The organism is Mesorhizobium sp. P3_A10 (assembly GCF_056403175.1).
In genome coordinates, this window is the sequence record NZ_JBFUFZ010000012.1 from 55,574 (window position 1) to 109,791 (window position 54,218).

The window sequence follows — 54,218 nt, forward strand, 5'->3', positions numbered from 1 at the left end:
CCCGCGCGAGGTCGACCCCCACTCCGTCGAGCTTCGCTCGACACCTCTCCCCAGATCGACGGGAGAGGAACGGCGCGAACCTCAGGCCCTCAGCTCGCTAGCCGGCTCACCATTTCGTGCTGTGCATAGGCGCGGCCGAAACGGTTGGCGAGGAAGGCGTCGAGCGCGATGTCTTCCTGCCTGACAAAACCTTTCGCCGGCAGGCTGCCGTCGGCCAGCATGTCGAGCACGGCGCAGATGCCTGACGCGGTGGTGATCTGGATGGCGCTGCGCACCACATTGCCGACGCGCTTCGAGTAGATCTTGTTGGCGTAGGTTTCCTGCAGCAGGCGGCCGTTCTTGCGGCCGGAGACGGTGACGAAGACGATGACCACGTCCTGCAGCGTTGCCGGCAAAGCACTTTCAAAAATGTCCTTCAGCACGTCGCGACGGTGGCGCAGGCCAAGGTCGTTGAGCAGTGCCTTCATGATCGCGGCGTGGCCGGGATAGCGGATGGTGCGGTAGTTCAGCGTGCGCACCTTGCCCTTCAGCGTCTCGGCCAACGTGCCGAGGCCGCCGGAGGTGTTGAAGGCTTCGTAGGTGACGCCGTCGAGCGAGAATTCCTCGCGCTCCTCCAGCGGCGGCACTTCGATCAGCTCGCCCTCGACGATGGCCTCGCAAGGCTCGCAATATTCGTTGATGACGCCGTCGGTGCTCCAGGTCAGATTGTAGTTCAGCGCGTTCGAGGGGTATTGCGGCAGCGCGCCGACGCGCATACGCACGCTTTCCAGCGTGTCGAAGCGGCTGGCAAGATCGTTGGCGACGATCGAGATGAAGCCCGGCGCCAGGCCGCATTGCGGGATAAAGGCGCTCTTGCCCGAACGCGCCAGTTCCTTGACCCGGCGGGTCGAGACGACATCCTCGGTCAAATCGAGATAATGGACGCCGGTGGCGGCCGCCGCCTCGGCGATGCGGGTGGTCAGATGGAAGGGGGCGGCGCTCAGCACGGCAAAGGCGCCGGCAAGCGCGGTCTCGAGGGCGCCGGGCGCGGCAATATCGAGCTCCAACGCTTCGACGCCAGCGGGGAGTTCAGCCGCAGCAAGCTGTGCCGCCGCACGATCAACGACAGTGACGTGATAGTCACCGGTGTCGGCGAGCATGCCTGCAATGGTCGAGCCGATCTTGCCGGCGCCTACGACGATGATTTTCTTCATGATCCGATTCCCTCGTGAAAGCTTTTGGCCCGAACCGCTGTGCGGTGGGCACCATACTCAGGAGAATCGCAGCTTGCCTGTCGAAAGGAAGCGTGGAATTGTTCGAAACGAAACCTCTCTTTGGTCAATCTGCCGGCAAGGTTCGTCGAAATGCTCAGTGATGCCGAACAGGCCCTGCTTTCTCTACTGCGCGGCAATGCGCGCGCCTCGACCGCCGAGCTGGCGCGCCAGCTTGGCGTCTCGCGCACCACGGTGCAAAGCCGGATCGAGCGGCTGGAACAGCGCGGCATCATCACCGGTTACGGCGTCAGGCTGGCGCCGGACTATGAGCAAGGTCTGGTGCGGGCGCATGTGCTGCTCACCGTCACGCCCAAGCTGGCCGACAAAGTGGTGCGCAGCCTGCAAGCGCTGGCGCCGGTGCGGACGCTGCATTCGGTCAGCGGCAATTTCGACATGATCGTCATCGTCGACGCGCCGTCGATCCGGGATCTCGACACGCTGCTCGATCAGATCGGCGCCATGGAAGGCGTCGAGCGGACGTCGTCGTCGATCATCCTGTCGACGCGCATCGACCGCTGAGCGCAGTGGCTGCCGCGCCTTAGCCAGTTGCCTTGGTGGCAGGAAAACTCACGACAACCGCAAGGCCGGGATGGCGGTCTTCCAGGGCAATCGAGGCGCCGTGCAGATCGGCTATGGCGCGCACCAGGCTCAGGCCAAGGCCGCTGCCCGGCGTCGTGCGGCTGTTGTCCAGCCGGTAGAGCCGCTGGAACACTTTTTCGCGCTCCTCGGCTGGAATGCCGGGGCCATTGTCGCCGACTTTTGCCAGAATGCGGTCATCCCCAGAGGTCACCGACAATTCGATTTCCGTGCCTGCCGGGCAATGCCGCAAGGCATTCTCCACCAGATTGGCGAACATCTGCGTCAACAGTTCCCGATCACCATGGATCCGGCTCCCGTGGTCCAGAACCATCTTCGCCGAAAGCGACTTGCCGTCGTCCTCGGCGACACCGGCATAAATTTCGGCAATGGTTTCGACGACGCCGCCTAGGTCCAGATCGACGAAGCGCGCCTTGCGCGCGCCGGCCTCGATCTGGGCGATGCGCAGCAGCGCATCGAACGTCTCGTTGATCTGCAGGCCTTCCGCCCGCGCCTCCGCCAGTTCATCGGAAACGGCCTCGCCCAAAGCGGTTTTTTCGGCGGCGCCCTCCAAAATCATCTGCAGGCGGTTCAGCGGCGTCTTCAGATCGTGGGCGATGTTGGCGCTGACCTGCTTCATGCCTTCGACCAGCGCCGCCAGCCGGTCGAGGGCTGCGTTGACCTGCGTGGAGACACTGTCGATATCGTCGCCATTGCCAACCAGGGGAATGCGGGCGTCAAGCCGCCCATGCGAGACGTCGACCATGGTGGCGGCGATGCCGTCGAGGCGGCGCTGGACACGCGACGCCAGCAAGGCGCCGCCGGCCACCGCCAGACCGGCGATGATCAGGGTTGCCCAGCCGAAACTCATCAGGACAATGGTTTCCAGCTCCTTGGTTTCGGAAAGGCTGAAGGCGACCGTCAGATTGTTTCCACCAACCGAACCGGACCAGGCGCGGTAGACGGTGTCGGCCGGCACGCCGGGCATGGTGGCATCAAACATCGAGAAGCCATCTGGAAGGTCCGCCGCGGTAAAGTTTCCGGCCAGATGATTGCCGGTGGGACCAGTCAGCGAGAACAGCTGCTCTTTCTTGGTTGAGAGCGCGGCATGGCTGTCGACCGTGGCAACCAGATCCTCCAGGTCGGCTTCGGCGTAAGTCACCGCGACCACGGAATAGGTCTCCTTGATGGATTCGTCGAGCCGCTCGGCAAGATCGGCGCTCATCAGCTGATAGACGATGGCGCCCGACAGGATAAAGGCAAGCACGAACAGGAAGGCGAAGGTCAAAGCAAGCCGGAAAGGCGTGCTGCGTAAAAGGTTAAACCGGCGCATGCAGGCTGTAGCCGGTGTTGCGGATGGTGTGGATGAGCTGCATCTCGAAGGGCTTGTCGATCTTGGCCCTTAGCCGGCTGATATGGGTCTCGACGACGCTGGTCCTGGGATCGAAATGGAAATCCCAGACGCGCTCCAGCAGCATGGTCCGGGTGATGACCCGGCCTTCGCCGCGCATCAAGACTTCGAGCAGGCTGAACTCCCGCGGCTGCAGGTCGATCACCTGACCCTGCCTGGTGACACGGCGCATGATCAGATCCATTTCGAGATCGGCGACCCGCAAGGCGGTCTTCTGCTCCTGCGCCGCCGGCCGGCGGCCAAGGGCGTTGATGCGGGCAAGCAGCTCGGAAAAGGCGAATGGCTTGACGAGATAATCGTCGCCGCCGGCCTCCAGGCCTTCGACCCGGTCGTCGACGCCACCGACCGAGGTCAAGAAGATCGCCGGCGTGCGCACGCCGGCGGCACGCACCGCCTTGATCATCGACAGGCCGTCGAGGCCAGGGATCATGCGATCGGCAATGATCACGTCATAGGCGTCGCGCGTCGCGGCAAACAGCGCGTCATGGCCGTTGCGCAGCAGGTCGCAAACATGTCCGGCTTCGCTCAATCCCTTGACGACATAGTCGGCCGTCCTGGGGTCATCCTCGACAAGGAGAAGGCGCATCGTCGTTCCGGTCTGTTGCCGACTTTTCAAGGTGGCACGCTATCACCGGCAGCGACCCGTTCCTAGAATAGCGGCCAGCGCCTGCCCGCTCGTCATGCAGCCGCTTCATTCGTGCTCCGATTGAAGCAGGATTTCGTCGGTCTGGTCGATGTCCCGCTTCAGCGTCATGTAGAGAACAAGGGCGACGATGCAGCCAAGGAAGAGGATGCTGGTCAAGGTGGTGCCAAAGCCGAGGCCGCCATATTCGACCGGTTGCGACAGCAGGTCGCCGAATGAGGCGCCAAGCGGCCGCGTCAGGATGTAGGCGAGCCAGAAGGCAAGGATGCCATCCAGCCTGAGGACATAATAGGCAAAGGCGATGAGCGCGATGACGCCGCCAAACAACAGGCCGGTGGTGAGGTAGCCGATGTCGAAGCTTTCCGCGACAAGGTCGCCAGCCGCGGTGCCGAGCGAGAAGGTGAACAGGATCGCCAGCCAGTAGAAGATCTCACGCCGGGTGGTGAAGATGGTGTGGATCGACAGCGTTCTTTCGCTGGCGTACCAGACCGAAAATGTCGCGGCGAGCGCGATGCTGAAGGCGATGGTCGTCGTTTCAAGCCGCACGCCGAAATTGTCGACGAGGTTGTCGGTGACCAGCGTGCCGACGATGCTGATCAGCACCACCGCCAGCCAGTAGGCCCATGGCACATAGCGTTTCTGGGCGAACTGCAGGATAAGGGCGACAACCAGGATGCCGGTCATGATCAACGAGGTGACGGTGAGCCCGAGGCCGAGATTGACGGCGAGATAGTCGGCCGCCGTCTCGCCCATGGTCACCGCCATCAGCTTGATCAGCCAGAAATCGACGGTGACATCGGGAACCCGGTTAAGAAGAGGCGCGGCACGTTGGGTGGCTGGCGGCAGCATGGCGGTGTCCTGTCGTTGCGGGCGGAGTTACTTGCCCAGGATTTTCATAGCCTGAGCGAAGAAGTCGTCGGCGCGCTTGTCGTCGTCGGCGTTGCAGCGCTCGATGCCCTTGGTCTCCAGCTCGGAAACCTTGGTTTTGTCCGCATCGCCGAGTTTGGCTTCGGCTTCCGCGGCGCGCAGGGTCTTGCGCGTTTCTTCGCAAGGCGCTGGTGCGGCGGAGGCGGATGCAATCGGGTTGGCGATGGCAAGTGCTGTGAGCGCGAGGGCGAGAACCAGTCTGTTCATGGGTGCTTTTCCTGTTGGCGCCGGTCTTTTGGCGATCATGCTCCGGCCAGGCCGACCGGCAGCGGCGACCCTAGGGACGCGACTTCACCGGCATTTGTCTGGAAGCTTACATTTTCGTAAGAATGGGCGCGGAGGCGACAAAATCGCCACCGAAGTCTCGCCAGCAACCGGCAGAAAGAGTAGTGGCTAATGCAGGGCGTGCCGCCGCCGCCCGGTTCCACAGGCTTGCGGAGTCGCAGGAAACACCAATGACCTACGCTTCCCCCAAGCCGTCGCCGGTGGCGTTCGACCAGCACAGGCGCCTCATCGTTGTCCAGGTGGCGGCCGTCCTGGCCATAGCGCTGCTGTTGTTTGCCAAGCCGTTCCTGAGCGAAGGGTCGGACGGTCACGAGCTCATGGAACTCTTCGGCGTCGTCCTGGTGCTTGCCTGTGTCGGCGGGCGGCTGTGGAGCATTCTCTATGTCGGCGGCAAAAAGAACGAAGAGCTGATTTCCGCGGGGCCATTCTCGATGACCCAGAACCCGCTCTATTTTTTCTCCACCATCGGCGCGGTGGGCATCGGGTTGATGTACGGATCCGTCGTCGTGGCCCTGGCATTGGGTCTCGCCAGTTTCATCGTTTTCCGGGTGACGGCGCGCAAGGAGGCCGAATTCCTGCTGGGAAAGTTCGGCCCCGCCTATACGGCGTATGCTGAGCGGACGCCGCGCTTCTGGCCGAACCCGCTGCTGTTTGCCGACCAGGCCGAGTGGCAGTTTTCAACGGCTGCGCTGAAGCGGACATTTTATGACGGGCTCTATTTCCTTGCCCTTTTCCCGCTGATCGAAACGGTCGAACATTTCAGGAATGGCGGCTTCCTGCCGACGCTGTTCACCCTCTATTGATTCTATTGATTGGCGCCACGAGGCGCGCGGCGGACGCTGAGCACCAGGATCACAAGGCAAGCATTTCAGGAGTGGCGGCTTCCTGCCGACGCCGTTCACCCTCTATTGATCAGCGCCTGACCCTTCCCGGCGGTCAATAGCGGGGCCTTTTGTCGGAAACCACGACCAGCCTGCCGCCAACATGCTGGCAGCGCTTGCATGCCAGCTTCGATGCCAGCCGCCGTTCGCAGATGAAGTCGTAGTGGGTGCCGTAAGTCTCGATCAGAGGGTCAAGATCGAGCGAGCGCAGATGACCGCAACGCGGATTGCCGCAATAGGCGCTCAGGCCCAATCCAAGTTCCCTGAGTTCGGCGAGTTTTGTCGGCAGTGCGGTCGGGACGACAATAGCGGCGGGCTGCACCGGGTTTGCCACCGAGACCAGGATGGGTCGTCGAAATTCCGCGCGGTCAATGGCGCTTATCGCCTGGACGGCTTCATCTTCCGCGAAGCCAATATGCGTATCGATGCTCTCCATCGCTTCCGTATGGCCGCGGACAAACAAAGCCCTTCGCAGCACGTGCAGCGCATCCCTCGTCTCACAGAGTGTCGTGCGGAGCGTGAGAGGCATCTCCTCAATCCCTCAGGTAGCTGTCGGGAAGGCAATCGGCTTCGACGGCCGCCGCAATGAAGGCCCTGTGGACGTCTCTGGTGCTGCAGGAGCCGACCCTTTCCTGCACCAGGGCAGCCAGCGCAGCCAGGAACAGCGGGCCGTCGGAGGGCCAGTCATTCGCCAGGGCATCGGCCATTTCGGGAAGTGTCCGCAGCACCGAAATCGTGCCGTCGGTGCTCTCGATGGGGATTCCGGAAAATACAGAGGTTGGGATGATTGTCATTGCACAGCTCCCGCTGGGGCGGGAGAATGATATGCGCTCTCAAGCACCAGCGCCCGTTCAATGGCTGATGACAAAGTTAGTTGAGCACTTAAACAACGCGCTGTCTATTAACTATGACGTATCGACTGTGGCTTGCGATCGCGTCGCCATTTACATCCACCGAACGAAATCAACGCACCGCAGGGATGCGCACACTGCGGCGACCCAGCGGCATGGCCTCGTCGTCTCTTTGCATAGTTGGCGGGTTTTCCCGGTTGCTTTCAGTGCACTGGGCACCACGACAACCGCACAACCGACCGGCAATGGACCGCTATCGAGCGCGGGCGGCGCGCCGCACGCTTTGCACCAGGATCGCGAGGCAACCCACCAGCAGCGCAATGCCGCCAAGCAATGGCGGCATTGCGAAAAGCCTTACAGCCGCTGTGACCGCCGCAATCAGCATCAGCGCCAGCAGCGCCAGGTTACCGTCATCGATGAACATGCCGACGAGTTCCTTGATGGCAAGACGGACAATGCTCATCGGGCAAACCCCCTGGTGGGATAGGCGCTGCGCAGCCAGCGGACGATGGCAAAGGAGGCCAGCGCAACGACGGCGAAGATGGCCAGCAGCGCCAGATCGGCGCCCGGCCAGTCGGCGCCGATGCCTTCGCCGGTCCAGAAAATGCCAAAACTGGTCAGCATCAGCCCGACGACGAATTTAAGCGCATTTTCCGGCACGCGTGCCAGCGGCCGGTGCACCGCGAGCCCGATCAGCATCACCAGGATGAACGCAGCCAGCGCGCCGAGGCCGGCGTAAAGCGTCTGCCCATGCGCGGCGCCGACGGCAATGACGATGAACACCACCTCGACACCTTCGAGCAGCACCGCCTTGAATGCCGCCAGCCCCGCTAGATAGTCGGCCCGCCGGTCATTGGCCTGCTGCTGCAAGCTGGCGGTCTCCTTGGAAAACGCCGCCGCCTCGTCATGCAGGGCGATGACGCCAACGGCGCGCAGGATGGCCTTGCGTAGCCAGCGCAGGCCAAACAGGATCAACAGCACGCCGACGGTAAATTGCAAGGTGGTGATGGGAACCAGCGCCAGCAGTGGCCCGAAGGCCAGCACCAGTGCCGCCAGCAGCGCCAGCGCCAGGGCAGCGCCGGTGAGAGCCGGCCGCCAGCCGCGCGTCACTCCGACCGCCAGCACGATGGTGAAGGCCTCGACGACCTCTACGAAGGAAGCGAGGAAAGCGGCGGTGACGGTCGAAAGGATGGGGGTGAGGTTGTGCATGAGGCATCCCGAGCAGCTTGCGAGAATGCCTTAGAGTGAATTTAGCTTCCAGTGCCCCAAAAACGAAAAGCCGCGGCGGACCGCGGCATTTCGATGCTTGATTCCCCTTCGAGGAAACTGGAGCGCCGGACAGGATGAAACTGGGCACGGCTATCTTACTGTTTGCGCTGTAGCTTTTTGAGGCAAGCCCATATGGCCCTTTCGTCCTTGGCGGGTTGAACAAGGCTGCAACCCCAATATGGCTTTCAAGAAAGCTGGACAATTCCCTGGAGCCCTGCATAGACCGAGGTTCGTAGCCAGCGGTCCATGCTGCGGGCGAGGGCGGGGTCGCCGCTCAGAAAAAGGCGGCCCCTTTCTTTCTCGCGCTCGATGCTGGAGTGGCCCTCGATGATGGCCCCCAGTGAAACAACGCCGGTCTCGACGTAAAGGTCGACATCCCGGCCGGGGTCGAGCCAGCATAGCTCGGGGAAGTCCGCGCCTGGCTCGACCACAAACCAGCAGTTGGGACACTTCAGTGGGGGATCGTCGCGGAAATGGAAGCGGATGACGGCGCGCCGCCGCGGCAGTTCAGCGAGGTCGATCATTCGCCGCACGACCCACATGATGGTCGAAGCATCCGCACCGCTGAGCGCGATCTCCGCCTCGATGTTGCATAGCGCCCATTCCGCCAGCGCGTTCATCGCCGGTTCGAGCTTGATCGCCTTCTCGGTGCGGAAATAGTCGACGGTGCCCGCCGCCTTGTCCTCGACGCGCTCGACCAGGCCCGACGACTCCATCTCCTTGAGCCGCCTCGACAGGATGGCGGACGAGATGTTGCCCAACCCCTTGCGAATGTCGTTGAAGCGGGTCGAGCCGTTCCAGAGTTCGGTCAGGATTTGGATCGTCCAGCGCGGTTCAAGAATCTCGCAGGCAAGCGAGATCGGACAGATCAGTCCGTAAGGCCGACGCGTCATGGCCGGGCGCTCCTTTGCCGCAAGTTAGTCCTTGCGAAGGTCTAAGGCCAGTTCACAATCTGAAGCGGAACGCTTCTGAAGCTGCCCTAGTGCCTGCCCGCCTTCCGCCGTCATGGTGATTGAACTCGGATGGTCAGACTTAGGAGCAAGAAAATGTTTGCTTTGAGAAAAATTCTCGCAGTGACTCTCTTGGCCACGGTGTCGTTCGGCTGGCCCGCGATGGCGACCGACGCGCCCAAGCTATCGCCTCTAAAATTTTCCAAGGAATGCAGTGATTACAACGGTGAAACACCGAGCTTCTGTACAATTACCGAATCGAGTCTGAAGGAAATACCGGCTGGCACAAAGGTTCTTTATTATGGCCCTGTTCTCAGTAGCCCGCTATTTACGAGCAGCTCCGTCGTTCTCGCCGTTGGGCCAGGCGACTCCGCGATTGGTTATTGCATCGTCTATGACACCGCGAAACCGCCAACAGGACATTGCGCGTTCTCCGCAGGAAGCGGGACGTTGGCCGGCTTTCAAGCTATTCTGAACGTGACGGTCGATGACAAGCAAATTTGGCATTGGGAGGGCGGCTATCTTCTCGCAGCCGCGAAGTAGCACTCTTATGTCGGCTAAAATCCTGCAAATCAACTACAAGCTCAACGGGCCAAGGGCCGAGTACGAGAAAGAAAACCTGCCCTATGCTCAACCCATCGCGGACATACCTGGCCTGCGCTGGAAGGTCTGGATCATAAACGAGGCCCAAAGCGAAGCCGGCGGGATCTACCTGTTCGACGATGACGCCGCAGTGCAGGCCTTCCTGGACGGGCCGATTATTGCGGAGGTGAAAGGTGACCCGACATTGAGCATCAAGGCGTTTGACGTGATCGCAGAACTCACGACCATCACACGTGGCCCGGTGAAGTAGTATTGCCGGAGCTTGGGAGGGCGCGTGTTGCGGACGAAGGAGCGGGTATCTTCATGCCGACTCCGCTGCCAACAGCATTCGGCATTCCTGAAGGACACTCGCTTGCGGACTGGGCTCGAACGCTGCTGGCCCTTGTCCATGAGTGGCGGACCCGCCGCGACAAAGCGCTCGCTTGGTCACCTGTCCAACTTGCATCTGCGCGACGTTGGCTTGACCAAAGCTGACGTCGAGCGGCCTGCTCCGACAGCTTCGATCGATCCGCCTCTCGCGCGCTCAAGAGTGCAGCGCAGAACCGCATGGGCAATTGGTTAGAAGGGAAAGCTGGCGTGTACAGCGCACATTTGGTCCCCGTTGATCCCCGGGGTGGAAGCCGCTTGACGGCGGCAAATGATCAGCCAAAATCCGGGCCGCGCCCCAGTGTCTAAGCCTTGGTTTCAGAAATTTGGCGCGGGTGAAGCGATTCGAACGCTCGACCTTGGCAAGGTTGCGCTCTACCCCTGAGCTACACCCGTTCGCACCGCCTTTGGGCCGCCCGTGATCCCCTGCGGAGCTATTCCCGTGCAAATGCCATGAATGCAGGCAACGGTGTGACCTTCTCTCATCGTCTCGCTCAGATCGTCTCGATCGTTCTGGCAATGATATTGACACCGGGCAAATAGTGGCACTTACTGGCGGCGTAATCGGTTACGTAACCGATTACGGTTCAATCAAGTGGAGGAACGCATGAGCAAGAACCCGAATACGCACGCCGCCCCCGGTCTCGATTCAAGCCCATTTTCGCGCCGCCAATTCCTCAAGACCAGCGTGCTGGCGGCGGGTGCACTGGCCATGCCGCTGGGACCGGCCATCGCGGCCGACAAACCGAAGGTCGGCCTGGTCATGAAGTCGCTGGCGAACGAATTCTTCAAGCAGATGCAGGCTGGCGCCGAGGACTACGCGGCCAAGAACAAGGACAAGTTCGATTTCGCCGCCGTCGGCATGAAGGACGAGCGCGACTTTGCCGCGCAGGTCGACGCCATCGAGAATTTCATCACCCAGAAGTTCAATATCATCGTCGTCGCCCCGGCCGATTCGAAGGCCATGGTCACACCGATCGCGAAGGCGCTGAAGGCCGGCATCAAGGTGATCAACATCGACGTCGCGCTCGACGAAGAAGCCAAGAAGAAAGCCGGCATCGATCTCGCCTTCTTCGGGCCGGACAACCGCGCCGGCGCCAAGCTGGCGGGCGACGCGCTCGGCAAGGCGCTTGGCAAGGGCGGCAAGGTCGTCATCCTCGAAGGCAATCCGGAAGCCGACAATGCCAAGGAGCGCAAGCTGGGCTTCGACGACGCGGTGAAGGAACACGGGCTGGATCTGCTCGACAGCAAGACGGCACACTGGGAAACCGAGGAAGCCAACACGCTGATGACCAACTTCATGACCCAGCACCCCGACATTCAGGGCGTGATGGCGGCGAATGATTCGATGGCGCTCGGCGTCGTCAAGGCCATCGACGCGGCCGGCAAGTCGGACCAGATCAAGGTGGTCGGCTTCGACAATATTCCGGCTGTCGGACCGCTCCTGAAGAGCGGCAAGATGCTCGCCACGATCGAGCAGTATGGCGCCAAGATGGCTGCGCTGGGCATCGACTACGGCCTGCGCGAATTGGCCGGCGAGAAATTCTCCGGCTGGGTCAAGACCGACATCAAGCTCGTCACCGGCTAAGGCCGCCGAGCGGACCCTTGCATCTCCACGGCCTGGCGCAGATGCTCCGGCCTCGCATTCGCCGTCATGGCCGCTTGCCAAGTCCTGGCGGCGATGACGGCGCCCGCCGTGGAGTTGATGCCCCCAGGCGCGCGCGAAGTTCAGGATTTGTTGCCATGAAGGCGAACGATGCAATTCTAACCCTGGAAGGGGTCGGCAAGGTCTTTCCGGGAGCCATCGCGCTCAGCGGCGTCTCGCTCTGCATCGAACGCGGCGAAACCCACATCATTCTGGGCGAGAACGGCGCCGGCAAGTCGACCCTGATCAAGCTGCTGGCGGGTATCTACCGGCCCGACAGTGGTGAGATCGCCTTCAATGGCGCGCCATATCACCCGAAGACGCCTCACGATGCGCAGGCAGGCGGCATCCGCATCGTCCACCAGGAACTCAATCTGCTTCCGTATCTGAGCATCGCCGAGAACCTGATGCTGGAGAGCCTACCTCGCCGCTTCGGCGTGGTGGATCGCAAAGTGCTCAAGCGGCGCGCTGTTGCACTGCTCAAGGAGGTCGGCCTGGACGTCGACCCGAAGACGCGCGTCGAGGAACTCGGTGTCGCGCAGATGCAACTCGTCGAGATCGCAAAAGCGCTTTGCTACGACAGCAAGCTTCTTATCCTGGACGAGCCGACCGCCACGTTGACGCCGCCGGAAATCGAACGCCTGTTCGCCATCATCAAGCGGCTGAAGGCAAAGGGTGTGACGATCATCTATATCTCGCACCGCCTGCATGAGGTCTTCGAGATCGGCGATCGGGTGACGGTGCTGCGCAACGGCCAGCTGGTGAGCACCCGCGACCTGCAGGGACTGACCGTGCCTGACCTCGTGCGCATGATGATCGGACGCGACATCGCGGACGAATACGGCTTCGACACCTCCATCGTGCCGGGCAAGGTCGCGCTCAGCGTCAAGGATCTGAAGCGCGACACCACGACACCCGCAATATCGTTCGACGTTCGACATGGCGAGATACTGGGGGTGGCCGGCCTCGTCGGCAGCGGCCGGACAGAGGCGATGCGGGCGCTGTTCGGCGCCGATGCAAAGATCGGCGGCGTCATCGAAGTCGACGGCGTGAGGGCCGCGATTTTCGCGCCGAAGGACGCCGTGCGGCATGGGCTGAGCCTGCTCACCGAAGATCGCAAGGGCCAGGGCCTGCTGCTCGACCTGCCGGTCGACCAGAACATAACCGTCACCGACCTCAGCAGGATCTCGCGGTTCGGTCTGCTCGATCGTGACGCGGAGGCCGCCGCTGCGACCGATCTGGTCGGCCAGTTGCGGGTCAAGACCAGCTCGATCGCCCAGGCCGTGCGCAACCTTTCGGGTGGCAACCAGCAAAAGGTGGTTCTGGCGAAGTGGCTGTTTCGCGGCACCTCGACGCTGATCCTCGACGAGCCGACGCGCGGCGTCGACATCGGCGCGCGGCGTGAGATCTACCAGTTGCTGTGGATGCTGGCGGCGGCGCAGAAGGGTATCGTCATGGTATCGTCCGACCTGCCCGAACTGATGGGCATGTGCCACCGCATCATCGTCTTTTCGAAGAACAGGATCGTCGGCGAAGTGCCGCGGTCCGAATTCGACCAGGAGCGCATCTTGTCGCTCGCCTATCAGGAGTATGTGCGACCATGAGCGACATGTCCGAAACCGCTGCGTCGGCACCTGCCTCCACGGCCAGGCCGAAGCTCCTGCGCTTTCTCGTCCGCGACGCCGGCGTGCTGATGGCGCTGGTGCTGATCACATTGTTCTTCTCCTTTACAGCCCCCTATTTCGCCACGCCGGAGAACGCGCTGAAGATCTTCGTGCAGATCGCCATCAACACGGTGCTGGCGGCGGGCATGACCTTCGTCATCCTGACCGGCGGCATAGACCTCTCCGTCGGCTCGGTGCTTGCGCTCTGCACGGTCGTCGGAGCCACCATCATGACCAGCGAGAGCCTGACGCCGGCCCTCTCGATCACCCTGGCATTGCTCGGCTGCATGGCAACGGGGGCGGTCTGCGGCGCCCTCAACGGGCTGATCTCCACACGCTGGAAGATTCCATCCTTCATCGTCACGCTCGGCATGCTCAACATGGCCGCCGGCGCGGCGCGCGTGGTGAGCGACAATTCGACGATCACCGGCCTGCCGCAAAGCTTCATCGATTTCGGCAACCTCATCATCGGCGGCTTCCTGCCCTCGATCTTCCTTATCGCGGTGCTGGTGATCGCGGCCGGCTGGTTCGTGCTGCGCTTCACCGTTTTCGGCCGCATGATCTTCGCCGTCGGCACCAATGACGAGGCGGTGCGCCTCTCCGGCCACAATCCAGACGTCTACAAGATCGCCGCCTTCACGATCAGCGGCGCGACGGCCGGTATCGCGGCCATGGTCTATCTGCTGCGCCTGAACATCGGCAGCCCGATCGCGGGCGTCGGCTACGAGCTTAACGCGATCGCCGCGGTCATCATCGGCGGAACCAGCCTGAACGGAGGCAAGGGCTCCGTCATCGGTACGCTGGTCGGCGCCTGCATTCTTCAGGTGCTGAGCACCGGGCTGCAACTGCTCGGCGTCGGTGATAATTTCAAGCCGATCGTGATCGGCCTTGTCATCGTGCTGGCCGTCATCCTTGACGCCTACCGGGAAAGGCTGCTCAGGGTAATTCGCTAGAAAAATGCGCTGGGAAAGGGGACCATGACGACGATTGCCGATGTCGCGCGACATGCCGGGGTGTCCGTCGCCACCGTCTCGCATGTCATGAACCAGACACGCCATGTCGGACCGGAGACGGCCGAGCGGGTGCACGCGGCGATCGCGGCCTTGCGCTACAGCCCGAATTCGCTGGCCCGGAGCCTGCGGCGCGGCGAGACCAAGACCATCGGCCTGCTCCTGCCCGACAATTCCAATCCGTTCTTCGCCAGCGTCGCGCGCCAGATCGAGGACGCGGGTTTCCTGGCGGGCTACACGGTGATCCTGTGCAATTCGGACGGCAGCGCCGAAAAGGAGGAGCGCTATCTGTCCGTGCTGATAGCAAAACAGATCGACGGCCTTATCTTTGCCGGCTCGTCGGACCGCGCGCGGGTGTTCTCGCGTCTCTCCAAGACCAACGTGCCGGCGGTGCTGCTCGATCGCGAGATCCAGTCACTCAATATGGACTCGGTGCTGGTGGACCACCATCACGGTGGCTACCTCGCCGGTCAATATCTGATCAAGCTCGGCCACCGCACGTTTGGTGTGATCGGCGGCCCGCGCGATTCCAGTTCGAGCCCCGCCCGCCTGCTCGGCTTCGTCAGGGCGCTTCGCGAAGCCGGGCTGGACTTGCCTGCGGCGAGAGTGGTGGATTCCGACTATCAATTCGCCGGCGGGCGTCTCGCGATGGAGCGCCTGATGGCGCAGGCGCCCGAGATCACGGCGGTCTTTGCCTGCAACGACCTGATGGCCATGGGCGCGTTGACCGCGCTGCGCGCGCGCGGATTGCAGGTTCCCGAGGACATGTCGATGATCGGCTTCGACGACATACCCTATGCCGTCACCACCTGGCCGCCGCTGACGACGGTCGCACAACCGGTCGAGAAGATAGGAACGCGGGCTGTGAGCCTGCTGCTGGATCGCCTCGGCGACCCGGCGGCCCAGTCGCGCCGTGAAATCCTCCTGCCTGTCCTCGTCGAAAGGGAAAGCTGTGCTCCCTGGCCGCGTGGAAGAAGCAGGTCATAGGCGTCTGGCGCCGAAGGGCGAGCGCATGACGCCTCGCCCATCACCCGGAAACGAAAAAGCCGCGGCGGACCGCGGCTTTTCATGTGCTTGATTCCCCTGGAGGAAATTGGAGCGGGTGAAGCGATTCGAACGCTCGACCCCAACCTTGGCAAGGTTGTGCTCTACCCCTGAGCTACACCCGCTCGCACGGCCGTTGGGCCGCAAGCCGGGCCTATATGGCCGAAGAGCGCGGCGATTGCAACAGGGAAATCGCAGGCTTTTTGGCCGCACCCGGCGGCGCCGACAAACCTTTTGGACCCACGCGCGTCGATAAGCCCGTATTGCCTTGTTGCACGACGGTCTTGTCTCGACGGCACCATTGGCCGTAAACGGCAGGCCTGAACCGCGACAGAGAAAAATACCGATGCCGAAGACCGAAGCCGAGCTTTTCGCCTTTCTCGCCGAACTCGGCATTGCCGTCGAGACGCGGCGCCATCCGCCGCTGTTCACGGTTGCCGATTCGCAGGCGCTGCGCGGGGAAATTGCCGGCGGGCACACCAAGAACCTGTTCCTCAAGGACAAGAAGGACAATGTCTTCCTGGTCAGCGTCGGCGAGGAAGCGGAGGTCGACCTCAAGCAGATCCACCATCTGATCGGCGCCTCGGGCCGCGTTTCCTTCGGCAAGCCGGAGCTGCTGATGGAGCTGCTCGGCGTGGTTCCGGGTGCGGTCACGGTGTTCGGGCTGATCAACGATACGGCGCACCGGGTCAAGGTGGTTCTCGACCAGGAGTTGATGGCGCATGCGGTGATCAACGCCCATCCGCTGACCAATGAAGCCACGACATCGATCGCCGCCGCCGACCTGATCAAATTCGTCGAGGCAACCGGGCATGATGCTGTTATCTTGAAAGTCTCGGCGTGATCGCCACATGGTGGCAGAAACCGGCTTTGTGAAAAAAGGCGTTGCGCCTGTCCTTGGGACCAGCGGCGCGACCGAAAGGGTGACGAGATGAGTGACAACAATCCGTTTGGCGGCGCCGGTGGCCAGTATTCCACCACCGTACAGTATGGCGGCACCGAGGCCGCCCGCCCGAAGGCTGCGGTTGGCGGGGCGCCGGCCGGCGATGTCATCAAGGACACGACGACCGCGGCCTTTGCCGCCGACGTCGTCCAGGAATCGCGCCGCCAGCCGGTGCTGGTCGATTTCTGGGCGCCATGGTGCGGTCCGTGCAAGCAGCTGACGCCGCTCCTGGAAAAGGCGGTGCGCGCCGCCGGCGGCAAGGTCAAACTGGTCAAGATGAACATCGACGATCATCCGTCGATCGCCGGCCAGCTCGGCATTCAGTCGATCCCTGCGGTCATCGCCTTCAAGGACGGCCAGCCGGTCGACGGCTTCATGGGCGCCATCCCGGAGAGCCAGATCGCCGAATTCATCACCAAGGTCGGCGGCAAGGGCAATGGCGCGCCGCCGGTGGCCGAGGCGCTGGCTGCGGCGGCGGAAGCCCGCACCGCCGGCGATCCGCAGACCGCGGCCGACATCTATGACGCCATCCTCGAGCAGGCGCCGGAGACGATCGAGGCGATTGCCGGGCTGGGCGACCTGTTGTTCGAGGCCGGCGACACCGCAGGCGCCGAAGAGGTTCTGGCCAAGGCGCCAGAAGCCAAAAAGGATGCGCCGGTGCTTGCCGCCGTGCGCGCCAGGATCGCGCTTGCCGCGCAAGCGGCGGTACTCGGCAATCCGGCCGAGTTCGAGCAGCGCCTGGCCGCCAATCCCGGCGATCATCAGGCCCGCTTCGATCTGGCCATGATCCAGAACGCCAAGGGCGAACGCACGCAGGCCGCCGACAATCTGCTGGCGATCATCAAGGCCGACCGAACCTGGAATGACGACGGCGCCAAGACGCAGTTGCTGCAGTTCTTCGAGGCCTGGGGCATGACCGACGACGCGACGCTGGCGGCACGGCGCAAACTGTCGTCGCTGCTGTTTTCGTAGAGCCGGTTTAGGCTGTTTTTGGCGGATGGCCTTGCGGCTGACGGTGGCTGCGCCAGATTAGACGGCAAGAGATCGGACCGGACCGATCCGTTTCCTGTTGGCATGGCTTGCGCCTGCTGGATTGCGATGGGCTAAGTTCCGGGTTTGACGCGCTTCATGACGAAGCGATCGGAGGATTGAGGTGCAGGCGGGAAACGCGCACTACCGGCAGGCCAAGGATCTGCCGTCGACGATCGCGATCTTTCCGCTCGAAGGCGCGCTGCTGTTGCCCGGCGGGCGCATGCCGCTCAACATTTTCGAGCCACGCTATCTGCAGATGGTGGATGAGGCGATTGCCGGGTCGCGGCTGATCGGCATCATCCAGCCCAGCCTCGACGGCGCCTTGCGCGCCGACGGCGAGCCGGAACTCTGCAATGTCGGCTGTGCCGGGCGCATCATCTCGCTGGCCGAGAGCGGCGACGGCCGCTACCTGATTTCGCTGCAGGGCGTCTGCCGCTTCCGCGTCGCGCACGAACTCCCGGTCAAAACGCCGTTTCGCCAGGGCAAGATCGCGCCCTTCCTCGCCGATCTCCATGAAGATCAAGCGGCGAACGAGATCGATCGGCCAGCGCTGCTGAGGGCATTTCGCGCCTATCTGCAGGCCAATGATCTGGAAGCCGACTGGGAAAGCGTCAGCCGCGCGGAAAATGCCATGCTGGTCAACGCGCTGTCGATGATGGCGCCCTACGGGCCGGCCGAGAAACAGGCGCTGCTCGAAGCGCCGGATTTGAAGACACGCGCCGAAACGCTGATCGCCATCACCGAAATGGCGCTGGCGCGCGAGAACGAGGATTTTGGCTCGAGTTTACAGTAGCGGCAACAGGCGGGGAAAAGAGGGCGCGATGGCGGAGGATGAGCGTGACGGCAAGAAGACCAGGGTCGATCCCAAGCTGCTGGAGCTGCTGGCCTGCCCGCTGACCAAGGGCCCGCTGGCCTGGGATCCGGAGCGCGGCGAATTGATCTCAAGGGTGGCAAAGCTCGCCTATCCGGTGCGCGACGGCATCCCGATCATGCTGCCTTCGGAGGCGCGGGCGATTTCGGCCGAGGACTTGCTGTCGCCGCCGCGGCCGGGTGGGTCTTCCTGAATTCGAGCGCCACTGCTGCGCAGAAGGTTGCCAAGGCTGGCGGGACAGCGCCCCCCTCTGTCCTGCCGGGCATCTCCCCCACAAGGAGGGAGATTGGATGTCGCTTCGGCTTTCGCCAATCTCCAACGCTTAGGAAGAGAGCCGGCGGCGAAGCTGCCGATCTCCCCCCGTGTGGGGGAGATGCCCGGTAGGGCAGAGGGGGGCGCTGTCCCGCCCACGTTTCGCGCAGAAGCCGAACTGCCTTACTGAAAGTTCCGCCCCTTGGGCATGACCCGCTCCGCTTCTCCCGACAGCGTCGCGATATCCTGTCTGATCGGCGCGTCCCGTACAGCAGGTCGCTCGGCGCTTTGATCGGCTGCGCTGACCTTTTCCAGCAGCACGGTCAGCCAGGGTGTCAGATCCTCGACCTTTTCGGCGACGATGTGGATCACGTCCGATTCCGACTGCAATTTGCCGGTGACGCAGACGAAGCGTGCGCCCATGACGATGGGCCGGAAGCGCTCAAAGGTTCTCTGCCAGAAAATGATGTTGGCGACGGCCTTGTCGTCTTCCAGCGTCAGGAAAATCGCGTTGCCCTTGCCGGGCCGCTGGCGCACCAGGACGAGGCCGGCGACGGAGACCCGCCGGCCGTCGCGCACGGCGCCCAGCCGGGCATTGGGGGTGACGCCGGCGCGATCCAGCCGCTCGCGCAGGAAGGCGACGGGGTGCGCCTTCAGCGACAGGCCGAGCGAACGATAGTCATGGATGACATGCTCGCCGAGCGGCATTGTCGGCAGCCTGGTCTGCGGCTCCAGCTCGCGCAGGCGGATTTCGGGCTGGTCGAACAAAGGCAGCTTTTCGGCGGCACTTTTGCCATCCAGCGCGCGCACCGCCCATAGGGCTTCGCGGCGGTCGAGGCCGAGCGAGCGGAAGGCGTCGGCCTGCGCCAGTCTTTCGATGTCACCGACGTCGAGGCCGGCGCGCAGCCAGACATCCCTGACGGTTGTGTAACCGGTGCCGCGCCGTTGGACGAACAGGTCCATGCGCTCTTTGGAAAGCCCCTTGATCTGGCGGAAGCCGAGCCTGACGGCATGGTTGGTGCGGATGACGCCGCGCATCTCGCCATGGCGTTCGAGAACCCGCGCCGGATTGAAGGCCGATTCCTCCAGGGCGCAGTCCCAGGCGGAATGATTGACGTCGACCTCGCGGATGTCGACGCCATGGTCGCGTGCGTCGCGAACCAGCTGGGCCGGCTGGTAAAAGCCCATCGGCTGCGAATTCAGGATCGCGACGCAGAACACGTCGGGATAGAAGGTCTTGAACCAGCAGGAGGCGTAGACCAGCAGGGCGAAAGACGCGGCATGGCTTTCGGGAAAGCCGTATTCGCCAAAGCCTTCGATCTGCTTGAAACAGCGCTCGGCGAAGTCTTTCTCGTAGCCCCTTTTCATCATGCCATCGACCATGCGCTGGCGGTAATTGCCGATGGTGCCGGTGCGCTTGAAGGTGGCCATGGCGCGGCGCAACTCGTCGGCCTCGCCCGGCCTGAAGCCGCCGGCGACGATGGCGATCTTCATCGCCTGTTCCTGGAACAGCGGCACGCCCAGCGTCTTGCCGAGAATTTCTTTCAACTCCGGCTTGGGATATTCCGCCTGCTCCTTGCCTTGCCGGCGGCGCAGATAGGGATGCACCATGTCGCCCTGGATGGGGCCCGGCCGCACGATCGCGACCTCGATGACGAGGTCGTAAAAATTCTGCGGCCGCAGGCGCGGCAGCATCGACATCTGGGCACGCGATTCGATCTGGAAGACGCCGAGCGTGTCGGCGCGGCAGATCATGTCGTAAACGTCCTGGTCCTCGGGCGGGAGAGTGGCCAACACGTAGGGTTGGCCATACGGGTCTCGCGCATCCGGATAATGATCCGTGAGCAAGGTGAAGGCGCGCTGCAGGCAGGTCAGCATGCCGAGCGCCAGAATATCCACCTTGAGGATTTTCACCGCGTCGAGATCGTCCTTGTCCCACTCGACCATCTTGCGTTCGTCCATCGCGGTCTTGACGATGGGAACGATCTCGTCGAGCCGGTCCCTGGTGATGACGAAGCCGCCGACATGCTGGGAGAGATGGCGGGGAAAGCCCATGATCTCGTTGGCGTGGGCGAGCACATGCCGTGTCGACGGGTCGGCCCGGTCGATACCGCCGGCTTTTGCTTCCTTTTCGCCGAGCTCCGAGGTCGACCAGCCCCAGATCGATCCGGACATCGCGCCCCGGACATCATCGGACAGGCCCATCGCCTTGGCGACTTCGCGCAGCGCCGAGCGGCCGCGATAGCTGACGACGGCCGCGGCCAATGCGGTGCGTTTGGCGCTGTATTTGTTGTAGATGTACTGCATGACGATCTCGCGCTTTTCGTGCTCGAAATCGACGTCGATGTCGGGCGGCTCGTTGCGCTCCTCGGAAATGAAGCGCTCGAACAGCGTGTCGATCCGGTCGGGTCCGACCTCGGTGATGCCGATGCAGAAACAGACGATCGAATTGGCGGCGGAGCCGCGCCCCTGGCAGAGAATATCCTGGCTGCGCGCATATTTGACGATGTCGTAGACCGTCAGGAAGTAGCGCGCATAGTTCAGGCGCTCGATCAGCGCGAGCTCTTCGCCAATGCGCTGGAATACGGAAGCAGGGACGCCCGCCGGATAGCGCGTGGCGGCCCCCTCCCTGGCCAATCGTTCAAGCTCGGCCTGTGGCCCAAGACCCGATTCCGTCGGCTCGTCAGGATAATTGTACTGGAGGTCACTGAGCGAGAAGGTCAGCTCGCCAGCAAAAATCTGCGTCTCCATCAGGGCTTGCGGATGGCGGCGGAACAGGCGGGCCATTTCCAGCGGCGGCTTCAGATGCCGCTCGGCATTGGCGGTCAGCTCCAGCCCGGCCTCGGCGACGGGCACGTTGAGGCGGATCGCCGTCAGCACGTCCTGCAGCGAGCGGCGCTCGGCCGTGTGGTAGAGAACATCGTTGGTCGCCATCAGCGCCATGCCGGTGACGTCCGCCAGGCCCGCGGCCTGCTCGATGCGGAAGCGGTCGTTGCCGCGATAATCCGGCGCAACCGCCAGCCGCACATTGCTGCCGAAGCGGTGCTTGAGCCGGTGCAGCAGGGCGAGCCCGCCCGCAACCTCTGCCGTCAGATCGGGCAGGATCGCCAGCGACATCTGATCGCCCCATTCGAGCAGGTCGTCGCGGGTGAGCAGGGTTGCGCCCTTTTCGTTTTCGTCGCGCAGATTGGCTTGGGTGAGCATGCGGCAGAGATGCCCCCAGCCCTTGCGATCTTGCGGATAGGCGAGAATGTCTGGCGTGCCGTCGCCGAAAACCAGCCGGCAGCCGGGATGATAGGCAAGGTGCTCGACCTTGGCCTGCTGCCAGGCGCGCACGACGCCGGCCACCGTGTTGCGGTCGGCAAGGCCAATCGCCGAAAACCCGAGAAGCTTGGCCGCGACCACCAGTTCCTCCGGCTTGGAGGCGCCGCGCAGGAACGAGAAATTCGACTGGATGCCGAACTCGGCATAGGGAATGACGGTCAGCGCGTTCATGCGAACACACCGTGCATGAACCAGCGCGGCGAAGGTTGCCCGGCGCCGTAAAGACCCTGGCGGTAGAGCCAGTAACGGCGGCCGTCGCTGTCCTCGATGCGGAAATAATCGCGGGTCGGCGCGTCTTCCTGGCCCTGCTGCTGGCGCCACCATTCCGGCGCGATGCGTTCCGGTCCCTCGGCGCGGGTGACCCGGTAGAGCGCGCGCCGCCAGCGGAAATTCATCGGCGGTCCCTCGGGCAGTTCGGTGGCCGGTACCTCGATCGGCTCAGGCGAACGGAACAGCCGGATCGGGCGCTCCGGCCGGAAGATTGTCGCCGGCGCCTTCATCCGCTCCGGCTTTTTCGGCGGCGTGGTTCGTTGCGGCGCCTCGGAGAAGGGAAGCGTGGCGACGGCGCGCTCGGGCAGATGGCTGTCGACGGCGACCGGTTGCAGAACCGCACCGTCGCCAAGCCGGGCGCGAATGCGGTCGGCAAACAGCGCGATGTCGGCGCCGTCGTCCTCGGCCTCGCCGGTGAGGTCGGCCTGCTGCATGTCGAAGGCGGCCGCCGACAGCACCGAGAGGCGCACGAGATCGAAGCCATAGCCGGCATCGATATCCTGTTCGAGCGCCGCCAGCCGTTCATGGAACAGCCTCTGGATCAGCAGCGGTTCGCGCAGCGGGCGCGAGGTGCCGACGCTGATCCGGCTGACGGCGCCATCGACGCGAAACAACAGCAGCGCCAGCATTCTGGCGCCCTCGCCGCGGCGTTCGAGATCGGCCTTCAAGGTCGTCGCCAGCAGCCGCACCAGCCGCTCGATCTCGTCGGTCAGCATGACGGGCTCGGCGAGGTGGCGTTCGACCGAAAGCTGGGCGACCGGCAGGCGCGGCGACACCGCCTCGTCGAGGCGGCCGAGCGCCTGGTCGAGGCGCAACAGCAAGGTTGCACCGAAGCGGCGGGCAAGCGGCGCGCGCGGTGCCGCCATGACGGCGCCGGCGGTGCGCAGGCCGACGCTTTCCAGGCTGGCGCGGATTTCCGGGTCGATGCGCAACGCCGCCAATGGCAAGGGGGCGAGCAGGGCATCTTCCTCGCCTGACACAACGATAAGGTCGCCGGAAAACCGCGCCGCCGCCCAGGCGGCACCCGGCGTGGCGGCAAGCCCGGCGCGGACATCGAAACCCTGATGGAAGAAGCGCGACAGGATGTCGTTGAGCATGGCGCGTTCGCCGCCGAACAGATGGGTGCAGCCGGTGACGTCGAGAAACAGGCCGTCGACCCCGTCCAGCGCCACCAGCGGGGTGTAGCGGTCGCACCAGTCGGCGAGGCCTTCGAGCAGGCGGCGGTCGGCCTCCGGATCGGCTTCGACGATGTCGATCGACGGATGCATGGCGCGCGCGTCGGCGATGCCCATGCCGCGCTTCAGATGCAGCGCCTCAGCCCGCTCGTCGAGGGCTGAGATGCGCTGGGCGTTGCGGTCGCGATGGCTGATCACCAGTGGCAGGTGATCCGACGGCCGGGAACGCCAGGACCGCCCCAGACGCTGCCGCAGGATCCTTTCGGCGGCCAGATGCGGGAACCACAGCGATAGAATTCGTTGCCCGTCTTTCCTCAAAAGCGTGTTCATCGGGGTTCCACTCCAGTGTGAATTGTCCAGGCAGAGCCGTGCGGCTCTTGCCGATGCTGACGGTGAAGGCGGGGCGGCCGATCGAGCCGGTGAGCGGCCCGGCGACCGTGCTGCGCGGTGCCGACGGCGCCGACGACACAATGAGGCGCACGGGGGCGGCGGTTGGCTCAGCCTCGCCGGCCTGCCGCAGCAGGAGCACCGGCCGGCCGGCGCTCTGCGCCCGCGCGTGCAGCCGCCGCGTCGCGGTGAGATCGAGCCGCTGCGGGCTGCCGCGTATTTCGAGGATGACGGCGGCCAGCGCCGTCATCCTCGCGGCCTCCTCGGCAATCCACAGCGCGTCGACAAGTCTAGGCGCCTGCGAAAACAGCAACTGCTCCGGCGCGATGCCGAAGAAGCCGTGCAGCCCTTTGGCATAGGGAAAGCCGGCCTCGCGAAAAATCTCCGTGGTGCCGATCCACAGCACCGGCAGGCGCGGCCCTTGTCTGAGGATCAGGCTGATCAGCGACAGCGCAAAGCCGGCGACGGCTCCGGCATCGCGGGTTTCCACGCCATGGATCTCGCTCAGTGCTGCTTTCGGCAGGCCGCCGTTTAAAGCGCGGTCGAGACGTTCGGCGCCGGTGCGCAGGAACGCATCCGGCGAGGCCACCGCGATGCCGCGACGGACAATCGTCACATCGGCGTCAAGCGACGGGCCAGCCGGCGCCTCCAGGCGCTCGGGCAGCGTTCCCTCGATCTTCGCGATCTGGCGGCGCAGGGCAAAAACAGTCTCCCGCGCCACGGCGGTCATCGCCATGACGGTCAGCTTCCACTCACAATTGTTCCTGTTATGTTCCTATAGATTCCAGAGGGGGCCGGAAGAGTCAAGCGGAGTCATGGGGAATTTATTCCTGTCCGATCGTGCGGTGCGTTTTTCTAACGCTGGCCACCAAAAGCCAGTCGTGCTGCAAGTCCGGCAAAGACGGTCCCCAGCAGGATCTGAGGCGCCCGCCGAAACCGTGTACGCTTCGACAAGGCCGCACCGATGCGGCTCGCGGTCAGGATGACCAGGCCATTGACCAACAGCCCGATCAGATTGAGCACGGTTGCCAACACCAGTATCTGCGCCGCCACGGAACCGGCTTGCGGCTGCACGAATTGCGGGAACAGCGCCAGCACGAACAGCGCCATCTTCGGGTTGAGCAGGTTGGTGAACAACCCCTGCCGAAAGATGCGCGCTTGCGAATAGCGCGGCAGGCCGGCGACCGGCGCAAGCGTTGTTCCATCGGAGCAAAAGGCTTTCCAGGCGAGATAGGCGAGGTAGGCCGCGCCGGCATAACGCACGATGTCGTAAGCGATGGGAGCGGCGAGGAACAGTTGCGACAGGCCGAAGGCGGCGGCCAGCGCATGGCAATAAGTGCCGACGGCAATGCCGGCATAGGTCGCCAGACCCGCCGCGCGTCCCTGGCTGGCGCTGCGGGATGCGATCAGCAGCATGTCCGGCCCCGGCGTCGCGGTCAAAGCGAGGCAAGCGATTGCGAAAAGTCCAAGTGTGGAAAGGTCCGGCATGAGAGCTCCTGTTACATGGCCGGACCTGACCCGTATGCGATTCCCCTGCGACGGCAAAGACGCTGGAGCAGGAATTGCCGCGTCATTTGCCGATTCCTGAGGGAAAGCCTATATGCCGGGATCAAAGGACAAAGCATGGCCCGCATCTACAAGACCCGCACCTGGCACGACGAACTCTCACCCTCGATGGAGGAAATGGAGTTCCTGGCGCTGGAGGCGTACGCGCATCTGCCGGAGGATTTTCGCAAGCTGACCGGCGAGATCGTCATCCAGATCGCCGAGTTCCCGACCGACGAGATCATGGACGATCTGTCGCTGGAAACGCCTTTCGACCTGCTCGGCCTGTTCGAGGGACGTGGCATCGCCGAGCGCTGGAACCCGCAGACCGGCGAGGGGCCGAACCGCATCACGCTCTACCGTCGCGCCATCCTCGACTACTGGTCCGAAAACGAAGAGACGCTGGGCGACATCGTCACCCATGTGCTGATCCACGAGATCGGCCACCATTTCGGGCTGTCGGATGATGATATGGAGAAGATCGAAGAGGCGGCGGAATAGGCTGATTCCTACGTCCGGCTCCCAGCGAACCAACACTAGGCGACCTCCATTCGCCGGGCGACGGATTCGCGCATTTCCGGAGAAGCAGCAATTAATCGCCCGTTGGAGGAGGCCGCTGCGTAGGCCGCCAAAGAGTGAAATACGTACTCCGGATGCTCCAAGGTGAGCCCAGACGCGGGCGCACCCTCTATTTTGGGGGCTCCAGCCTGTGGATGGTCGATCCCGATACCCAGAGCGAACCGGCACCGTAGCGAATGGCGTCACCGAACGCGCTGCCTTTGAATGTGCGGACGAGCATGTTGGCCCTGGGATCGATCTGTGCGACGGGCGTTCCCGGAACCGACACCCACACATAGCCGCCACCGCAAACGATGTCGCCGCCATTGCCGGACAAGCCTGTTTCTATCGTCGCCAAAACCTCGCCGGTCTTTCCATCGATTCGCTGAACAGAGCCGTCACGTTGATTGAGCACCCAGATCGAGCCTTCGCCGGAGGCGAGGAAGCGGGGGGACGAATGAAGCTTGGTGGTCGAGACCACAGCGTTGGTCTTTGGATCGATCCTGTATAGCTCACCGTTGCTGTAGCCGGTCACCCACACCGAGCCGAAGTCAACGACGACGCCGGCGCTCAGTGCTGGCATTTTGATATTCGCTTCGACAGCCCCGCTACGCGGATTGAACCGCGTCAGTCTCGTGTCGGCGACGCCCTTGCCGGTGACGACCCAAACCCCGCCTTCGCCGACCCCGATACTGCCTTCGTTGCTGAGTATCTGGGCCGGGATTTCCTGGACCAGCTTGTTGGCGACCGGGTCGACTTTGAGGAGCATCTTCTTGCCCGTCGCGGGCACCCAGACGGCGTCGTCGCCTATCCCAGGAGCTTGCGATCCGCCGCGGCCGCCGACATCGATTTCGATGACGCTGTTGTCTGCGGCATTGACACGCACAAGCAGCTTCCCGCTCATCATCCAAAGCGAATTGAACCCGAACCCGATGAAATCGCCGCTTCTTGGGATTTCCGCCTGAATCACAAGCTTGTCGGCGGCAAGCTCTTCCGCCGCAAAGCTCGATGCTGGTGTCAGAGCAAGAAGAGGCAGCAAGATTAGGGACTTGATGATGAGGCGCATGTCGTCCTCCCATATTGACGGCCATCGCCTCTGCGGCCAATTGGAGGTCGAGACAGGCGATTGCCTGTGAACTTGCTCAGATCATCATATCCGCCCTGAATGCCCGCGCCAACTCCAGTGCCAGGCCGGTACTTGGGTCCGCTCACCCCTATGCCTCTCCAAGGTCGGGCGGTCATGTCGCGGGTCTGCTCGGTTTGCCCTGGCCCGGATTGATTGCGCAGCGCGACTCTTGCGACAGCGATCGCCTGGCTGGCCGGATGGCTGTGGATGCGCGCGAGCGCCGCCTACCAATCGCTGAGCTTGGTATCCGGCCCGTATTCCTGACCTTCGATATCCTTCACAACGGCCTGGCCGCAGCGCATGGTTTTTGCCTTCTTGTCGTAGGCATAGGTTGGCGAGCCGAACAGGTGCCAGCCCTTGTTCAGCGCCGCCGTCACCTTGTGGCAGAAGGTGGCATCGTCCGGAGCGGACAGAAAGCGGTAGAGTTTCATGGTTCAGTTCCTGTCGTAAATAATCCGTAGCCCGCGAGCATCGAGCGCCATCATGCCCCGATGGCGGCTGCCTTCGCCAGCAGTTTTTCGGCCTGCGCCAGATGCAGCCGCTCGACCATTCTGCCGTTCAGCGCAATCACGCCCTTGCCGGCATTTTCGGCAAGCGCGAAGGCCTCCTTCACCGCGCGTGCTTCGGCCAACGCTTCGGGCGACGGCGCAAAGGCGCGGTTGGCGGCCTCGATCTGAGCCGGGTGGATAAGCGACTTGCCGTCGAACCCCATGGCGGTGGCCTCGGCGCATTCGCGGGCAAAGCCGTCGGCATCGCGAAAATCGTTGAAGACGCCGTCGAGCATGTCCAGTCCGCCGGCACGCGCGGCCAGCAGCATCTGCATCAGCCAGGGCACGAGATAGCGCCGGTCAGGAGTGGCAGCCACGCCGGTCTCCTTGACCAGATCATTCGTTCCGGCAACGAAACAAGTGAGGCGCGAGGCCGGATCGCGGCCAAGCTCGGCAATGGCGCCGATGTTGAGCATGGCCTTCGGCGTCTCGATCATCGCCCATAACTTCACCGTGTCGGGGGCAAAATTGTCGTCCAGCACATCACCGACTTCGAGAATGTCGCGCGGCGTGGTGACCTTGGGCAAAAGGATGCCATCGGGCTCGCAGCTGGCGACGGCCAGCAGATCATCAGTGCCCCATTCGCTGGCGAGCGCGTTGACACGCACGACCATCTCGCAGCGCCGCCCGTTGGCAACCGGGCGGTTGGCGAAAATGCCCTTCAGCTTTTCGCGCGCGGCACTCTTGTCGGCCGGAGTTACGGCGTCTTCCAGGTCGATGATGACGGCGTCGCAGGCAAGCTGCCCGATCTTGGCCAGCGCCTTGTTGTTCGAAGCCGGGATGTAGAGCACCGAGCGGCGCGGCCGGTAGGGTTCGGTCGTCATGGCTCGATCTATGCCGGCTGAAAGCGGCTGAGGCAAGGTCTCCTGCCCTGCACAAAAACTGCACGCGGTTGCGGAAAATCTCCTCGGCTCCGCCCCACGGTCAGCATGCATGCCGGCGACAAGGGCGGCATGCAACAGCGCGACAAACCCCGTTGGTCCTTGCCGTACCGGCTCCGTAACGAAAGCTGGTGGCTCGTGGATCCGCCTCGGAGCGAGGCAACCCTGCTCCCTTTCATCCGCAAATGCCCGCCCAGATATGTCGGCCGGGTCGCCAGGAAAGTCCGCTCATGACATCGCTTCTTTCGGGTGCGCCGAGCTATTGCAGTCGCTTCGGCATCGCCTTGCTGCTGGTCGCGCTGGCGGATTTCTTCTTCTATGGCCAACCGGTCGGCATCACGGTTTTCCTGTTCGCCATCTTGATCGCCGGTGCGGTCGTGGCCGTGCATCCTGCTGCCTTCAGCGACAGCAGGGTCTGGCTCAAGCCCGGCGCCCTGTTCGTCGCGCTGCTGCCCCTCATTGAAAACGTCAGCCCTTTGTCCGTCGTGATCGCGCTTGTGGCGCTTGCGGTGTTCGCCCTTTCGCTTGCCGGGCGGCTGCGTTCCGGCCTTGCCCGCATCGCCGGCCAGCTCTGCGTCTTCCTCTTCGCCGCTCCGTTCCGGCTCATTCGCGACTTTTTCCGCTGGCGCAAGGCGGCGCGGCGGTTTGGCCGGCGGCGCATCCGGCTTGCGGCTATCGCAGTCTGGGTGATGCCGCTGGCACTCGGCGCGGTGTTCCTTGCCCTGTTTGGCGCCGCCAATCCGGTCATCGAATACTGGTTCACGCTGATCGACCTGTTCGCGCTGCTTGATCTTATCCAACTGGCGCGGCTGGCCTTCTGGCTGACGATGCTTGTCGTCGTCTGGGCTTTTCTGCGGCCGCGCCTGCCGCGTCTTCTGCGCCGCCTGCCGCGTGTGGCAGCGCCTGCCCTTGTCAGCGCGCCATCCGAGCCAAGGGTCAACCCGGTCATCGAGGACATCGTCTTCGGCAAAGCCGCCATTCTTCGCGCGCTGATCGTCTTCAACATCCTGTTTGCGCTGCAAACCGGGCTCGACGCCGCCTATCTGTGGGGTGGGGTCGCCCTGCCAGACGGGCTGACCTATGCAGCCTATGCGCACCGTGGCGCCTATCCGTTGATCGTCACCGCGCTGCTTGCCGCCGGTTTCGTGCTGGCGGCGCTCAGGCCCGGCAGCGAAACATCAGCCGATCCGCTGATCCGCCGGCTGGTCTATGCCTGGGTGGCGCAGAACATCGTGCTGGTCATCTCGTCGATCCTGCGGCTCGACCTCTATGTCGGAATCTATGCGCTGACCTACTGGCGCATCGCCGCTTTCGTCTGGATGGGGCTGGTGGCGGCGGGCCTTGCCCTGATCATCGCCCGCATCGCGCTTGGAAAATCCAATGAATGGCTGTCCTCCGCCAATCTTCTGACGTTATCGGCGACGCTTTATGCCTGCTGTTTCATCAACTTTGCCGGATTGATCGCCAACTACAATGTCGACAACTCATACGAAATGAACGGTCCCGGCACCCGCATCGATATCTGGTATGTGCGCTCGCTTGGCCCCGGCGCTCTGCCGGCCCTCTACCGCTTCTTCGACCACCAAAAGAAGCTATTCCCCGCCGAGGCCAGCGACGGGGTCGACGCCCTGCACGAAGCCTATTATCGCACCGTACAGAGAAACTGGCGCGCATGGAGCTTTCGCGACTGGCGGCTTCTGCGCTATCTCGAAGAGAACGGCGCGCTCGCGAATCCTGCCGTTTCCGAACCTTACGTGCCAGGTCGCTGATTCATGCCGCATCACATCCTCGTCGCCGACGATGACCCGCATATCCGCGAAGTGATCTGCTTTGCGCTGGAAAAGGCCGGCATGAAGACGCAAGCGGTAGCGGACGGCGCCGCCGCTCTGCAGGCCATCGAACGCCGGGCGCCGGACCTTGTCGTGCTCGACATCGGCATGCCGGAGATGGATGGGCTCGAAGTCTGCCGGCGGCTCAGGCAACGCTCCGATGTGCCGGTGCTGTTCCTGTCCGCGCGCGATGAGGAGATCGACCGTATCCTCGGGCTGGAAATGGGCGGCGACGACTATGTCACCAAACCGTTCAGCCCGCGCGAACTGGTGGCCCGCGTCAACGTCATCCTGCGGCGCGCCCGCCCGGCGCCCGCCGAACAGATCGACGACAGGCAGTTCGCGCATGGCAAACTCAGCCTGGCCCCGGCCAGCCACGCCGCCAGTTTCGACGGCAAGCCGCTGGCGCTGACCGGGATAGAATTCTCGATCCTCAGAGGCTTTCTGGCGCGGCCGGCGCATGTGCTCGACCGCGACGCGGTGGTGGCCAGTGCCTATGCCGCCAACATCCATGTCGCCGACCGCACCGTCGACAGCCATATTCGTAACATCCGCGCCAAGCTGGCGGCGGCGGGTTGCCTGGACGGTATCGAGACCGTGCATGGCGTCGGCTTCCGGCTCGGCCGATGCAGCGCGTAAGCGCCCGCAAATGGATCGGCTCCAAATGGCGGCCGCGCCTGGCCACTGTCGTCGTCGCCATCCTGATCATGGTGATGGCGCTGCCGCTGGTCGGGCTGTTCTTCTTCCGGCTCTACGAAAACCAGCTGATCCGCCAGACCGAGGCCGAACTGATCGCGCAAGGCGCCGTGCTCGCCGCCATCTATGCGCAGGAGGTGCGTGACGCCGGCATTCCGGTGGAGAGGCTCGGCGCTGCGATGCCGGCGGCCGGCGCCAGCGATCGGGACTATCCTTTCAATCCGATCGAACCGCGCCTTGATCTTGCCTCCGACACGGTCCTGCCAACCCGGCCCGCGGCGCAGGCCGCGACCATCGATCCGGCTTTCGCTGCCATAGGCACGCGCCTGTCGGGTATCCTGAGCGAGACGCAGAAAACCACGCTGGCCGGCTTCCGGCTGCTCGACGCCAGAGGTGTCGTCATTGCCGGGCACGACGAAATCGGCCTGTCGCTCGGCGATGTCGAAGAGGTGCGCGCGGCGCTTGCCGGCCGCTATGCCAGCGCGCTCAGGCTGCGCATCCCCGACCAGCCAACGCCGCCGCTCTATTCGGTCAGCCGCGGCACCAAGGTGCGTGTCTTCGTCGCCATGCCGGTTGCCGTCGCGGGCCAGGTCGCCGGCGTCGTCTATCTGTCGCGGACGCCGAACAACATCATAAAGCATCTCTATGGCGAACGCGGCAAGGTGACGTTGGCGGCGATCGCCATACTCGGCGGAACGCTGCTCATCGGCCTGGTCTTCCTGCGCACCGTCAGCCGGCCGATCTACGCGCTGATCGATCGCACCGAGCGGATCGCCGCCGGCGACCGTGAGGCGATCCGGCCGCTCGACCATCACGGCACGCGCGAGATGGCCGAGCTTTCCGCCGCCTTCCTCGACATGGCGGAAAAACTGCAGGCGCGCTCCGACTCGATCCAAACCTTTGCCACCCATGTTTCGCATGAGCTCAAATCGCCGCTGACGGCGATCCAGGGGGCGGCCGAACTGTTGCGCGATTCCGGTAGCGCGATGGACGAGATTGAGCGGCAGCGGTTTTCCAACAACATCGTCACCGATGCCGGGCGGCTCAATCTCCTGGTGCGCCGCCTGCTCGATCTGGCGCGCGCCGAAAACCTGGCGCCGAGCGGCGAAAGCACGTCGCTCGGTGCTGCGCTGGCGCTGCTTCCCGTGGAGACCAGGCTGGTGGTTCGCCTCGAGGGAGGCGGCGATCTGACCTTGCGCATATCGGCCGAGAATGCGGCGATCGTGCTGGCCAATCTCATCGACAATTCGGCGCGGCACGGCGCGACGCTGGTTTCGGTCACCGCGGCCAGCACGGGTGGCAAGGCGACGGTGCTGGTCAGCGATGACGGCGCCGGCATTTCGCCGAGCAACCGGGCGCGCATCTTCGAGCCGTTCTTCACCACGCGCCGCGATTCCGGCGGCACCGGCATGGGCCTCGGCATCGTGCTGGCCCTCCTGAAAGCGCATGATGGTACGATCCGGCTGGTTGACTCCGGGCGCGGCACGCGCTTCGAGATTGTCGTGCCGGTTGCGTAGGGACGCAGGCGGCGAAGCGGAGAAAAAATGCGCTACGACATCGTCATCATCGGCGGGGCCATCGTCGGGTCCTCGATCGCCTATTATCTGCGCGAGGAGGGGTTTTCCGGCTCGATCGCACTGGTCGAGCGCGACCCGCAATTCGCTCATGCGGCGACGACGCTGTCCATGGCCTCGATCCGCCAGCAATTCTCCATTCCGGAGAACATCCGCCTATCGCAATTCACACTGAAACTGTTCCGGCGGCTGACCGAGACCTTCGGCGCCGACGCCGACATCGGCTTTCGCGAGGGCGGCTACCTCATTCTGGCTGGCGAGAACGGCCTGCCGACCCTCCAGGCAAACCATGATGCTCAGATCGCCGAGGGCGCCGACATCGTGCTCGAGGACGCCGAGCAGCTGACGCGGCGCTTCGCGTGGCTGTCGGCCGAGGGCATCACCGCCGGCGCCTATGGCCGCAGCGGCGAGGGCTGGTTCGACGCGCATGCGATGCTGATGCTGTTCCGCAAGGCGCTGCGCGCGAAGAAGATCGATTTTATTACGGCCGATGTCACCGGCATCGAACGGCAGGGCGACCGCGTCAGCAGCGTCAGCCTCGACAATGGCGACAAGCTCGAAGCCGGCACCGTCATCAACGCCGCCGGGCCGAATGCCGGCAAGGTTTCGGCGATGGCCGGACTGGCGCTGCCGGTCGAGCCGCGCAAGCGCAATGTCTTCGTCTTCGAGGCGCGCGAGAAATATGCCGACATGCCGCTGCTGGTCGATCCCTCAGGCATCTATGTCAGGCCGGAAGGTTCGGTCTACCTCACCGGCGGCGCCGAGCCGGAAGAGGGTGATGGCCCCGCCGATCCCCAGGATTTCGATGTCGACTGGCCGCTGTTCGAAGAGGTGATCTGGCCGGTGCTGGCCACCCGCATCCCGGCCTTCGAGGCGATCAAGCCGACCCGCGCCTGGGCCGGCCATTACGACTACAACACGCTCGACCAGAACGCGGTGATCGGCCCGCATCCCGAGGTCAGTAATTTTCTCTTCGCCAACGGCTTTTCCGGCCACGGCCTGCAGCAGGCGCCGGCGGTCGGCAAGGCGCTGGCCGAGTTTCTGGTGCATGGCGGTTACCGCACGGTGGACTGCTCGGCGTTTGGCTACGAGCGCGTCGCCGAGGGGCGGGCGTTTCGGGAATTGAATGTGATTTGAGGGGCGCCTCTTCCTTCTCCCCTTGTGGGAGAAGGTGTCGCCGAAGGCGACGGATAAGGGTGTTCCGGAAAACGCCAACGTCTCACTCCGCTGGAACACCCCTCATCCGTCTCGGCGCTATCGCGCCGATCCACCTTCTCCCACAAGGGGAGAAGGGGAGGCACCGTCACAGCCTGTCACCCCCTACGCCCGAACCAGAAGGCGTCGGCCATGCGCTTCATGCCGATGCGTTCGTAGAAGCCGACGGCGTCGGGCATCGAGATCAGGCTGATGGCGACGGACGGTCCGAGTTGCCGGCGCGCTTCGTCCATCAGGCCCTTGCCGATGCCGAGCCCTTGCGCCGATTGCGAAACGGCGAGTTCGGAGATGTAGCAAACCCAGGCAAAATCGGTGACCGCCCTGGCAACACCGATCAGCGGCTTACCTTCAATGTCGAGTCGCGCGGTCAGCACCAGATTGGCATTGGCAAGCATTGTCTTCAGCCGGGCGTCGTCATCGACCGGGCGTGTCTCGCCAAGGCCGGAGTCCACCAGCACGCGGCGAAATTCGGCGGTGTCGAGCTCAGGCTCGCGGGCATAGAGGACTTTTGGCGGTGTTGTCATGTCGGCCAAGGTGCACCACGGGCCGGCGGTTTTGAAGACGCTGTGCGCGATCTTTTGATCGAGGGCCAGGGCCGGCCGGAAACAGCCGCCTTTTAATTGCCCGCCTCTTTGTGTAAACCGGCGTCAGCAAATCCCCCCGCAACGAAAAAATACGGGCCAAAGCCATGGAAAAATTCACCAAGCTCACCGGCGTCGCCGCGCCGATGCCGATCGTCAATGTCGATACCGACATGATCATCCCCAAGGATTATCTGAAGACGATCAAGCGCACCGGGCTCGGCACCGGCCTGTTCGCCGAAATGCGCTACAACGACGACGGCTCGGAAAACCCTGATTTCGTGCTCAACAAGCCGGCCTATCGCAAGGCGCAGATCCTGGTCGCCGGCGACAATTTCGGCTGCGGCTCGAGCCGCGAGCATGCGCCATGGGCGTTGCTCGACTTCGGCATCCGTTGCGTCATCTCGACCTCGTTCGCCGACATTTTCTACAACAACTGCTTCAAGAACGGCATCCTGCCGATCACCGTCAGCCCGGAAGATCTGGAGAAGCTGATGGACGACGCCTCGCGCGGCTCCAACGCGACGGTGTCGGTCGATCTCGAGGCCAAGGAAATCCGCGGCCCGGACGGCGGCGTGGTCACGTTCGACCTCGATGACTTCAAGCGGCACTGCCTCTTGAACGGCCTCGACGATATCGGCCTGACCATGGAGAAGGCCGGCGCCATCGCCTCGTTCGAGAAGAAGAACGCCGCTGAGCGCCCCTGGGCCTGAGCGGAACGATTTGACCCGGCCGCCACAGGCCGGGTTCGTGGCGGAGGGACAGTCATGACACGTTCGCTTCTTGCCGGCGTCTGCGCGCTGGCGTGGATGTTGATGCCGGTGGCGGGCGCACATGCACAGACCGACCCGGTGCCCGTGCCGGCTGACGATGCGTCCGGAGGGGCGGCCGAGCCGGGCACGGCGAGCACCAACAACAACGTGACCTTAACCGAGGGCGATGACAGCCAGGGACCGATCTCGTTCGAGGGCGGCCAGCTGACCATCACCCAGCCGGAGCAGGACGGCGAAAAGGTGCTGGCCTTTGACGGTAAGCAGCTGGCCAGCAATTACGAGGTGTTCTTCGACAAGGTGGTCAAGGTCGGCGGCGTCAACGTCGCGTTGGTCAATGTCGGCGATGGCGGCAACCAGTGCGGCCCGGCGACGGTGATCGTCTGGAAGCCGGAAGGCGGCGAGATACAAAGCACCACGGTCGAACAGGACGAGTGCGGCGCGCCGCCGGCGGCGGTCGCCGACAGCGCCATCTATTTCGTGCCCTATCTCCTGCCGGGTGCATCCGAGCAGGCGCTGCAATGGTCGCCAACCGAAGGGCTGACGATTTCAGGCGATCTGACTTACGCGCCGGAGCCGGGTACAGACTGGAAGGACATCGACCCGTCGAAATACCAGAACATCATCGACGCCTTTCACAACGAGGCCGTCTACAAGGCGGCCGAGGCACTGCTCGGCGACAGCATGCCCGACATGGCGACCAGCCTGCTGGTCGGCGGCGGCACCGAAAAGACCGTGTCCGGCGCCTTCTATGCCAGCGGCTGCGTGCCGCATGATTGCGGCGGCAATGACGGCTTCATGGCGGTCGATCCGGTCAAGCACGCGCTCTATTTCTCGCGGCGCGGCGACAATGGCGAGCCGAATGCCTGGCCGCCGGTGGCGAGCTGGCCGGCCGATGTGAAAGAGGCGCTCGACAAGGCGCTGGGGTCGGCGAACTAACGGTATGCTGATATTCAGGTGATGCCGGCCTGCAAACGGCTGATACCTGCGCTTCCGGTGCTCACGTACTTCAAGTACGCTCCGCTCCGGTTCTCGGTATCAGCCGTTTTCGGCTCGGCCTGACCTGAATCTCAACACACCCTTGAGCTGGTGCTTTCCGTAACAACAGTCGGCTCCGTCTGGCCCATGGCCCCGCTAACCCGTTCCCTGCAAGATGGCCGCAACAATTTGCGGAGGCCTCCATGCGCAAACTCATCTCCACCGGTTCGCCCTTCGAAAAGACCGCCGGCTATTCGCGTGCCGTGGTGCAGGGCGACTGGTGCTTCGTCTCCGGAACCACCGGCTACGACTATGCGACCATGACCATGCCGGAGACGGTCGAGGCGCAGACGCGCAGTTGCCTGGCGACGATTGGCAAGGCGCTGCAGGACGGCGGCTTCGACATGGCCGATGTGGTGCGGGCGCATTACTACATCACCGACCAGGCCTTCGTGGACATCGTCTTCCCGATCCTCGGCGAAACGTTTGGCGAGATCAGGCCGGCGGCGACGATGATCGTCTGCCAGCTCAACAAACCGGAAATGAAGATCGAGATCGAAGTCACCGCGTTGCGGCGCACGGCATGAGGCCAAAGCCATGACGGTCCGGCGCATCGTAGCCAACATCGCGACACCCGACGCGGCAGCGGCGAAACGCTTCTACCAGGACGTGCTTGGCCTCGACGTGCTGATGGATCAGGGCTGGATCGCCACCTACGGTTCCGAGGAACGGATGCAGGTGCAGGTCAGCTTCATGGCCCAAGGCGGCTCCGGCACGCCGGTGCCTGACCTGTCGATCGAGGTCGACGATGTCGATGAGGCGTTGCAAGGCATGAAGGCCGCGGGCTTTCCCATCGAATACGGGCCGGCCGACGAACCCTGGGGCGTGCGGCGCTTCTATGTGCGCGATCCGTTCGGCAGGTTGGTGAATATTCTGTCGCATCGGTGAGGATTGAGTACGGATTTCACTGATGTGTCGGCGGGACGGCGCCCCCTCTGCCTGCCGGGCATCTCCCCCACAAGGGGGAGATCAGCAGCTTCGGCGGCCCACCCTTCTTTCAACGTTGGAGATTGGCGAAGGCCAACGTGACATCCAATCTCCCCCCTCGTGGGGGAGATGTCCGGCAGGACAGAGGGGGCGCGAAGGATCACCGAGCAATGAGCTTGCTCTTACCATCGCTGTTCTGGCTTGCGCCGCAGGCGCTTGGCGTTTAGCAAGGCCGCGGTTTCTCCAAACGATGTTGGGACGGTTCTGATGGCTTCGAAAAATCTTCTCCTGCTCGCCGGCGACGGCATCGGCCCCGAGGCGATGGCCGAGGTGAAGAAGCTGATATCAGCCATGAACGACAAGCTCGGCAGCGGTTTTGCCACCGACGAGGGTCTGGTCGGCGGCTGCGCCTACGATGCGCATGGCGCGGCGATTTCCGATGCCGACATGGCAAAGGCGATGGCGGCGGACGCGGTGCTGTTCGGCGCCGTCGGCGGTCCGAAATGGGATGCGGTGCCCTACGAGGTGCGCCCCGAGGCCGGCCTGCTGCGGTTGCGCAAGGATATGGAGCTGTTTGCTAATCTTCGTCCGGCCATCTGCTATCCGGCGCTGGCGGCGTCTTCCTCGCTCAAGCAGGAAGTGGTCGAAGGGCTCGACATCCTGATCGTGCGCGAGCTGACCGGCGGCGTCTATTTCGGCGAACCGAAGCAGATCATCGATCTCGGCAACGGCCAGAAGCGCGGCATCGACACGCAGGTCTACGACACGTTCGAGATCGAGCGCATTTCCGGCGTCGCTTTCGAGCTGGCGCGCACCCGCAAGAACCACGTGACGTCGATGGAAAAGCGCAATGTGATGAAATCCGGCGTGCTGTGGAACGAGGTCGTTACCCAGACCCACAAGGCGCGTTATTCAGACGTCAAGCTGGACCACATGCTGGCCGATGCCGGCGGCATGCAGCTGGTGCGCTGGCCAAAGCAGTTCGACGTCATCGTCACCGACAATCTGTTCGGCGACATGCTGTCCGACATCGCCGCCATGCTGACGGGATCGATCGGCATGCTGCCGTCGGCCTCACTCGGCGCGCCGGATGTGAAGACCAAGAAGCGCAAGGCGCTGTATGAGCCGGTGCACGGCTCGGCGCCGGATATCGCCGGCAAGGGCATCGCCAACCCGATCGCCATGATCGCGTCTTTCGCCATGTGCATGCGCTATTCGTTCGGGATGGTCGCGGAAGCCGACAAGCTCGAAGCGGCAATCGCCGCCGTGCTCGATGATGGGCTGCGCACAAAGGACATCCTGTCCGAGGGCATGACCGAGGTCGGCACCGTCGCCATGGGCGATGCGATCATCGCCAAGCTCCTGAGCTAGCGTTTCAGCCTTAGCGAATCTCGCCGGCCAGCTGCCGCAGCAGGCCGACGAGTTGCGCTTCGTCCACCGGTTGGAAAAAGGCCGCGTCGGCAGCTTCGACCGCGACGATGGCTTTCTGGACCGCCGCCGTTCCTGTTGCGGTGATGCGGATCACCTTGGCGCGGGAATCCTGCGGGTCGGTCTCCCGCGCGATCAATCCTTTTGCCTCGAGCCGGGCGACGACATCCGACGTCATCTTCACTTCGGTGCCGGCCTGGGCGGCGAGCTGCACCTGGTTGGGCGGCTCGCCATTGCGGCCGAGCCACATTGCCGAGGCCAGCAGCACGAACTGGACATGGGTCAGGTCGAGCGGCGCCAGTGCCGCCGTCATGACGCGCTGCCAGCGCATGGTGGTTCGCCAGAGCAGCAAGCCGGGGCTCTCCGAAGGTCCGCCCTTGAAGCGCGTGTTCAGGTCCTCAGCCACCGTTCGCAAACTCCCTTGCCTGCTCGAATAGCCTGGCCATCGAGGTGTCGAAATCGCCGCTGATCTGCGGCCCGAGCTCGGGTCCGACCTCGGCGGCCGAAGGGCCGGAAATCTCGAGCCGGTGGGTCACCTCAGTGCCGCCCTCGACCGGCGTCAGCGTATGCCGGAACAGAAGTTTCGTGTCACCGAACGAGGTCTCGTCGGCATAGGTCACATTATCGACGAGATCGACGATGGTCGATTCAAAGGTGTCCTGCCCGACCGGCGTCACCGAGACGCGGGTGCCCTTGGCGAACGGCCCGTGCAGCACGAAAGTGTCGGACCCTTCGTAAGTGAGGCGGCCCTCGTGCAGCGCCTTGAGCGCGTTCCAGATCGCTTGCGCCGGAAGCGGGGAAATTGCGGTGTACTCATTGCTCCACATTGTCTTGGCTCCATCCATCTCTTTCGATCAATGATTTGATCTGCACACAGAGTATCTGTGCACAGACTATATTGCAAGAGGAATCTTGCGGTCCATCTGGTTCAAGGGTTCACCAGAATCGGAGGGGCAAGCCTAACCCTTTGTTTTTACGCGAGTTCAGGCGGGTGGCGGAGACTCATTTTTCTTGAGGCCGCGTTAGACCCGGATGCCTGCCGGCACCGGTCCCCACTGGTTTTCCCTGGCCTGCGTTGGGATCAGCGCGAAGACCATGATGATCAGGCTACCGATGGTCGGGATCAAGACCAGCAGACAGAGCCAGCCTGAAAGGCCGATATCATGCAGGCGGCGAACGGCCATGCCGAGGCTGGGCAGGAATGTCGCCAGCAGGAAGGTGCCGCATAGGCCAACGGTTACCGCGGCCGACATGTCGCTGTCGAAATCGCCCATTTTGGCGTCGAGGAACAGGCCAAGGCCGCCGATGATCAACAGGCTAACCACCCAGAACAGGAAATAGCTCCAATATTCCTTGCGGCGGGCGCGGCCGCCGAAATTGAAGTAGTTCTGCGTCAATGCGTGCCAGAAATAGCCCCACAGATCCGGTTCGTCGGGCCCGTTTTCAGCGGCACGGCCGAAATGCTGCGGCTGGGCGGTTGCCGGCGCGCTGCCTGGCTGGCGCGGTGGGGCACTTGCAGCGGCAGGAGCACTGTCGGCCGGATTCTGGACGCCGATCGAGAAAATGTCGCGCGCCTGGCCGCCGCCTGCCTGGAACTCGACGCTCGTGCCCTTGGCCATCGACGCCTCGCGGCGCAGATTCTCCCGCGTGAAGGTGTAGCGGTTGCCGTCGGCGCCGGTGATGAAACCGAAGCCTTGCGCCTCGTCATAGTGAAGAACTTCGCCGCGCATAACCCACCCCCTTGTCGTCACGTCCTGCCAAGGTGTGGCACAGGGCCAAGCTTGGGGGCAAGCCGTGTTCCTCGGCTACCGCCGTCGCGGCAAATGAAGCATAAGACATCGAGTGCAACCGTTTCGCCCAAGCAGACAATGACAGTCGAACATTCCGATGTCGGCGCCGAGGACGGGAAGATCGCAACGCCTTCGACGCCGGCCTCCCCGACATTGGCCATCGATGCCACCGGCCTGATGTTCTGGCCTCCCGGCAAGGGCCTGGCGGGCATTCCGCGTGTGGAAAGCTTTCTCGTCAACGCCGCATTGGCGGATCCCGATCCTTGCGTGCAGGTGGTGGCGTTCAGGTCCGCGGAATGCCGGTTTCGGCCGCTTGCCCCCTACGAACAGGACCATGTCGCGGCGGGCGAGATTTCACCCCACCATGTGAAGCGATGGCGGGGGCGAAGCGCGGCGCTGTCGCAGGCCTTCGAGGCAGTGCGGCAGCAGCCTTGGGCAAAGCGCGAGACGGACCGTCATCTCGCCAAGACGGTGACCAATGGCAGTAAGGGGATCGCCTATCAGGCGACGCGGCTGCTGATCCGTGCTTATCGCCTCTGCCAGCAGACGAAGATCCGGCTTGGCGTACTCAGGGATGCGTCAGGCCAGCCTGTCGAGACCGAACAGGGCCTTGTGCTGATCAGCCATCATGTCCTGACCCAGGAGGATCGGTCCGCCGTCTCGGGCGCAGCTGGCAGGCTTGCCTTTCTCTGCCACGACATCATCCCGGTATTGCGCCCCGATATGCTTGGCGCGAGCACCAGTGAAGGCCGCTTCGGATCCTATCTCGAACACCTCGTGCGCTCCGGCGCTCCGGCATTTTGCGCCTCCGACGAGGTCGGCGCGACGCTGACCGAGCACATGCGCAAGGCCGGCATTGCAGCGCCGATTGTACACCGCTTTCCGATGCCCTCGATCCTGCACGAAAACGCATCGCGCGCCGGCACGACCTCGCGCATCGAGGCCGACGAACCGTTCGTGCTCTACTGCTCGACCATCGAAGTGCGCAAGAACCACATCCTGCTGGCGCGGATCTGGCGGCAGGCGCTGGAAGAAGGCGTCAAGCTGCCGAGGCTTGTCTGTGCCGGGCGCTGGGGCTGGATGATCGACGAGTTGAAGGCGTTTCTCAAAGCCCATCCCGAGCTCGCCGCTTCGGTGACCTTCACCGGACTGGTCAGCGACGAGCAGCTTATCCAGTACTATCGCAGCGCCACTTTCGGCGTCTTTCCCTCGCATATAGAGGGCTGGGGCTATGGCGCCTCGGAATGCCTCGATTTCGGCGTTCCGGTCATCGTCTCGACCACGCCGTCGCTGATCGAGGCGAGCGGCGGTTTGATGCCGGCGATCGATTCCAACGACCAGGCCGGCTGGTACGCCGCCATCCGCAGAATGGCGGAGGACCAAGCCTGGCGTTCGTCGCTTGCCGAGCGCATCGCCAGGCAGCACCAACCGACGCCGGCCTCGGCCAGCTGGGCCGCCATCAAGGCCGGGCTGAAAGGGAGCGCAGCTCGCCGTCCGTAGATTTTACGAGGGCCGCTTCGGCTTCTTGTGTTTGGGCGGTCCGGCCTTGTCGAATTTCGGCTTGCCCGCTTTCGGAGCCCACGGCTTTGCCTCGAATGCCGGGCGCTGATCGCCCGATGCCGGCGCCCGCTTCTCAAATTTGCGCTTCGGCGCGTTGGGGTCGAACGTCCCCTTGCCGCGATGCGGCTTCTTGTCCTGTAACGGCGGCTGGTAGCCGGCGCGCGACAGATCGGGCGTGCCGTCCAGCCGCTTCACCGCGATGTTGTTCTGCAATTTGCGGTCGGGGCCGATGGCGGCGAGGAAACGGTCGGCCCAGTCGGCCGATATCTGCACGAAGGTTTCCTCCGGCTGCATCTTGATGGCGCCGATCTCGCGCTTGGTGATGCCGCCGGTGCGGCACAGCATCGGGATCAGCCAGCGCGGCTCGGCATTCTGCCGCCGCCCCACCGACACCGAGAACCAGACGCTGTCGCCAAAGTCATCGCGGCGGCTGGGCGCCTCGTCGTGGTGCGCGAACTTTTCGCCCGCCGGTCTGTCACGCGACGGCGTGAACGGGGCGATTTCCATGAGATCTTCGGGTGCCGAGCGGCTGGCGCGGCACTGGCGCACGAAGGCGGCCGCCACCTGCTCGGCGCCGTGCCGGGCGAGAAGCGCGTCGATGAAGCCGCGCTCGTCATCCTTCACCGGCTCGTCGAAAGCCGGATCGGCAAGGATGCGCTCGTCGTCGCGGCGGATGACGTCGTCGGCCGAGGGCGGGCTCGCCCATGTCGCCTTGAGGCCGGCGTTCTGCAGCAGCCGTTCGGTGCGCTTGCGGGCATTGTTGGGCACGATCAGCGCGCTGACGCCCTTGCGTCCGGCGCGTCCGGTGCGGCCGCTGCGGTGGAGCAGCGTTTCCGGATTGGTCGGCAGGTCGGCGTGGATCACCAGTTCGAGGTTGGGCAGGTCGATGCCGCGCGCCGCGACATCGGTGGCGATGCAGACTTTGGCGCGGCCGTCGCGCATCGCCTGCAGCGCATGGCTGCGCTCGTTCTGGCTGAGCTCGCCGGAAAGCGCGACGACGGAAAAGTTGCGGTTGTTGAAGCGTGCGGTGAGGTGGTTCACCGCGGCGCGGGTGTTGCAGAACACCAGCGCGTTCTTCGCCTCATAATAGCGCAGCACGTTGATGATGGCGTTCTCGCGGTCGGCCTGCGCGACGCTCAGCGCCCGGTATTCGATGTCGAGATGCTGCTTTTCCTCACCCGCGGCCGAGATGCGCACGGCATCGCGCTGGTAGCCCTTGGCCAGCGTGGCGATGGAGCGCGGCACGGTGGCCGAAAACATCAGTGTGCGGCGCTCGGCCGGTGCTGCGTCGAGGATGAATTCGAGATCCTCGCGAAAGCCGAGATCGAGCATCTCGTCGGCCTCGTCGAGCACCACGGCCTTCAGCGCCGACATGTCGAGCGAGTGCCGGGTGATGTGGTCGCGCAATCGGCCGGGGGTGCCGACGACGATGTGGGCGCCGCGTTCCAGCGCGCGCTTTTCGGTGCGCATGTCCATGCCGCCGACGCAGGACGCCACTGTGGCGCCGGTCAGTTCGTAAAGCCATTCCAGCTCGCGCGTCACCTGCAGCGCCAGTTCGCGCGTCGGCGCAACCGCCAGCGCCAGCGGCGCAGAGGCATGGGCGAAGCGCTCGGCATCGCCCAGAAGGGTCGGCGCCAGCGCCAGCCCGAAGGCGACGGTCTTGCCGGAGCCGGTCTGGGCCGAAACCAGCGCGTCGGCCTGGCCGAGCTCCAGCACCGCCTTTTGCACCGCCGTCAGCTCGGAATAGCCGCGTTTTTCCAGCGCCTTTGCCAGCGCCGGGACAATAGCTTCGAAGTTGGACATCTTCTTCTTTCGGAATTCGGCCGCCTAGGGGCGGCAACGCCGGCTCATGCACACGCCAGCCCAAGCATTTCTCGGGCGTTCCTACTTCCTGCGGTCGTCATTGTACAGAGCGAGCGGCACGGCGCCGGCGATTGGCGAAACCGCTGGCGAGGGCGCCCCTCTCCCCGTCACTATACGGGGAGAGGATGCCGGCAGGCAGGTGAGGGGCAGCGCGACCCGTGATGGGTGAAGCAAGGGCGATGCTTCAGGCCGTCACTTCCGGACGAGCTTACGGCGGAAGTCAGCGCCGCCCCTCATCCGCCCTTCGGGCACCTTCTCCCCGTATAGTGACGGGGAGAAGGAAGAGGCGCCGCCAATTGACTCTTTACGCAAACCGCGTAAAAGCCGGCACCGAACAGGACAGTTTTCGATGCGCGGCCTCTTGATGGCAGTTCTTGCATTCGATTTCCCCGGCCACAATGCGAACCATTGGGCCGGGCGCGTCGGCGCGTCTGTCCGTTCCAGCAAAACTACGGCCAAAACGACCACTAAAACGGTCTGATTCCCTTGGCCTAACCACCCTCTCCCGGGTCCGGCCCGGGGGCTGAAACCCGCACCGGCCGGCGGGTTTTCTCCAAAAACCGAGCGGAGAGGGACAGGAGATCACTATGAGTTTCAAGGTTGCGATCGTCGGCGCCACGGGCAATGTGGGCCGGGAAATGCTCAACATACTGGAAGAGCGCGGCTTTCCGGTGAGCGAAGTTGTGGCGCTGGCCTCGCGGCGCAGCCAGGGCACGGAAGTGTCGTTCGGCGACCGCACGCTGAAGGTCAGGACGCTCGACCAGTATGATTTTTCCGACACCGACATCTGCATCATGTCGGCCGGCGGCACCGTCTCCAAGGAATGGTCGCCGAAGATCGGCAAGCAGGGCTGCGTCGTCATCGATAATTCGTCGGCCTTCCGCTACGACCAGGACGTGCCGCTGATCGTGCCGGAAGTGAACCCGGACGCGATCTCGCTGTTCACCCGCAAGAACATCATCGCCAATCCGAATTGTTCTACGGCGCAGCTGGTCGTGGCGCTGAAGCCGCTGCACGACTTCGCCACCATCAAGCGCGTCGTCGTCGCCACCTACCAGTCGGTGTCGGGCGCCGGCAAGGAAGGCATGGACGAGCTGTTCACGCAGACGCGGGCCGTGTTCGTCGCCGACCAGGTCGACGTCAAGAAGTTCACCAAGCGCATCGCCTTCAACGTCATCCCGCATATCGACGTCTTCCTCGATGACGGTTTCACCAAGGAAGAGTGGAAGATGGTCGCCGAGACCAAGAAGATGCTCGACCCCAAGATCAAGCTGACGGCGACCTGCGTGCGCGTGCCGGTGTTCATCGGCCATTCGGAAGCGGTCAACATCGAGTTCGAAAAGCCGATCACCGCCGACGAGGCGCGCGACATCCTGCGCGAAGCGCCGGGCTGCCAGGTCTTGGACAAGCGCGAGGACGGCGGCTACATCACGCCGCTGGAATCGGCCGGCGAGGACGCCACCTTCATCTCGCGCATCCGCGAGGATTCGACCATCGACAATGGCCTGTCGATGTGGATCGTCTCCGACAATCTGCGCAAGGGCGCGGCGCTGAACGCGGTGCAGATCGCCGAGCTTCTGGTCGAGCGCGGCCTGATCCAGCCGAAGAAGAAGGCGGCCTGACGGCCGGTTTGTTTTCGCTCACGGGCCGGATCGCCGCTGCCGCGGCGGGCCCTGCGCGGGCGCGCCGGAAAGCCGGCGGCCCGCAGTCGCGGGCTCGGCCTTCGGCCGTTAGCTCCCTTCTCCCCGTCACTATACGGGGAGAAGGTCCCGGCAGGGGGATGAGGGGCGGCACGGGCGTTTCAAGTAAGCCGGCTCTCCTGCGCCAAACGTTCCAGTATCCCTATTGCCTCTGCCGCCCGGCCCGCCGGCACGAACAGGTGGTCGTGGTAAAAAGCCGAGACCGGATTGACGCCCATGCCGGCGGTGGCCAGCCGGGCGGTGATGGCGGCGAGGAAGCCGACCGCTTCCAGCGACGAATGGATGTTCAGCGTGATCATGCGGCTGGGGAACACGCCTTTCAGGCCAGCGGTCTTCGCCTGATCTTCGAGCACGATCAGCGTCGTGCCCTCGCGTTCGCGAAACACCATCACCGGCTCGAGGGTTTCAGGAACAGGCACGCCCGGCGGCAAGGTGACGAAGACATGTACGCCGGGAAGCAGTTCCGGCGTCATCGATGCCAGCAGTTTTTTCAGATCGGTCTCGCCAGCCATCGGTTGCTTCCATGTGTTTTCGCGATCGAGCAGGCCACGCGTTGAACGTGCCTCGACCCGCAGGCTTCGATAGCGCGCACCGCCCTACCCCCGCAAGACGACATCGCCATGTCGTTGGCGGCTGAGCTTGCGCGCTTGGCCAGTCGCACAATAGACGGGTCGAGGACCATCGCCGGTCCGCGAGAGGGGTTTACATGATCGTTCGCCCGCGCCCGGGATTCCTGCATCTGTTCTTCATCATGCGCGGCTCCGTGGTGCCACGCATCCTGCCGCAGATCTTCGGCTTCGGCCTCTATGGCGCGCTGGTGGTGCTGGCTGTGCGGGCGCTGAAGCTCGACTTCGGCAATGCCGGCACAGCACCCTTCGCTTTGCTCGGCGTGGCGCTGTCGATCTATCTCGGCTTCCGCAACAACGCCGCCTATGACCGCTGGTGGGAGGCGCGCAAGCTGTGGGGTCAGCTTGTCTTCGACATCCGCAACCTGGCCCGCGCCTCGACCGGGCTGATCGACAACCGGACCGAATTGCGCGGCCTGCTGATGGAGGCGATTGCCTTCTGTCACTTTTTGCGCGGCCTGCTCAGACGGGTCGATGCCACCGCCGAGGCACGCACCTTCATCGGCGACGAGATCGAAGGTGCCGCCAAGGCGGCCAACGCGCCTGATGCCATGGCGCGGCGCATGGGCCAGCGTATCGCAGCGCTGCGCAAGGCCGGCGCCATCGACACGATCGGCTACCGCATCCTCGACGAGCGGCTGTCGGAAATCGCCGCCGCCCAAGCCGGCTGCGAGCGCATCGCCGGAACGCCCCTGCCGTTTGCCTATACGCTGCTTCTGCAGCGCACCGCCTACATCTTCTGCCTGCTGCTGCCATTCGGGCTGGCCGCACCGGCCGGCTGGGCGACGCCGCTGTTCACGGCGCTGATCGCCTACACCTTCTTCGGCCTCGACGCGCTTTCGGAAGAGCTCGAGGACCCGTTCGGCACCCAGCCCAACGACCTTGCGCTCGACGGCCTCTGCCGCGTCTGCGAGATCTCGGTGTTCGAGGCGCTGGGTGAGACGCCGCCGAAGATGATCCCGGCGGAGAAGTTTTACTTTTCCTAGGCCTTGTAAAGCCGGTCGGCAGCGAACGTTGATACGTCAACCAAACCTTCGAGAATAGCCGGGACATCCTCCCTTCGTCATACTAGGGCGAAGCAGGAGCGCAGCGACGTCGCGGAGACCCTAGGATCCATGCCGTGACATCCGTGACAGGCGAAAACGGACCAAAAGCGGGCACGGATAGACGTCCTGTTCTGGACCGCTGCATTCTTCGCCTGATGTTGCGGCATGGATCCTCGGGTCAAGCCTGAGGATGACGAAGCGTGGGGGCCAGCGACCCACTTTGACCCTGTTGCGGAAGGACTGCCGCCAAAAAAAGAATCCCTACCCTGTCGGATCATCGTCCCGTGCCGCGTCCTTGGTTCAACCCTGGCTAAGCAGCCAGTGCTCGAACCGACGGAGGAACACCAATGACCATTTCTGAAACCGCACCTGTCTCACCGGGCGCCCTGTGGACCGGCCGCGCGCTCAGCGCCATCATCGTGCTGTTCATGGTCTTCGATGGCGTCATCAAATTGCCGCCGCTCGAGATCGTCACGCAGACCATGGTGCCGCTCGGCTGGCCGGCGGACCCGAATGTCGCGCGCCTGCTCGGCATTATCGGGCTGGTCTCGACGGCGCTCTATGCGCTGCCGCGCACCTCGGTGCTCGGCGCCATCCTGCTCACCGCTTACATGGGTGGCGCCATCGCCACCAATGTGCGCGTCGACAACCCGCTGTTTTCGCACACGCTGTTCGGCGTCTATCTCGGCATCATCCTGTGGGGCGGCCTGTATCTCAGGAATCCCCGGGTGCGCGTCCTGATCCCGTTAATCCGATAAGCACAAGGAGAAAAGAATGCTCACCACCATCATCATCATCCTGGTTGTGCTGATCGCCGCCGTGCTCATCTATGCAGCGACACGGCCGGATGATTTCGTCGTCAGCCGCTCGGCCAGCATCAACGCGTTGCCGGAAGCGATCTTTCCTTTGATCAACGATTTCAGGCGCTGGAGCGTGTGGTCGCCTTACGAGAAACTCGACCCGGAGATGAAGCGCACTTTCTCCGGCGCCGACAGCGGCAAGGGCGCCGCCTATGCCTGGCACAGCGACGGCAAGGCCGGCATCGGCCGCATGGAAATCACCGGTTCGGTTCCGTCTTCGCTGGTCGCGCTGAAGCTCGACTTCGAGAAGCCGTTCAAGGCCAACAACACGGTCGAGTTCACCTTGAAGCCGGCCGGCAACAGCACCGCGGTCACCTGGGCCATGCGCGGCCGCTATCCGTTCATGGCCAAGCTGATCGGCGTGTTCATGAATTTCGACAGGCTGGTCGGCAAGGATTTCGAGACCGGTCTCGCCAGTTTGAAGCGGGCCACCGAAAAATAGGGCGATCCGTTCGTCGTTGTCCAAGCGGATCAAATTGGGCATTCGCGCGTTGTCGATCCATTGCGGGTGAAAAGTTCGCCCCTTGGGAGAGGAACGACGATGAAAAAGATCATGCTTTTGATGGCGTTGCTGGTGCCGCTCGCTGCCTGCTCGCAAACGGAAAAAGGCGCGGCGGTCGGCGGCCTGGGTGGCGCGGCCATAGGCGCTGCGGTGGCAAATGATCCGGTGGAGGGCGCTGTCGTCGGTGGTGCTGTTGGCGCCGTCGCCGGCGCGCTGATCGGCCGGGCGAACGAACCGGATCAATGCCGCTACCGCGACCGCTACGGACGAACCTATATCGCCCGCTGTCCGGACGGCTATTGACCGGACGACTCAACAAAAACGGCGGGCACAGGCCCGCCGTTTTCATCAGAGATGGAACGTGAATTACTCGGCGGTGGCGGCTTCCGCCTCTGCCGGTGCGGCTGCCGCGGCTGCTGCTGCGGTGGCGGCGTCTTCCTGCGCCTTCTTCAGCAGGGCAGAGCGTTCCTGCGCCTTCTTGCCCGGCTCGGCCTTCTTCGGGTTGGAGCGGGCCTCGCGCTTGACCAGGCCGGCTTCGTCGAGGAAGCGCAGCACGCGGTCGGTCGGCTGGGCGCCATGCGACAGCCAATGCTTGACGCGGTCGGCGTCGACCTTGACGCGCTCGCCGTCCTTGGGCAGCAGCGGGTTCCACGAGCCGAGCGACTCGATGAACCGGCCGTCGCGCGGCGAACGGGCGTCGGCGACGACGACGTGGTAGTAAGGACGCTTCTTCGAGCCCGCACGGGCCAGTCGGATCTTCAAGGGCATTTCTTTTCTCCTAAAAACTCTGATTTCGTTGGTTGGTTGTGGCTGGTTTATTAGCCGGCTTTCGTCACGCCGTTGGAAGCGGCGATCTGTTCGTGGTGGCGGATCACTTCGCGGACGACGAAGTTGAGGAATTTTTCCGCGAAATCCGGATCGAGATGCGCATCCTTCGCCAGTTGGCGAAGACGGGCGATCTGCTGCTGCTCGCGCGCCGGGTCGGCTGGCGGCAGGCCATGCGTCGCCTTCAGCACGCCGACCGCCTTGGTGCAGCGGAAGCGCTCGGCGAGCATGTGGATGAGGGCCGCGTCGATGTTGTCGATCGAGGCGCGGTAGTCGGCCAGGATGATGCGTGCGTCGGCCATGTCTTTTTCTTCGTTCATGACGCCCTCACTTCTTCTTGCCGAGGCCGGGCAGACCGCCGCCGCCCAGACCGGGAAGACCCGGAAGCTTCATGCCGCCGGGCAGGCCAGGCAGGCCACCGCCACCGGGAAGACCTTTCATGCCGCCGAGGCCAGAGGCCTGCGCCTGCTTCTGCAAGGCTTCGAGTTGCTTGGGGTCCATCTTCGACAGATCAGGCATGCCGCCGCCCATCATGCCGCCCATGCCGCCGCCGGGCATCATGCCGCCAAGACCCATCTTGGAGGCGAGACCGCCCATCATGCCGCGCATGAGGCCGCCGCCTTTGCCCTTGCCGCCCATCGCCTTCATCATGTCGGCCATGCCGCGATGCATTTTTAAAAGCTTGTTGATCTCGGTCGCGTCTGTGCCCGAGCCGGCGGCGATGCGCTTCTTGCGCGAATGCTTGAGCAGGTCCGGATTGGCGCGCTCGGCCTTGGTCATCGACGAGATGATGGCGAGCTGGCGGCCGAACATCTTGTCGTCGAGGCCGGCGGCGGCCATCTGGTCCTTCATCTTGCCCATGCCGGGCATCATGCCCATGATGCCGCCCATGCCGCCCATCTTCGACATCTGCTGAAGCTGGCCGGCGAGGTCGTTCAGGTCGAACTTGCCCGACTGCATCTTTTTTGCCATCGCCGCCGCTTGTTCGGCGTCGATGTTCTCGGCGGCTTTTTCGACGAGCGAGACGATGTCGCCCATGCCGAGGATGCGGTCGGCGATGCGCTTGGGGTGGAATTCCTCCAGCCCGTCCATCTTTTCGCCGGTGCCGATCAGCTTGATCGGCTTGCCGGTGACGGCGCGCATCGAAAGTGCTGCACCGCCGCGGCCGTCGCCGTCCATGCGGGTCAGCACCAGGCCGGTGATGCCGACGCGCTCGTCGAAGCTCTTGGCCAGATTGACGGCGTCCTGGCCGGTCAGCGAATCGGCGACCAGCAGGATTTCGTGCGGGTTCGACACCTTCTTGATGTCGGCCATCTCGACCATCAGCGGCTCGTCGATATGGGTGCGGCCGGCGGTGTCGAGGATGACGATGTCATGGCCGCCGAGCTTGGCCGCCTGCACGGCGCGGCGCGCGATGTCGACCGGGTTCTGGCCTGATATGATCGGCAGCGTCGCGACCTTGACCTGCTCGCCGAGCTGGCGAAGCTGCTCTTGCGCGGCGGGGCGCCGGGTGTCGAGCGAGGCCATCAGAACCTTCTTGTTCTGACGCTCGGAAAGCCGCTTGGCGATTTTGGCCGAGGTCGTCGTCTTGCCCGAGCCCTGCAGACCGACCATCATGATGACGACCGGCGCCGGCGCATTGAGATCGATGGCGACGCCTTCGGCGCCGAGCATGTCGACCAGCTCGTCATGGACGATCTTGACGACCATCTGTCCCGGCTTGATCGACTTGACCACGGCGGCGCCGACAGCCTTTTCGCGCACCTTGTCGGTGAAGGAACGCACCACTTCCAGCGCCACGTCTGCTTCGAGCAGCGCACGGCGCACCTCGCGCAGCGCCGCCGAGACATCGGCCTCCGACAGCGCGCCGCGGCCGGTCAGGCCGTTCAGGATGGAGCCAAGGCGCTCCTGAAGGGATTCAAACATCTAGCTTCCTTCAATCTCGGTTCGGGTTCGATCCGAGAGGTAATGCGTTCGCGCCAAGTGTCCAAACAAAAGCCCGTGCAAGCGCAAAGCCAAAAAGCACCCGGGGGCGCTCAGCGCTGCCGGGTGTTGGCCTCCAGGATCGATTTACAGCACTTGACCTCTAAGAGGCTTCGGCGTCCTGGTCGGCTTGCTCGGAGGGATACTCGTCGCGGATTTCGGGGGCTGTAGACAGGAAATCCGGCGAAGAGTCAAGGTCTGGGGGGCGTCCGGCTCACGGCAGCACTTCGCCGTCGAGGATGCGGGTGTAGAGATCGAGATAGCCTTTCGCGGTTTTGGCGATGGGAAACCGGTCGGCGGCTGAGTCGCGGCAGCGCTGCGGGGAAAGCATGGCAACCGCATCGAGGGCGGTGGCGAATTCGGCGTCGGTGTCAAACAGCAGTCCGGTGTCGCCGTCGACGATCTCGGGCAAGGCGCCGCGCGGTGTGGACAACACCGGCGTTCCGCACAGCATGGCCTCGACCGGGGCCATGCCAAACGGCTCTTCCCAGGCGATCGGATTGAGGAAGGCCTTTGCCTCGCCCAGCAGGCGCAGCTTTTCGTCGCCACCGACAGTTCCGTGGAAACGGTAGCGCGACCCCAGGCTCTTGAAGAACACACCGTCGCGCCGGACCTTGCTGCGCGTCAGCAGTGTCCAGCGCGCGCCGCCGGCGATGTCGAGGGGGAAATCGAATTTCCTGGCGAGGTCGACGGCGCGATTGAGGTTCTTGCCGGCGCGCGCGATGCCGGCCAGAAACAGCAGGCGGTCACTCTTCGAGCCGGCCAGCCGGTAGGAATCGGCGGGAAAGCCGTTGTAGACGAAGGTCTTCCTGCCGTGATTGCGTGCATGGCTGGCGCTGACGAAATTCCAGTTTGTCTGCGGCCGGGGTTCGTCAGGGGAAAAGCCATGCTCGGTGTTGAGGGTCGGAAACGGAGCCTCGACGTACCAGCCGTTGAAATGGACGATGTCGGTATCGGCGGGGATGGCGGCCCGGCATTGCGCTTGCGAGGTGATGCCGCGCACCTCGCAAAGCGGATGGCTCGAACCGGCCCCGGCAATCAATACGACATGGTGGCCGGCGCGCACCAGTTCGGTCGCCAGCCAGTCGACCTGGCGCTCGGTGCCGCCATAGCCCCTGGCAGGCAGGACACCCGGGGCGGCCAGGGTGATGCGCATCAGGCGCGACCGGGGAGGCGAGAAATATCCGCCTCGACCTTCAGCGGCGAGCGCGGGTGCAGCAGCAGCAGGATCGTCAACAGACTGCTGACGATGCCGATCGCCGCGATCAGAACCGCATTCGTCGTCGTCCAGTCGGCGCCTTCGAGCGGCTTGGCGTTGAACAAGGCGAAGGAATTGTAGCTTTCCTGATGCGAAATCAGCAGGAACCCGGTCAGGTTGTTGCCGAGATGTGCGCCGAAGCCGGCGCCGAGATTGCCGGAGATATAGACCAGAAGCGTTAAGAGCAGCGCGAAAGCGGCGATCGAGGCCAGCACGCTAGCGTTGATGGCGGCGGTCGAACTCGTGCTCCAGTGCAATGCGGTGAACAGCATCGCCGGCAGCAGCGCCCAGATGAAGGGGTTCTCGAAACGGCTGGCCAGGCCTCTGAGCAGATAGCCGCGGAAAAGTGCCTCCTCGGACGATGTCTGCAGCAAGGCCAGGGCAACGATCGGGATCAAGTACATCAGCCAGGACGACAGGCTGATGGAGCCGCGTGCGATCTCGGGCTGCAGGCAATAGAGCAGGATTTCGGAGAACAGCGAGGTGATCAGCACCGCGGCCAGGCCCTTCAGGAAGCCATCGCGCGAAACCCGGTGGCTGGCGCCGATCAGTGCCGTCAGTCTCTCGCCATGGACCCAACGCATGGCCGCCCACAGGCCGAGCCAGATGCCGGCGAACGAGCTCAGCTGGGCCAGAATCCCGAGGGGCGATGCAAGAAAATTCTGCACCGGCTGGACGCCGACCGAGCCGCCCGTCGAGGCCATCCAGACGACATAGGCATAGGTGCCGCCAAACACCACGGCCACAGTGACTGCCATCCAGAAGACGACGACGATCGCCGTTCCCAGCAACAGGCGTAGCAAGGTCGTTTTGGAGTTGGGAGAGCGCCGATAGTGCTCGAAGGCAGCTGGATCGATCGTCACGCGGATTCCTGAACAGGTGCTTCGGGGGCGGTGCTTCGGCTCGCCTGATCTAGACCAGGATGTCGAAAAGTGGAACCGGTTTTCGCCGTGCCGGCCTTTGGTGCCTGCGCAGCCGTCCTCGTCAGGGGCTGGTCATTCGTCCGGTCAAAAGCTCGTGCACGAAGGCGAGCTTGCCGGCGGTCACGTCCGAGATGACGAACGGGTAGAGGTCGGGCAGGCCCATGCAGCGGTTGATCGAGTTGGAGGCCTCCGACAGCACCAGCCAGCGGGCGAGAACATCTTCAAAGCGTTCGGGCGTGGCGGCAGGTTCCGAGGGCGCGGCCTGCAGCCGGCCGCCGGTGTCGCCTCGCGGCAAGGTGTTGGCCTCCACGGTTTCCAGTCGACCGAGCGGGAAATTCAGCGCATGCACCATCTCCAGCGTATCGGTGATGTGCAGATGGTGCGCCCAGGTTTCGGCCCAATCCTCCCAGGGGTGGGACGTCGCATAGGCCGAGATGTGGCCCTGCTGCCAGTCGGGCGCCACGCCATTGGCATAATAGGTCTTCAGTGCCTGCTCATAATCGGCGCGGTCGTCGCCGAACAGGGCGCGGAAGGCGGCAAGCCGCTGCGGATCGTCGCGGATCAGGCGGTCCCAGTAATAATGGCCGAGCTCGTGGCGGAAATGACCGAGCAGCGTGCGGTAATTCTCGCCCATCTCGACACGCCGCTTTTCGCGCTCGGCTGAATCAGCCTCGGCGACGTTGAGTGTGATCAGGCCGTTGTCGTGGCCGGTCAGGATGCGCTCGCCGCCTGGCCCACCGCCGATCGGATCGGCAAGCAAGTCGAAGGCAAGGCCGACCTCGTCGGCGGCACCCTGCTTGGGCGCCACCGGCAATCCGAAGGCGAGCAGCGAATAAATGGCGCGTTTCTTGGCTGCTTCGACGCGGATCCAGCGGCTGCGATTGCCGTCAACCGAGAGGTCCGGGATCAGCTGGTTCAGCACACAGGCGCGGCA

At 63.8% G+C, this 54,218-nt stretch carries 57 protein-coding genes and 1 tRNA gene (1 of these 58 cut by a window edge); 28 read left to right on the forward strand and 30 right to left on the reverse strand.

What is annotated here, in order from left to right; all coding sequences use genetic code 11:
• Positions 1-89 precede the first annotated feature (89 nt).
• Entirely contained in the window at positions 90-1,193 is a 1,104-nt protein-coding gene (locus tag AC1DXU_RS29725) for a saccharopine dehydrogenase family protein (protein WP_477374697.1), read from the reverse strand.
• A 150-nt stretch (positions 1,194-1,343) separates the two neighbouring features.
• On the opposite strand from AC1DXU_RS29725, the gene AC1DXU_RS29730 reads away from it, so the two are divergent.
• A complete protein-coding gene (locus tag AC1DXU_RS29730; RefSeq protein ID WP_477250362.1) occupies positions 1,344-1,772 on the forward strand; it encodes an Lrp/AsnC family transcriptional regulator in 429 nt (142 codons plus the stop codon).
• Positions 1,773-1,791: 19 nt separating this feature from the next.
• Here the strand turns inward: AC1DXU_RS29730 and AC1DXU_RS29735 are convergent, their stop codons facing one another.
• From AC1DXU_RS29735 to AC1DXU_RS29750, 4 genes are all read right to left on the reverse strand, one after another.
• Positions 1,792-3,162, reverse strand: a complete 1,371-nt coding sequence (locus AC1DXU_RS29735) for a HAMP domain-containing sensor histidine kinase (RefSeq protein ID WP_477374699.1) — start codon at positions 3,160-3,162, stop codon at positions 1,792-1,794.
• Positions 3,149-3,826 (reverse strand): winged helix-turn-helix domain-containing protein, encoded by a 678-nt coding sequence (locus tag AC1DXU_RS29740; protein WP_477374701.1) that lies wholly within the window; start codon positions 3,824-3,826, stop codon positions 3,149-3,151. The genes AC1DXU_RS29735 and AC1DXU_RS29740 overlap by 14 nt, the downstream gene beginning before the upstream one ends.
• A 105-nt stretch (positions 3,827-3,931) precedes the next feature.
• Positions 3,932-4,732: a COG4705 family protein gene (locus AC1DXU_RS29745; protein ID WP_477310229.1), complete on the reverse strand. Its 801-nt coding sequence runs from the start codon at positions 4,730-4,732 to the stop codon at positions 3,932-3,934.
• 27 nt (positions 4,733-4,759) lie between these two features.
• Positions 4,760-5,017, reverse strand: a complete 258-nt coding sequence (locus tag AC1DXU_RS29750; protein ID WP_477374703.1) for a hypothetical protein — start codon at positions 5,015-5,017, stop codon at positions 4,760-4,762.
• 248 nt (positions 5,018-5,265) lie between these two features.
• Between AC1DXU_RS29750 and AC1DXU_RS29755 the strand changes: the two genes are divergently transcribed.
• Positions 5,266-5,898: a methyltransferase family protein gene (locus AC1DXU_RS29755; protein WP_477374705.1), complete on the forward strand. Its 633-nt coding sequence runs from the start codon at positions 5,266-5,268 to the stop codon at positions 5,896-5,898.
• A 133-nt stretch (positions 5,899-6,031) separates the two neighbouring features.
• Here the strand turns inward: AC1DXU_RS29755 and AC1DXU_RS29760 are convergent, their stop codons facing one another.
• The 5 genes from AC1DXU_RS29760 to AC1DXU_RS29780 form a co-directional block, all read right to left on the reverse strand.
• The gene (locus tag AC1DXU_RS29760; RefSeq protein ID WP_477374707.1) at positions 6,032-6,505 is read right to left on the reverse strand and encodes a hypothetical protein; all 474 of its coding nucleotides are present in this window, start codon (positions 6,503-6,505) and stop codon (positions 6,032-6,034) included.
• 4 nt (positions 6,506-6,509) lie between these two features.
• The gene (locus AC1DXU_RS29765) at positions 6,510-6,770 is read right to left on the reverse strand and encodes a DUF982 domain-containing protein (protein ID WP_477310221.1); all 261 of its coding nucleotides are present in this window, start codon (positions 6,768-6,770) and stop codon (positions 6,510-6,512) included.
• 310 nt (positions 6,771-7,080) lie between these two features.
• Positions 7,081-7,290 (reverse strand): hypothetical protein, encoded by a 210-nt coding sequence (locus AC1DXU_RS29770; protein WP_477310219.1) that lies wholly within the window; start codon positions 7,288-7,290, stop codon positions 7,081-7,083.
• Entirely contained in the window at positions 7,287-8,036 is a 750-nt protein-coding gene (locus AC1DXU_RS29775; protein ID WP_477374709.1) for a COG4280 domain-containing protein, read from the reverse strand. The genes AC1DXU_RS29770 and AC1DXU_RS29775 overlap by 4 nt, the downstream gene beginning before the upstream one ends.
• Before the next feature lie 245 nt (positions 8,037-8,281).
• Positions 8,282-8,989 (reverse strand): winged helix-turn-helix transcriptional regulator, encoded by a 708-nt coding sequence (locus tag AC1DXU_RS29780; RefSeq protein WP_477310215.1) that lies wholly within the window; start codon positions 8,987-8,989, stop codon positions 8,282-8,284.
• Positions 8,990-9,142: 153 nt separating this feature from the next.
• On the opposite strand from AC1DXU_RS29780, the gene AC1DXU_RS29785 reads away from it, so the two are divergent.
• The 6 genes from AC1DXU_RS29785 (at position 9,143) to AC1DXU_RS29810 (ending at position 15,321) form a co-directional block, all read left to right on the forward strand.
• On the forward strand, positions 9,143-9,589 hold the full coding sequence (locus AC1DXU_RS29785; protein WP_244571046.1) for a hypothetical protein: 447 nt from the start codon (positions 9,143-9,145) through the stop codon (positions 9,587-9,589).
• A 7-nt stretch (positions 9,590-9,596) separates the two neighbouring features.
• A complete protein-coding gene (locus AC1DXU_RS29790; RefSeq protein ID WP_477374711.1) occupies positions 9,597-9,899 on the forward strand; it encodes a YdhR family protein in 303 nt (100 codons plus the stop codon).
• A gap of 723 nt (positions 9,900-10,622) precedes the next feature.
• Positions 10,623-11,603: a substrate-binding domain-containing protein gene (locus AC1DXU_RS29795; protein ID WP_477310209.1), complete on the forward strand. Its 981-nt coding sequence runs from the start codon at positions 10,623-10,625 to the stop codon at positions 11,601-11,603.
• A 155-nt stretch (positions 11,604-11,758) separates the two neighbouring features.
• Positions 11,759-13,264, forward strand: a complete 1,506-nt coding sequence (locus AC1DXU_RS29800; protein ID WP_477374713.1) for a sugar ABC transporter ATP-binding protein — start codon at positions 11,759-11,761, stop codon at positions 13,262-13,264.
• A gap of 89 nt (positions 13,265-13,353) precedes the next feature.
• Entirely contained in the window at positions 13,354-14,277 is a 924-nt protein-coding gene (locus tag AC1DXU_RS29805) for an ABC transporter permease (protein WP_477374797.1), read from the forward strand.
• Between the two features lie 24 nt (positions 14,278-14,301).
• Positions 14,302-15,321, forward strand: coding sequence for a LacI family DNA-binding transcriptional regulator (locus tag AC1DXU_RS29810; RefSeq protein ID WP_477374715.1), 1,020 nt, complete (start codon positions 14,302-14,304; stop codon positions 15,319-15,321).
• 107 nt (positions 15,322-15,428) lie between these two features.
• On the opposite strand, the gene AC1DXU_RS29815 is transcribed toward AC1DXU_RS29810, so the two are convergent.
• A tRNA-Gly gene (locus AC1DXU_RS29815) sits at positions 15,429-15,503 on the reverse strand.
• Between the two features lie 221 nt (positions 15,504-15,724).
• Here AC1DXU_RS29815 and AC1DXU_RS29820 point away from each other — a divergent pair.
• From AC1DXU_RS29820 to AC1DXU_RS29835, 4 genes are all read left to right on the forward strand, one after another.
• On the forward strand, positions 15,725-16,222 hold the full coding sequence (locus tag AC1DXU_RS29820; protein WP_477374717.1) for a prolyl-tRNA synthetase associated domain-containing protein: 498 nt from the start codon (positions 15,725-15,727) through the stop codon (positions 16,220-16,222).
• A gap of 87 nt (positions 16,223-16,309) precedes the next feature.
• Positions 16,310-17,293: a thioredoxin gene (gene trxA / locus AC1DXU_RS29825; protein WP_477374719.1), complete on the forward strand. Its 984-nt coding sequence runs from the start codon at positions 16,310-16,312 to the stop codon at positions 17,291-17,293.
• Positions 17,294-17,474: 181 nt separating this feature from the next.
• On the forward strand, positions 17,475-18,146 hold the full coding sequence (locus tag AC1DXU_RS29830) for an LON peptidase substrate-binding domain-containing protein (RefSeq protein ID WP_477374721.1): 672 nt from the start codon (positions 17,475-17,477) through the stop codon (positions 18,144-18,146).
• Between the two features lie 28 nt (positions 18,147-18,174).
• Positions 18,175-18,417, forward strand: coding sequence for a Trm112 family protein (locus AC1DXU_RS29835; RefSeq protein ID WP_477374723.1), 243 nt, complete (start codon positions 18,175-18,177; stop codon positions 18,415-18,417).
• Positions 18,418-18,659: 242 nt separating this feature from the next.
• Here the strand turns inward: AC1DXU_RS29835 and AC1DXU_RS29840 are convergent, their stop codons facing one another.
• The 4 genes from AC1DXU_RS29840 to AC1DXU_RS29855 form a co-directional block, all read right to left on the reverse strand.
• Positions 18,660-21,971 carry an error-prone DNA polymerase gene (locus AC1DXU_RS29840; RefSeq protein ID WP_477374725.1) on the reverse strand — a complete coding sequence of 1,104 codons (3,312 nt, stop codon included), beginning with the start codon at positions 21,969-21,971 and terminating at the stop codon, positions 18,660-18,662.
• Positions 21,968-23,443, reverse strand: coding sequence for a DUF6504 family protein (locus AC1DXU_RS29845; RefSeq protein WP_477374727.1), 1,476 nt, complete (start codon positions 23,441-23,443; stop codon positions 21,968-21,970). Before AC1DXU_RS29845 ends, AC1DXU_RS29840 begins: the two co-directional genes overlap by 4 nt.
• On the reverse strand, positions 23,385-24,368 hold the full coding sequence (locus AC1DXU_RS29850; protein WP_477374729.1) for an ImuA family protein: 984 nt from the start codon (positions 24,366-24,368) through the stop codon (positions 23,385-23,387). The genes AC1DXU_RS29845 and AC1DXU_RS29850 overlap by 59 nt, the downstream gene beginning before the upstream one ends.
• 119 nt (positions 24,369-24,487) lie before the next feature.
• Positions 24,488-25,120, reverse strand: a complete 633-nt coding sequence (locus AC1DXU_RS29855) for a LysE family translocator (RefSeq protein ID WP_477374731.1) — start codon at positions 25,118-25,120, stop codon at positions 24,488-24,490.
• 135 nt (positions 25,121-25,255) lie between these two features.
• On the opposite strand from AC1DXU_RS29855, the gene AC1DXU_RS29860 reads away from it, so the two are divergent.
• The gene (locus tag AC1DXU_RS29860; RefSeq protein WP_111544069.1) at positions 25,256-25,678 is read left to right on the forward strand and encodes a metallopeptidase family protein; all 423 of its coding nucleotides are present in this window, start codon (positions 25,256-25,258) and stop codon (positions 25,676-25,678) included.
• 187 nt (positions 25,679-25,865) lie between these two features.
• Here AC1DXU_RS29860 and AC1DXU_RS29865 read toward each other — a convergent pair whose 3' ends face one another.
• The 3 genes from AC1DXU_RS29865 to AC1DXU_RS29875 form a co-directional block, all read right to left on the reverse strand.
• A complete protein-coding gene (locus AC1DXU_RS29865) occupies positions 25,866-26,801 on the reverse strand; it encodes a Vgb family protein (protein WP_477374733.1) in 936 nt (311 codons plus the stop codon).
• A 284-nt stretch (positions 26,802-27,085) separates the two neighbouring features.
• Positions 27,086-27,292: a DUF1737 domain-containing protein gene (locus tag AC1DXU_RS29870; protein WP_477250326.1), complete on the reverse strand. Its 207-nt coding sequence runs from the start codon at positions 27,290-27,292 to the stop codon at positions 27,086-27,088.
• 50 nt (positions 27,293-27,342) lie between these two features.
• A complete protein-coding gene (locus AC1DXU_RS29875; protein WP_477374735.1) occupies positions 27,343-28,233 on the reverse strand; it encodes an HpcH/HpaI aldolase/citrate lyase family protein in 891 nt (296 codons plus the stop codon).
• A gap of 287 nt (positions 28,234-28,520) precedes the next feature.
• Here AC1DXU_RS29875 and AC1DXU_RS29880 point away from each other — a divergent pair, with 287 nt between their 5' ends.
• The 4 genes from AC1DXU_RS29880 to AC1DXU_RS29895 are packed head-to-tail and all read left to right on the forward strand — an operon-like array spanning position 28,521 to position 33,526.
• Positions 28,521-30,059, forward strand: coding sequence for a DUF4153 domain-containing protein (locus tag AC1DXU_RS29880; protein ID WP_477374737.1), 1,539 nt, complete (start codon positions 28,521-28,523; stop codon positions 30,057-30,059).
• Between the two features lie 3 nt (positions 30,060-30,062).
• Positions 30,063-30,758 (forward strand): response regulator transcription factor, encoded by a 696-nt coding sequence (locus AC1DXU_RS29885; protein ID WP_477374739.1) that lies wholly within the window; start codon positions 30,063-30,065, stop codon positions 30,756-30,758.
• A complete protein-coding gene (locus AC1DXU_RS29890; RefSeq protein ID WP_477374741.1) occupies positions 30,746-32,332 on the forward strand; it encodes an ATP-binding protein in 1,587 nt (528 codons plus the stop codon). Before AC1DXU_RS29885 ends, AC1DXU_RS29890 begins: the two co-directional genes overlap by 13 nt.
• Positions 32,333-32,359: 27 nt before the next feature.
• Entirely contained in the window at positions 32,360-33,526 is a 1,167-nt protein-coding gene (locus tag AC1DXU_RS29895; protein WP_477374743.1) for an NAD(P)/FAD-dependent oxidoreductase, read from the forward strand.
• Between the two features lie 176 nt (positions 33,527-33,702).
• Here AC1DXU_RS29895 and AC1DXU_RS29900 read toward each other — a convergent pair whose 3' ends face one another.
• Positions 33,703-34,128 (reverse strand): GNAT family N-acetyltransferase, encoded by a 426-nt coding sequence (locus AC1DXU_RS29900; protein ID WP_477374745.1) that lies wholly within the window; start codon positions 34,126-34,128, stop codon positions 33,703-33,705.
• 164 nt (positions 34,129-34,292) lie between these two features.
• Here AC1DXU_RS29900 and leuD point away from each other — a divergent pair, with 164 nt between their 5' ends.
• The 5 genes from leuD to leuB all read left to right on the forward strand — a co-directional run bounded on the left by leuD (position 34,293) and on the right by leuB (position 38,291).
• Entirely contained in the window at positions 34,293-34,898 is a 606-nt protein-coding gene (leuD, locus tag AC1DXU_RS29905; protein ID WP_477374747.1) for a 3-isopropylmalate dehydratase small subunit, read from the forward strand.
• Positions 34,899-34,952: 54 nt separating this feature from the next.
• Complete coding sequence (locus tag AC1DXU_RS29910) at positions 34,953-35,894, forward strand: hypothetical protein (protein WP_477374749.1); 942 nt, start codon at positions 34,953-34,955, stop codon at positions 35,892-35,894.
• Positions 35,895-36,136: 242 nt separating this feature from the next.
• Positions 36,137-36,520: a RidA family protein gene (locus AC1DXU_RS29915; protein WP_477374751.1), complete on the forward strand. Its 384-nt coding sequence runs from the start codon at positions 36,137-36,139 to the stop codon at positions 36,518-36,520.
• A gap of 10 nt (positions 36,521-36,530) precedes the next feature.
• The gene (locus AC1DXU_RS29920; RefSeq protein ID WP_477374753.1) at positions 36,531-36,881 is read left to right on the forward strand and encodes a VOC family protein; all 351 of its coding nucleotides are present in this window, start codon (positions 36,531-36,533) and stop codon (positions 36,879-36,881) included.
• Positions 36,882-37,187: 306 nt separating this feature from the next.
• Positions 37,188-38,291: a 3-isopropylmalate dehydrogenase gene (leuB, locus tag AC1DXU_RS29925; protein WP_477374755.1), complete on the forward strand. Its 1,104-nt coding sequence runs from the start codon at positions 37,188-37,190 to the stop codon at positions 38,289-38,291.
• A gap of 10 nt (positions 38,292-38,301) precedes the next feature.
• Here leuB and AC1DXU_RS29930 read toward each other — a convergent pair whose 3' ends face one another.
• From AC1DXU_RS29930 to AC1DXU_RS29940, 3 genes are all read right to left on the reverse strand, one after another.
• The gene (locus AC1DXU_RS29930; protein ID WP_477374757.1) at positions 38,302-38,754 is read right to left on the reverse strand and encodes a MarR family winged helix-turn-helix transcriptional regulator; all 453 of its coding nucleotides are present in this window, start codon (positions 38,752-38,754) and stop codon (positions 38,302-38,304) included.
• Positions 38,747-39,175, reverse strand: a complete 429-nt coding sequence (locus tag AC1DXU_RS29935) for an SRPBCC family protein (protein WP_477374759.1) — start codon at positions 39,173-39,175, stop codon at positions 38,747-38,749. The genes AC1DXU_RS29930 and AC1DXU_RS29935 overlap by 8 nt, the downstream gene beginning before the upstream one ends.
• Positions 39,176-39,370: 195 nt before the next feature.
• Positions 39,371-40,078, reverse strand: a complete 708-nt coding sequence (locus tag AC1DXU_RS29940; RefSeq protein ID WP_477374761.1) for a DUF805 domain-containing protein — start codon at positions 40,076-40,078, stop codon at positions 39,371-39,373.
• 138 nt (positions 40,079-40,216) lie between these two features.
• Here AC1DXU_RS29940 and AC1DXU_RS29945 point away from each other — a divergent pair, with 138 nt between their 5' ends.
• On the forward strand, positions 40,217-41,638 hold the full coding sequence (locus AC1DXU_RS29945; RefSeq protein ID WP_477374763.1) for a glycosyltransferase: 1,422 nt from the start codon (positions 40,217-40,219) through the stop codon (positions 41,636-41,638).
• A gap of 3 nt (positions 41,639-41,641) precedes the next feature.
• Here AC1DXU_RS29945 and AC1DXU_RS29950 read toward each other — a convergent pair whose 3' ends face one another.
• Positions 41,642-43,501 carry a DEAD/DEAH box helicase gene (locus AC1DXU_RS29950; RefSeq protein ID WP_477374765.1) on the reverse strand — a complete coding sequence of 620 codons (1,860 nt, stop codon included), beginning with the start codon at positions 43,499-43,501 and terminating at the stop codon, positions 41,642-41,644.
• A gap of 647 nt (positions 43,502-44,148) precedes the next feature.
• Here AC1DXU_RS29950 and AC1DXU_RS29955 point away from each other — a divergent pair.
• A complete protein-coding gene (locus AC1DXU_RS29955) occupies positions 44,149-45,183 on the forward strand; it encodes an aspartate-semialdehyde dehydrogenase (protein WP_477374767.1) in 1,035 nt (344 codons plus the stop codon).
• A 179-nt stretch (positions 45,184-45,362) separates the two neighbouring features.
• On the opposite strand, the gene AC1DXU_RS29960 is transcribed toward AC1DXU_RS29955, so the two are convergent.
• Positions 45,363-45,773, reverse strand: a complete 411-nt coding sequence (locus AC1DXU_RS29960; RefSeq protein WP_477374769.1) for an ACT domain-containing protein — start codon at positions 45,771-45,773, stop codon at positions 45,363-45,365.
• A 194-nt stretch (positions 45,774-45,967) separates the two neighbouring features.
• On the opposite strand from AC1DXU_RS29960, the gene AC1DXU_RS29965 reads away from it, so the two are divergent.
• From AC1DXU_RS29965 to AC1DXU_RS29980, 4 genes are all read left to right on the forward strand, one after another.
• Entirely contained in the window at positions 45,968-46,873 is a 906-nt protein-coding gene (locus AC1DXU_RS29965) for a bestrophin family protein (RefSeq protein WP_477374771.1), read from the forward strand.
• Between the two features lie 407 nt (positions 46,874-47,280).
• Positions 47,281-47,691: a DoxX family protein gene (locus AC1DXU_RS29970; protein ID WP_477374773.1), complete on the forward strand. Its 411-nt coding sequence runs from the start codon at positions 47,281-47,283 to the stop codon at positions 47,689-47,691.
• Positions 47,692-47,707: 16 nt separating this feature from the next.
• Entirely contained in the window at positions 47,708-48,235 is a 528-nt protein-coding gene (locus tag AC1DXU_RS29975; protein ID WP_477374775.1) for an SRPBCC family protein, read from the forward strand.
• Between the two features lie 99 nt (positions 48,236-48,334).
• On the forward strand, positions 48,335-48,598 hold the full coding sequence (locus tag AC1DXU_RS29980; protein ID WP_477310145.1) for a glycine zipper domain-containing protein: 264 nt from the start codon (positions 48,335-48,337) through the stop codon (positions 48,596-48,598).
• Positions 48,599-48,661: 63 nt separating this feature from the next.
• Here the strand turns inward: AC1DXU_RS29980 and rpsP are convergent, their stop codons facing one another.
• The 6 genes from rpsP to AC1DXU_RS30010 form a co-directional block, all read right to left on the reverse strand.
• The gene (rpsP, locus tag AC1DXU_RS29985) at positions 48,662-49,063 is read right to left on the reverse strand and encodes a 30S ribosomal protein S16 (RefSeq protein WP_477310143.1); all 402 of its coding nucleotides are present in this window, start codon (positions 49,061-49,063) and stop codon (positions 48,662-48,664) included.
• A gap of 50 nt (positions 49,064-49,113) precedes the next feature.
• Entirely contained in the window at positions 49,114-49,440 is a 327-nt protein-coding gene (locus tag AC1DXU_RS29990; protein ID WP_477224730.1) for a chorismate mutase, read from the reverse strand.
• A 7-nt stretch (positions 49,441-49,447) separates the two neighbouring features.
• Complete coding sequence (gene ffh / locus AC1DXU_RS29995) at positions 49,448-51,046, reverse strand: signal recognition particle protein (protein WP_477374777.1); 1,599 nt, start codon at positions 51,044-51,046, stop codon at positions 49,448-49,450.
• A gap of 271 nt (positions 51,047-51,317) precedes the next feature.
• Positions 51,318-52,259 (reverse strand): glycosyltransferase, encoded by a 942-nt coding sequence (locus AC1DXU_RS30000; RefSeq protein ID WP_477374779.1) that lies wholly within the window; start codon positions 52,257-52,259, stop codon positions 51,318-51,320.
• On the reverse strand, positions 52,259-53,224 hold the full coding sequence (locus AC1DXU_RS30005; RefSeq protein ID WP_477374781.1) for a lysostaphin resistance A-like protein: 966 nt from the start codon (positions 53,222-53,224) through the stop codon (positions 52,259-52,261). The genes AC1DXU_RS30000 and AC1DXU_RS30005 overlap by 1 nt, the downstream gene beginning before the upstream one ends.
• A 121-nt stretch (positions 53,225-53,345) precedes the next feature.
• Positions 53,346-54,218, reverse strand: the 3' portion of a protein-coding gene (locus AC1DXU_RS30010) for a zinc-binding metallopeptidase family protein (RefSeq protein ID WP_477374783.1). The gene runs 195 nt beyond the window's last position; 873 of the gene's 1,068 nt are visible here — the last part of the coding sequence; its start codon lies off the right edge, out of view; it ends in the stop codon at positions 53,346-53,348.

Excerpts from the sequence above, each read along its gene's own strand:
- leuD (WP_477374747.1), top strand. The coding sequence starts at position 34,293 with ATGGAAAAATTCACCAAGCTCACCGGCGTCGCCGCGCCGATGCCGATC.
- AC1DXU_RS29870 (WP_477250326.1), bottom strand. The coding sequence starts at position 27,292 with ATGAAACTCTACCGCTTTCTGTCCGCTCCGGACGATGCCACCTTCTGC.
- AC1DXU_RS30000 (WP_477374779.1), bottom strand. The coding sequence starts at position 52,259 with ATGCGCATCACCCTGGCCGCCCCGGGTGTCCTGCCTGCCAGGGGCTAT.
- AC1DXU_RS29750 (WP_477374703.1), bottom strand. The coding sequence starts at position 5,017 with ATGAACAGACTGGTTCTCGCCCTCGCGCTCACAGCACTTGCCATCGCC.
- AC1DXU_RS29940 (WP_477374761.1), bottom strand. The coding sequence starts at position 40,078 with ATGCGCGGCGAAGTTCTTCACTATGACGAGGCGCAAGGCTTCGGTTTC.
- AC1DXU_RS29745 (WP_477310229.1), bottom strand. The coding sequence starts at position 4,732 with ATGCTGCCGCCAGCCACCCAACGTGCCGCGCCTCTTCTTAACCGGGTT.
- AC1DXU_RS29805 (WP_477374797.1), top strand. The coding sequence starts at position 13,354 with ATGGCGCTGGTGCTGATCACATTGTTCTTCTCCTTTACAGCCCCCTAT.
- AC1DXU_RS29785 (WP_244571046.1), top strand. The coding sequence starts at position 9,143 with ATGTTTGCTTTGAGAAAAATTCTCGCAGTGACTCTCTTGGCCACGGTG.
- AC1DXU_RS29875 (WP_477374735.1), bottom strand. The coding sequence starts at position 28,233 with ATGACGACCGAACCCTACCGGCCGCGCCGCTCGGTGCTCTACATCCCG.
- AC1DXU_RS29855 (WP_477374731.1), bottom strand. The coding sequence starts at position 25,120 with ATGCCGGACCTTTCCACACTTGGACTTTTCGCAATCGCTTGCCTCGCT.
- AC1DXU_RS29980 (WP_477310145.1), top strand. The coding sequence starts at position 48,335 with ATGAAAAAGATCATGCTTTTGATGGCGTTGCTGGTGCCGCTCGCTGCC.
- AC1DXU_RS29790 (WP_477374711.1), top strand. The coding sequence starts at position 9,597 with ATGTCGGCTAAAATCCTGCAAATCAACTACAAGCTCAACGGGCCAAGG.
- AC1DXU_RS29890 (WP_477374741.1), top strand. The coding sequence starts at position 30,746 with ATGCAGCGCGTAAGCGCCCGCAAATGGATCGGCTCCAAATGGCGGCCG.
- AC1DXU_RS29950 (WP_477374765.1), bottom strand. The coding sequence starts at position 43,501 with ATGTCCAACTTCGAAGCTATTGTCCCGGCGCTGGCAAAGGCGCTGGAA.
- ffh (WP_477374777.1), bottom strand. The coding sequence starts at position 51,046 with ATGTTTGAATCCCTTCAGGAGCGCCTTGGCTCCATCCTGAACGGCCTG.
- AC1DXU_RS29795 (WP_477310209.1), top strand. The coding sequence starts at position 10,623 with ATGAGCAAGAACCCGAATACGCACGCCGCCCCCGGTCTCGATTCAAGC.
- AC1DXU_RS29920 (WP_477374753.1), top strand. The coding sequence starts at position 36,531 with ATGACGGTCCGGCGCATCGTAGCCAACATCGCGACACCCGACGCGGCA.
- AC1DXU_RS29740 (WP_477374701.1), bottom strand. The coding sequence starts at position 3,826 with ATGCGCCTTCTCCTTGTCGAGGATGACCCCAGGACGGCCGACTATGTC.
- trxA (WP_477374719.1), top strand. The coding sequence starts at position 16,310 with ATGAGTGACAACAATCCGTTTGGCGGCGCCGGTGGCCAGTATTCCACC.
- AC1DXU_RS29945 (WP_477374763.1), top strand. The coding sequence starts at position 40,217 with ATGACAGTCGAACATTCCGATGTCGGCGCCGAGGACGGGAAGATCGCA.
- AC1DXU_RS29735 (WP_477374699.1), bottom strand. The coding sequence starts at position 3,162 with ATGCGCCGGTTTAACCTTTTACGCAGCACGCCTTTCCGGCTTGCTTTG.
- AC1DXU_RS29990 (WP_477224730.1), bottom strand. The coding sequence starts at position 49,440 with ATGAACGAAGAAAAAGACATGGCCGACGCACGCATCATCCTGGCCGAC.
- AC1DXU_RS29955 (WP_477374767.1), top strand. The coding sequence starts at position 44,149 with ATGAGTTTCAAGGTTGCGATCGTCGGCGCCACGGGCAATGTGGGCCGG.
- AC1DXU_RS29775 (WP_477374709.1), bottom strand. The coding sequence starts at position 8,036 with ATGCACAACCTCACCCCCATCCTTTCGACCGTCACCGCCGCTTTCCTC.
- AC1DXU_RS29895 (WP_477374743.1), top strand. The coding sequence starts at position 32,360 with ATGCGCTACGACATCGTCATCATCGGCGGGGCCATCGTCGGGTCCTCG.
- AC1DXU_RS29725 (WP_477374697.1), bottom strand. The coding sequence starts at position 1,193 with ATGAAGAAAATCATCGTCGTAGGCGCCGGCAAGATCGGCTCGACCATT.
- AC1DXU_RS29800 (WP_477374713.1), top strand. The coding sequence starts at position 11,759 with ATGAAGGCGAACGATGCAATTCTAACCCTGGAAGGGGTCGGCAAGGTC.
- AC1DXU_RS29770 (WP_477310219.1), bottom strand. The coding sequence starts at position 7,290 with ATGAGCATTGTCCGTCTTGCCATCAAGGAACTCGTCGGCATGTTCATC.
- AC1DXU_RS29910 (WP_477374749.1), top strand. The coding sequence starts at position 34,953 with ATGACACGTTCGCTTCTTGCCGGCGTCTGCGCGCTGGCGTGGATGTTG.
- AC1DXU_RS29780 (WP_477310215.1), bottom strand. The coding sequence starts at position 8,989 with ATGACGCGTCGGCCTTACGGACTGATCTGTCCGATCTCGCTTGCCTGC.
- AC1DXU_RS29760 (WP_477374707.1), bottom strand. The coding sequence starts at position 6,505 with ATGCCTCTCACGCTCCGCACGACACTCTGTGAGACGAGGGATGCGCTG.
- AC1DXU_RS29850 (WP_477374729.1), bottom strand. The coding sequence starts at position 24,368 with ATGGCGATGACCGCCGTGGCGCGGGAGACTGTTTTTGCCCTGCGCCGC.
- AC1DXU_RS29835 (WP_477374723.1), top strand. The coding sequence starts at position 18,175 with ATGGCGGAGGATGAGCGTGACGGCAAGAAGACCAGGGTCGATCCCAAG.
- AC1DXU_RS29900 (WP_477374745.1), bottom strand. The coding sequence starts at position 34,128 with ATGACAACACCGCCAAAAGTCCTCTATGCCCGCGAGCCTGAGCTCGAC.
- AC1DXU_RS29965 (WP_477374771.1), top strand. The coding sequence starts at position 45,968 with ATGATCGTTCGCCCGCGCCCGGGATTCCTGCATCTGTTCTTCATCATG.
- AC1DXU_RS29840 (WP_477374725.1), bottom strand. The coding sequence starts at position 21,971 with ATGAACGCGCTGACCGTCATTCCCTATGCCGAGTTCGGCATCCAGTCG.
- AC1DXU_RS29970 (WP_477374773.1), top strand. The coding sequence starts at position 47,281 with ATGACCATTTCTGAAACCGCACCTGTCTCACCGGGCGCCCTGTGGACC.
- AC1DXU_RS29915 (WP_477374751.1), top strand. The coding sequence starts at position 36,137 with ATGCGCAAACTCATCTCCACCGGTTCGCCCTTCGAAAAGACCGCCGGC.
- AC1DXU_RS29810 (WP_477374715.1), top strand. The coding sequence starts at position 14,302 with ATGACGACGATTGCCGATGTCGCGCGACATGCCGGGGTGTCCGTCGCC.
- rpsP (WP_477310143.1), bottom strand. The coding sequence starts at position 49,063 with ATGCCCTTGAAGATCCGACTGGCCCGTGCGGGCTCGAAGAAGCGTCCT.
- AC1DXU_RS29865 (WP_477374733.1), bottom strand. The coding sequence starts at position 26,801 with ATGCGCCTCATCATCAAGTCCCTAATCTTGCTGCCTCTTCTTGCTCTG.
- AC1DXU_RS29820 (WP_477374717.1), top strand. The coding sequence starts at position 15,725 with ATGCCGAAGACCGAAGCCGAGCTTTTCGCCTTTCTCGCCGAACTCGGC.
- AC1DXU_RS29975 (WP_477374775.1), top strand. The coding sequence starts at position 47,708 with ATGCTCACCACCATCATCATCATCCTGGTTGTGCTGATCGCCGCCGTG.
- AC1DXU_RS29730 (WP_477250362.1), top strand. The coding sequence starts at position 1,344 with ATGCTCAGTGATGCCGAACAGGCCCTGCTTTCTCTACTGCGCGGCAAT.
- AC1DXU_RS29880 (WP_477374737.1), top strand. The coding sequence starts at position 28,521 with ATGACATCGCTTCTTTCGGGTGCGCCGAGCTATTGCAGTCGCTTCGGC.
- leuB (WP_477374755.1), top strand. The coding sequence starts at position 37,188 with ATGGCTTCGAAAAATCTTCTCCTGCTCGCCGGCGACGGCATCGGCCCC.
- AC1DXU_RS29755 (WP_477374705.1), top strand. The coding sequence starts at position 5,266 with ATGACCTACGCTTCCCCCAAGCCGTCGCCGGTGGCGTTCGACCAGCAC.
- AC1DXU_RS29960 (WP_477374769.1), bottom strand. The coding sequence starts at position 45,773 with ATGGCTGGCGAGACCGATCTGAAAAAACTGCTGGCATCGATGACGCCG.
- AC1DXU_RS29935 (WP_477374759.1), bottom strand. The coding sequence starts at position 39,175 with ATGTGGAGCAATGAGTACACCGCAATTTCCCCGCTTCCGGCGCAAGCG.
- AC1DXU_RS29765 (WP_477310221.1), bottom strand. The coding sequence starts at position 6,770 with ATGACAATCATCCCAACCTCTGTATTTTCCGGAATCCCCATCGAGAGC.
- AC1DXU_RS29860 (WP_111544069.1), top strand. The coding sequence starts at position 25,256 with ATGGCCCGCATCTACAAGACCCGCACCTGGCACGACGAACTCTCACCC.
- AC1DXU_RS29885 (WP_477374739.1), top strand. The coding sequence starts at position 30,063 with ATGCCGCATCACATCCTCGTCGCCGACGATGACCCGCATATCCGCGAA.